Consider the following 57,671-nt stretch of genomic DNA (forward strand, 5'->3'; position numbering starts at 1 on the left):
TTTTACCCAGCGGGTTGGAGGCGGCGAAGTGATCCAGAGGGCTGGTCACCACATAGCCATCAATGCCATATTTCACCCAGACACCCGCCAGGATGAAGCAGACCATCATCACCAGCGCGGCAAGCTGGGCGGCGGTGCGTGAACGCAGATGCAGTTCACCGGTGGTGCGCATCTGCAGATAGGTCGCACCCTGCGCCAGAATCATCGCCACACTGACCACTCCCGCCAGCAGACCAAATGGATTCAGCAGCTGGAAGAAGTTACCGGTGTAGAACAGACGCAGATACTCGTCGGCATGGAACGGCACGCCCTGTAACAGGTTGCCAAACGCCACGCCAATCACCAGCGGCGGGACAAAACTGCCAATGAAAATGCCCCAGTCCCAGGCACCGCGCCAGCGGTTGTCTTCAATCTTTGAGCGGTAGTCGAAACCGACCGGACGGAAGAAGAGCGACGCAAGCACGAGGATCATCGCCACATAGAAGCCCGAAAAGGCGGCCGCGTAGACCATCGGCCAGGCGGCAAACAGCGCCCCTCCGGCGGTGATCAGCCAGACCTGGTTGCCGTCCCAGTGCGGGGCGATGGTGTTAATCATGATGCGACGTTCGGTATCGGAGCGTCCCAGAATGCGTGTCAGCATACCGACGCCCATATCGAAACCATCGGCGACGGCAAAGCCGATCAGCAGCACGCCAATCAACAGCCACCAGACAAAGCGCAGAACTTCGTAATCAAACATGGTCGCTCTCCTTATCCCTGTACCGGCTGAGGGGTTGCCGTGATCTGCTCGTGGTGATAACGCCCGGTTTTCAGACTGCTCGGCCCGAGGCGGGCGAATTTGAACATCAGGTACATTTCAGCCACCAGGAACAGGGTATAGAGGCCACAGATCAGAATCATTGAGAACAGCAGATCGCCTGTGGTCAGGGAGGAGTTAGCCACCGCCGTCGGCAGAATTTCACCGATGGCCCAGGGCTGACGGCCATACTCCGCGACAAACCAGCCTGATTCCACCGCAATCCACGGCAGCGGAATCCCAAGCAGTGCCGCTTTCAGCAACCCGCGGTTCTTACCGATGCGATTGCGTATCACGCTCCAGAAGGAAAGCGTGATGATGGCCAGCAGCAGCACGCCGCACAGCACCATGATGCGAAACGCGAAGTAAAGTGGTGCCACACGCGGGATAGAATCCTGCGTCGCCTGCCTGATCTGCGCGTCCGTCGCATCCGCCACGTTGTCGGTATAGCGTTCCAGCAGCAGACCGTAGCCGAGATCCTGTTTGTGACTGTTAAAGGCGTCACGTACTGCCGGATCCTGGCTGCCGCTGCGCAGCTCATTCAGCAGGGTGTAGGCCTTCATGCCGTTGCGGATGCGCACCTCATGCTGTGCCATCAGATCTTTCAGGCCGGTGACGGGCGTATCGGTGGATCGGGTGGCGATCAGGCCCAGCAGCCAGGGGATCTGAATCGCATAGCGGTTCTCCTGAGTCGCCTGATCCGGCAGGCCAAACAGCGTAAATGAAGCCGGTGCCGGCTGGGTCTCCCACTCGGCTTCAATCGCGGCGAGTTTGGTTTTCTGCACGTCACCCATTTCATAGCCGGACTCATCGCCCAGCAGGATCACTGACAGCACCGCCGCCATACCAAAACTGGCGGCAATGGCGAACGAGCGTTTTGCAAAGGCGAGATCACGCCCTTTCAGCATGTACCACGCGCTGATGCCGAGAATAAACATCGCACCGGTGGTATAACCCGCCGCCACGGTGTGCACGAATTTGACCTGAGCGACCGGGTTCAGCACCAGCTGCGAGAAGCTGACCATCTCCATACGCATGGTTTCGAAGTTAAATTCAGAGGCGATCGGGTTCTGCATCCAGCCGTTAGCGACCAGAATCCAGAGCGCCGACATGTTCGATCCCAGCGCCACCAGCCAGGTGACCGCCATGTGCTGCACTTTGCCCAGCCGATCCCAGCCAAAGAAGAACAGGCCGACAAAGGTCGATTCCAGGAAGAACGCCATCAGACCTTCAATGGCGAGCGGCGCACCGAAGATATCGCCGACGTAGTGAGAGTAATAGGACCAGTTAGTGCCGAACTGAAATTCCATCGTCAGTCCGGTGGCCACACCCAGCGCAAAGTTAATACCAAATAACTTGCCCCAGAACTTCGTCATATCTTTATAAATCTGTTTGCCGCTCAGCACATAGACCGTTTCCATAATCGCCAGCAGAAACGCCATTCCCAGCGTTAAAGGGACGAACAGAAAATGGTACATCGCCGTTAAGGCAAACTGTAATCGCGACAGCTCGACGATATCTAACATAAGGACTCCTTGCTCCTCGCTTTCTCTCGATTACACGCGCGAATCGCGAACGTAATCGGGGTCAGGAACGACTGTTTATTGATTCCAGTTTTTTTATTACCCGCAGACCCGGCCTGTAAGCTGCCGGGACAGGTCAGTCACGCATGCAGCAGCTCTGAATTGTCAATCCGCGCTTTCATTAACGCGTGCTTTAACAGGAGAAAAGCGGGTGTCATCCCGGGTTGAGCAGACGTTTGAAAATGTGTGTAAAAGGCTGGATTGATGCAGCGCAATTTACGCCCTTAGCGTTGCGCTTTGCCAGAGAAATAGTTGGATATAAATCGCGATTAATTGATCTGGAATAACGCAATAAGTTTCCAGATATGGTCAGGTAGGATTCTTGTTAATAAGATGTCATTGCTTAAATCAGGAGTGAGAAAATAGATCACGTTTGCCATTATTTATTAACCTGGCAGGCGCCCGGACGACGCTATCATGCAGCCTGTTTCCCTTCCCGCTGACGGCCCTCTCCTCCGGGTTAATCGCAAAAAAAAGCCACCCGAAGGTGGCTGAGTCTCAGATGACGCTGGCTTATTTAGCCGGTAATACTGCTTTCACGGCGTCACCGATGTCCGCCAGACTGCGAACGGTCTTCACGCCTGCCGCTTCCAGCGCCGCAAACTTCTCATCAGCGGTGCCTTTACCACCGGCAATGATGGCGCCCGCATGGCCCATACGTTTGCCTTTAGGCGCCGTCACACCCGCGATGTAACCCACGACAGGCTTGGTCACGTGCTCTTTGATGAAGGCTGCCGCTTCTTCTTCTGCGCTGCCGCCGATCTCGCCGATCATCACGATCGCTTCCGTCTGCGGGTCATCCTGGAACAGTTTGAGGATGTCGATGAAGTTAGAGCCCGGGATCGGGTCGCCGCCGATACCCACACAGGTCGACTGGCCGTAACCGATATCGGTGGTCTGCTTAACCGCTTCATAGGTCAGCGTACCAGAACGTGAGACGATACCCACGCGGCCCGGCTGGTGAATGTGGCCCGGCATGATGCCGATTTTGCATTCGCCTGGGGTGATGACACCCGGGCAGTTTGGACCGATCATCCGCACGCCCGCTTCATCCAGCTTCACCTTCACGGTCAGCATATCCAGCGTCGGAATACCTTCGGTGATGGTGATGATCAGTTTGATGCCCGCTTCAATCGCTTCCAGGATGCCATCTTTGCAGAACGGTGCCGGAACGTAGATCACGGTTGCCGTTGCGCCGGTCGCTTCTACCGCTTCACGCACGGTGTTGAACACCGGCAGGCCGAGGTGAGTCGTGCCGCCTTTGCCTGGCGTGACGCCGCCAACCAGTTGGGTACCGTAGGCCAGCGCCTGTTCAGAATGGAAAGTCCCCTGGCCACCGGTGAAACCCTGGCAAATGACTTTGGTGTTTTTGTCGATCAGAATGGACATTATTTACCCTCCGCGGCAGCAACAACACGCTGTGCGGCGTCTGTCAGGCTGGTTGCTGCAATGATGTTCAGACCGCTGTCCGCCAGTTTCTGGGCGCCCAGCTCGGCGTTGTTACCTTCCAGACGTACCACCACTGGCACGTTCACACCCACTTCAGCGACTGCGCCGATGATGCCGTCGGCAATCAGGTCACAGCGTACGATACCGCCGAAGATGTTAACGAAGACGGCTTTCACCGCATCGTCAGAGAGGATGATTTTGAAGGCTTCGGTTACGCGCTCTTTGGTTGCGCCGCCGCCGACATCAAGGAAGTTTGCTGGCTGGCCGCCGTGGTGCTTAACGATGTCCATGGTGCCCATCGCCAGACCTGCGCCGTTAACCATACAGCCGATGTTGCCTTCCAGCGCAACATAGTTCAGTTCCCACTGTGTCGCGTGCGCTTCACGGGGATCTTCCTGGCTTGGATCGCGCATTTCGCGCAGCTCTGGCTGGCGGAACAGGGCATTGCCATCGGCACCCAGTTTGCCATCCAGGCAGATCAGGTCGCCCTGCTTGGTGATCACCAGCGGGTTGATCTCAACCATCGCCAGATCGCGCTCCAGGAACAGTGTCGCCAGACCCATAAAGATCTTGGTGAACTGGCCGACCAGCTTACCGGTTAGGCCGAGTTTGAATGCCAGCTCGCGGCCCTGGTACGGCTGCGGACCGGTCAGCGGATCCAGCGCCATTTTGTGGATCAGATGCGGGGTCTCTTCCGCTACTTTTTCGATTTCCACGCCGCCTTCGGTTGAGGCCATGAAAATCACACGACGGGTAGCACGATCCACCACCGCACCCAGGTAGAGTTCCTGGTCGATGTCGGTCGCGGCTTCAACCAGAATCTGGTTAACCGGCTGGCCGTTCGCATCTGTCTGATAGGTCACCAGGCGTTTGCCCAGCCAGTTTTCAGCAAAAGCACGGATATCTTCTTTGCTGTTAACCACTTTCACACCGCCCGCTTTACCGCGGCCACCGGCATGAACCTGACATTTAACTACCCACGGGCCTGCGCCAATTTTAGAGGCTGCTTCTTCCGCTTCACGTGGTGTAGTACAGGCGTAACCCGTTGGTGCCGGCATGCCATACCGTGCAAACAGCTGTTTCGCCTGGTATTCGTGTAAGTTCATGATGTTCTATCCATTCAGGTCTGAAAAGAGTAATGAGGTTGGGCGCACGCGAAGGTGCGCCCGGTGAAAATCAGACATCCAGCAGCAGACGTGCTGGATCTTCCAGCATCTCTTTCACTGCAACCAGATAACCCACAGATTCACGGCCATCGATCAGGCGGTGGTCGTAGGAGAGCGCCAGATACATCATTGGCAGCACCACAACCTGACCATTGACCGCCATCGGGCGATCTTTGATAGCGTGCATGCCCAGAATGGCGCTCTGCGGTGGGTTGATGATCGGCGTAGACATGAGTGAACCAAAGACGCCGCCGTTGGTGATGGTAAAGTTACCGCCGGTCAGATCCTCAACCGTCAGCTTACCGTCACGGCCTTTCACGGCCAGCTCTTTAATTTTCTTCTCGATGTCCGCCATGCTCAGCGCATCGACGTCACGCAGCACTGGCGTCACCAGACCGCGCGGCGTGGAGACCGCAATGCTGACGTCGAAGTAGTTGTGGTAAACCACATCTTCGCCATCGATAGAGGCGTTCACTTCCGGATAGCGTTTCAGCGCTTCAACCACCGCTTTCAGGTAGAAGGACATGAAGCCCAGACGCACACCGTGACGCTTCTCAAAAGCCTCACCATACTGCTTGCGCAGATCCATGATGGGCTTCATGTTGATTTCGTTGAAGGTGGTCAGCATCGCAGTGCTGTTTTTCGCTTCCAGCAGACGCTCAGCAACACGCTTACGCAGACGGGTCATCGGCACGCGTTTTTCGCTGCGATTCGCGATCGGCTGCGGCGCGGCAGCGGCTTCAGCGGCCGGTGCGGCAGCTTTGGTATCCTGTGGCTTGCTGGCAAGATGTTTTTCAACATCTTCACGGGTCAGACGTCCGCCCACACCGCTGCCTTTGATCTGCGAGGCATCCAGGTTGTGCTCAGCAATCAGACGGCGGATAGCCGGGCTGAGCGCATCGTTGCTCTCTTCTTCCAGCGACGCGGTCTGACGCTGAGCCGGAGTCGACTCTTTGCTTTCAGACTTCGCGCTGGTCTCTTTACCGGCGCTGTTGCCCTCTTTCAGGCGGCCCAGGATCTGGCGTGAAGTGACGGTGGCGCCCTCTTCTTCCAGCACGGCTTCCAGGATACCGTCAGCCGCCGCAGGCACTTCCAGCACCACTTTGTCGGTTTCGATTTCAACCAGCACTTCATCGCGAGTGACGGCATCGCCTGGTTTTTTGTGCCAGGTTGCCACTGAGGCATCGGCAACCGATTCAGGCAGGTCGGGAACGAGAATATCTACGCTACTCATTATCTTTCCTTTTAATTAATTAACGTTCAGCGCGTCATTAACCAGGTCTTGCTGCTGTTGTTGGTGTACGGACATGTAACCCACGGCCGGTGAGGCGGATGCCGGGCGGCCTGCATAACGTAAGGTCGCGCCAAACGGCACAACTTCACGGAAGTGATGCTGGCTGCAATACCAGGCGCCCTGATTCAGTGGCTCTTCCTGACACCAGACAAAATCCTGCACGTGAGAATACGCTTTTAATGCTTCCTGTACCGCCTGATGCGGGAAAGGATAGAGCTGCTCGATGCGCACGATGGCCACATCGGTCTGCTCGTTTTTACGACGCTGCTCCAGCAGGTCGTAATAGACTTTACCGGAACAGAGCACGACGCGTTTCACGCCCTGCGGATCGAGATCGTCAATTTCACCAATCGCCGGCTGGAAACTGCCGTTTGCCAGTTCATCCAGCGTTGAGATCGCCAGCGGATGACGCAGCAGTGATTTCGGTGACATCACAATCAGCGGACGACGCATACCGCGCAGCGCCTGACGACGCAGCATGTGGTAAACCTGCGCCGGGGTTGAAGGCACGCAGACCTGCATGTTCTGCTCAGCGCAGAGTTGCAGATAACGCTCCAGACGCGCAGAGGAGTGCTCCGGCCCCTGACCTTCATAGCCGTGCGGCAGCAGCATCACCAGACCACACATGCGGCCCCATTTCTGCTCACCGGAGCTGATGAACTGATCGATAACCACCTGTGCGCCGTTGGCGAAGTCACCAAACTGCGCTTCCCAGATGGTCAGGATGCGGGGTTCAGCCGTCGCGTAGCCATATTCAAAGGCCAGCACCGCCTCTTCGGACAGCACGGAGTCCCAGACTTTAAACTGGCCCTGACCACTGTGCACATGGTGCAGCGGGGTGTAGGTAGAGCCGTTCGCCTGGTTATGAATGACAGCGTGACGGTGGAAGAAGGTGCCGCGACCGGTATCTTCGCCCGACAGGCGTACCGGAATGCCTTCATCGACCAGTGTGGCGTAGGCCAGGTTCTCTGCTCCGCCCCAGTCGAAGGCTTTTTCACCTTCGGCCATCAGGCGACGGTCGTTGTAGATCTTGGCGACACGCGACTGAACTTCCACCTCTTCAGGCACCTGGCTGATACGCAGCGCCAGCTCCTTCAGACGTTTCAGCTCAACCTGCGCCGGATAAGGCTCATCCCACTCATGGTTCAGGTAAGGTGACCAGGTAAAGGAGTGCAGGCTCATCGGACGCCATTCCGGCACCACACATTCGCCCGCATCCAGCGCGTCACGGTAAAGATTGACCATCTCGGTCGCATCTTCCTGCGTGGCAACGGCTTCACCTTCCAGCCGGTCAGCGTAGATTTTGCGTGGCGTCGGGTGTTTTTTGATTTTCTGGTACATCAGCGGCTGGGTCGCGCTTGGCTCATCCGCCTCGTTGTGACCATGACGGCGATAGCAGACCAGATCGATAAACACATCACGCTTAAAGGTGTTGCGGTAATCGAGTGCCAGACGGGTAACAAAGGCCACCGCTTCCGGGTCGTCAGCGTTGACGTGGAAGATCGGCGCCAGCACCATTTTGCCGATGTCGGTGCAGTATGGCGTAGAGCGCGCATCTTTCGGGTTAGAGGTGGTAAAGCCCACCTGGTTGTTGATCACGATGCGAACCGTGCCACCCACTTCATAACCGCGCGCCTGAGACATGTTCAGGGTTTCCTGAACCACGCCCTGACCAATGACGGCCGCATCACCGTGAATGGTGATCGGTAAAACTTTATTGCTGGCTGGCTCATCGAGACGATCAAGACGGGCGCGAACCGACCCCATCACCACCGGGCTGACGATCTCCAGATGTGACGGGTTAAACGCCAGCGCCAGATGCACCAGGCCGCCTTCCGTTTCCACGTCAGAAGAGAAGCCCATGTGGTACTTCACGTCACCGGTGCCCAGATGCTCTTTGTGTTTACCGGCGAACTCGTCGAACAGATCCTGCGGCTTTTTACCCAGCACGTTGATCAGCACGTTGAGACGGCCGCGGTGCGCCATACCCAGCACCACTTCACGGGTTCCGCTCTTTCCGGCATGACGGATCATTTCGCGCAGCATCGGAATCAGCGCGTCGCCACCTTCCAGCGAGAAGCGTTTCGCACCCGGGAATTTCGCTCCCAGATATTTCTCCAGCCCTTCTGCGGCGGTCAGCTCTTTCAGGAAACCTTTTTTCTCTTCGTTGCTGAACGCTGCACGGCCCGCCACGGACTCAAGACGCTGCTGGATCCAGCGTTTCTCATCGGTGTTGTTGATGTGCATATATTCCGCACCAATCGAGCCGCAGTAAGTCTGGGTCAGCGCCTCGAAGAGATCGGCCAGCTTCATGGTCTCTTTGCCGATGGCAAAAGAGCCGACGTTAAAGCTTTCCTGAAAATCGGCCTCGGTCAGATCGTGAAAAGCGGGATCAAGATCGGCCACCCGGTCCTGTTTCCACAGGCCAAGCGGATCGAGGTTGGCGTGCTGATGACCGCGAAAACGGAACGCGTTAATCAGCTGCAACACTTTCACTTGCTTGGAGTTGGTTTCCGGATCGGAGAGAGATGAGGTGTAACGAGATGCGTCTTTCGCCAGGCGACGGAAGTACTCACGTGTGGTGGAGTGAAACTGCTCAGGTTTCATTCCGGTGCCCGGTAACTGCTGGAACATCGAGCGCCACACTGCATCGACAGAGTCAGGATCGGTCAGGAAATCCTCATAGAGCTGCTCTATGTAAGACTGATTCGCGCCGGCCAGCCAGGAAGAGTCCAGCCAGGGTTTCATCGCGCTGTTCTGCATTGTGATCCCTTAAGCATTGCTATGCTTTTTTGAGGTTTCATTTGTTGCCGCTTTCGCGGTTTGCCGTAGTGAGTTCAGCGATACGAGCACTCTGCGCAGCGCGCGTGGCCCGTAAGGGAACCTTTGTAAACGTGGTCATCACCGCGCTTACAGAGGCTTCCGTAAAACACCGGGAACCTGAGGTTCCCGGCAAGTACACATCATGCACCGCGCTGCAGCAGCATCGACTTGATATGGCCGATGGCGCGAGTCGGGTTGAGCCCTTTCGGGCATACGCTCACACAGTTCATAATGCTGTGACAGCGGAATACGCTGAAAGCATCATTCAGATTGTCGAGGCGCGACTCGGTTTCGGTGTCGCGGCTGTCAATCAGGAAGCGGTATGCGGCCAGCAGACCGGCTGGACCAATGAACTTCTCCGGATTCCACCAGAATGACGGGCAGGAGGTTGAGCAGCAGGCACAGAGAATACATTCGTACAGGCCATCCAGATGTTCACGCTCATCCGGTGACTGCAGATGTTCACGTGCTGGCGGATTTTCCCCATTATTCAACAGGAAAGGCTTAATTTTCTCATATTGTGCATAAAACTGGCTCATGTCTACTACCAGGTCACGCACGACCGGTAAGCCCGGCAGCGGACGGATAACAATTTTCTGTTTTCCGTTGCCCAGTGCCGATACCGGCGTGATGCAGGCCAGACCGTTTTTACCGTTCATGTTGAGGCCGTCAGAGCCGCAGACACCTTCACGGCAGGAGCGACGGAAGGCCAGGGTCGGATCTTTCTCTTTCAGGCGGATCAGCGCATCCAGCAGCATCATGTCACGACCATCTTCCGATTCCAGCGTGTAATCCTGCATACGCGGTTTGTCGTCGACGTCTGGATTGTAGCGATAAATTGAAAACTCGAGTCTCATCGTCGTCTCCGGAATTAGTAGGTGCGCACTTTCGGCGGGAAGGCCGCGCGCAGTTTCGGCTGCATGTTCACCTCACGGCGCGTCATGCTTTCGGTTTCCGGGACATAAAGACTGTGGCACAGCCAGTTTTCATCATCACGATCCGGGAAGTCGAAGCGACTGTGCGCACCGCGGCTCTCGGTGCGGTAGTTAGCCGCGACCGCCGTGGCAAAGGCCGTCTCCATCAGGTTATCCAGCTCCAGGCACTCAATACGCTGAGTGTTGAAATCGGGTGAGCGGTCATCCAGACGCGCTGACTTCAGGCGCTGGCGAATCTCTTTCAGCTCTTCCAGACCCTGCGCCATCGCATCACCTTCACGGAAGACCGAGAAGTTGTTCTGCATGCAGCGTTGCAGCGCTTTGCGAATCTCAACCGGGTCTTCACCGGTGGTGTTGTTTTCCCAGCGGTTGAAACGCTCCATCGCCACGGCGATTTCATCTTCGGTCGCATCACGCAGGTCGCCCTGCTCCTGGATGCTCTCCAGCAGATGCAGACCCGCCGCGCGGCCAAAGACCACCAGGTCCAGCAGGGAGTTACCACCCAGACGGTTGGCTCCGTGCACCGAAACACAGGCGATTTCGCCGACAGCGAACAGGCCTGGAATCACCACGTCTTCACCCTGCTCGTTCACGCGCAGCGCCTGACCGGTTACTTTGGTCGGAATGCCGCCCATCATGTAGTGGCAGGTCGGGATAACCGGGATAGGCTCTTTGATCGGATCGGCGTGAGCAAAGGTGCGCGACAGCTCCAGGATACCCGGCAGACGCGATTCCAGTACCTCTTTACCCAGATGATCGAGTTTCAGTTTGATGTGCGGGCCCCACGGACCGTCACAGCCGCGACCTTCACGGATTTCAATCATCATCGAGCGCGCAACCACGTCGCGGCCCGCCAGGTCTTTGGCGTTTGGCGCATAACGCTCCATGAAGCGTTCGCCATGTTTGTTCAGCAGGTAGCCACCTTCACCACGGCAGCCTTCCGTAACCAGCACACCTGCACCCGCGATGCCGGTTGGGTGGAACTGCCACATCTCCATATCCTGCACCGGCACGCCTGCGCGCAGCGCCATACCGACACCGTCACCGGTGTTGATGTGGGCGTTGGTGGTGGACTGGTAGATACGGCCTGCACCGCCGGTCGCCAGAATGGTCGCCTTCGCTTTGAAGTAGACGGTTTCGCCGGTTTCGATGCAGATAGCGGTACAACCCACTACCGCGCCATCGGCGTTTTTCACCAGATCCAGCGCGTACCACTCCGAGAAGATGGTGGTTTTGTTTTTCAGGTTCTGCTGATAGAGCGTATGCAGCAGGGCGTGACCGGTACGGTCAGCGGCCGCCGCCGTACGTGCCGCCTGCTCGCCGCCGAAGTTTTTCGACTGACCACCAAACGGACGCTGATAAACGCGGCCATCTTCCAGACGGGAGAATGGCAGGCCCATATGCTCCAGCTCCAGAATCGCTTCCGGGCCGGTTTTGCACATATATTCAATCGCGTCCTGGTCACCGATATAGTCGGAACCTTTGACGGTGTCATACATATGCCATTCCCAGTTATCTTCGTGGGTATTACCCAGCGCAACGGTGATACCGCCCTGCGCAGATACCGTGTGGGAACGGGTCGGGAAAACTTTGGATAACAGGGCACAGCTCTGGCCGCCCTGGGAGATTTGCAGTGCGGCGCGCATTCCTGCGCCACCTGCGCCGATCACCACGGCATCAAATTCTCTGATTGGCAAACTCATTTACACACCCCACACCACAACAAAGCCATAAATCGCATACCACAACAGCGCCACGACAATCACAAACTGCAGCAACAAACGGGTTGGCAGCGATTTAACGTAGTCTGTTAACACCTGCCACATCCCGATCCAGCCGTGGATCAGAATGGAGAAGAGCGTCAGCAGCGTGAACACTTTGGTGAAGGCGGAGGCGAAGAAGCCACGCCACAGGTCATACGTCAGCGTGTCTGTCATCACCACGAAACCGAGGATGTAGACGATGTAGAGCGTAATGAGAATTGCAGTTGCGCGCAGCAGCAGCCAGTCCTGAATGCCGTTGCGACCCAATGCGGATGCATTGCTTACCATACGAGGACTCCCGCCAGAATTGCCAGCACGACAGTGATCACAAAAGTTATATGTGCTGAGCGCTTACCGACCTGCAGCGTTTCAGCCAGATAACCAAAATCCATCAACATATGACGAATCCCGCTCACCGCGTGATAGGCCAGCGCCGTTAAGATGCCCCACATGATGAACTTCGCGAAGAAGCCATCCATAATGGACGCAGCGTGCTGGAAACCTTCAGGAGAGGAGAGAGAGAGACCGAGTAGCCACAGCAGGATGCCAATGGCAACCAGGGTGATTACGCCGGAGACGCGGTGAAGAATGGATGATATTGCAGTAACGGGAAACCGGATCGTCGAGAGATCCAAGTTGACAGGTCTTTGTTTTTTCACGGTTTTGCCCACACAGCTCTTTTTTATTTTGCTTCCTCCGGACCTGAGGCGGAGTCTAATCACAACGCGTGGCAGACTTTAACCGTCACCAAACAAGCAACATCCAGTGTTAATTGACGCGGTAGTAAACGCTGGGTGGCTCCTGGTGTCAGGGTGTTCCGGAGACCTGCCTGGAGTATAGGAGGATCACATTCTGATTACAATTCCCCTACAAACTCTTTGGTATATTTTAGGTAGAACAGTGATCATACTCACGATTTTCACAATTGATACAATTTTAATTATCTGATTTGACAATAGTTCAACAATTCAGTTACAAACTAAGCCTGTAAATTCCTATGATGCACAAAAGTTATGGGGATACACTTTCCCCTAAGCGCAAGTTATGTAACATTGCGATAATGAGCATTAAAAAGCATCAGGTTATTGGTTACCAAGAAGTTATGTCCTGACCGGATCTTTAACAACCGCGATATGCAGCATGTCCATGGCTCACAGGTTCCCGCTGGGAACGCGCCGCTCACTCTGTACCCTGCACCGGCCTGATCGCCGCAGAGTGATACTGTGTTGTTTTGCCAACCGCAACATGAACGCGTTTCAGGTGTCTAAAGATCCTTACCTACATAAGGCGCTATGGAGACGAAAATGACAGATAAAAAAGTAACGCTAACCCTGCAAGATGGAACATCTATTGAACTGGACGTGCTGAAAGGCTCGCTGGGCCAGGATGTGGTGGATGTCCGCTCTCTGGGTGCAAGTGGCCTGTTCACCTTCGATCCCGGTTTCACTTCTACAGCGTCCTGCGAATCGCAAATCACCTTCATTGATGGTGACGAAGGTATCCTGCTGCACCGTGGTTTCCCTATTTCTGAGCTGGCGACCCACTCTAACTATCTGGAAGTGTGCTACATCCTGCTGAATGGCGAAGCGCCGGATCAGAAGCAGTTTGATGAGTTCCGCACCACCGTTACCCGTCATACGATGATTCATGAGCAGATTACCCGTCTGTTCCACGGCTTCCGTCGTGACTCGCATCCGATGGCGGTGATGTGCGGTGTGACCGGCGCACTGGCGGCGTTTTACCATGATTCGCTGGATGTAAACATTGAGCGCCACCGCGAAATCGCAGCATTCCGTCTGCTCTCCAAGATGCCGACCATGGCAGCGATGTGTTACAAATATTCCATCGGCCAGCCATTTGTTTATCCGCGCAACGACCTCTCTTATGCCGGTAACTTCCTGCACATGATGTTCGCTACGCCATGCGAAGAGTACAAAGTTAACCCGGTGCTGGAACGCGCCATGGACCGTATTCTGATTCTGCATGCTGACCATGAGCAGAACGCCTCTACCTCAACAGTGCGTACCGCCGGTTCAAGTGGTGCGAACCCGTTTGCCTGTATCGCCGCCGGGATCGCCTCCCTGTGGGGACCGGCGCACGGCGGTGCAAACGAAGCGACACTGCGTATGCTGGAAGAGATCAGCAGCGTTGAGCACATTCCTGAGTTTGTTAAACGTGCCAAGGATAAGAATGATTCCTTCCGTCTGATGGGCTTTGGTCATCGTGTTTACAAAAACTACGATCCACGCGCGACCGTGATGCGTGATACCTGCCATGAAGTCCTGAATGAGCTGGGTATGAAAGATGACCTGCTGGAAGTGGCGATGGAGCTGGAACACATCGCGCTGAACGACCCGTACTTTATCGAGCGTAAGCTCTATCCTAACGTCGACTTCTACTCCGGTATTATTCTGAAAGCGATGGGGATTCCTTCCTCCATGTTTACGGTGATCTTCGCGATGGCCCGTACCGTTGGCTGGATTGCACACTGGAAAGAGATGCACGACGAAGGCATGAAGATTGCCCGTCCGCGTCAGCTCTACACCGGTTACACTGAGCGTGAATTCAGCTCTAAGCTGGAGAAGTAAGTTCGTGATGGCGGGGAGCGATCCCCGCCTGGCGACGTGATTCTGATCTGGCGCGGCGAGCGGTTATGCCGCGCCTGCATAGCAAACCTTTCCTCTGCGAAGCCCTTCTTTCCCTCTGTAATTCCCTTCACATGCCTGATGAAATGAGGTCTGCACAGTCACTGCTGCTGCGGGACCGAGCCTGCTCAGGGAACAGGGTCAGATCGGAAAGTCGCTCAGGCCATCCATGGCCGCTCGGCCCGCGCCGTCCCTGGCGCGGGACGCTTTCCTCCTCTGACCCTGTTCCCTGCGCTTTTGACCTGTTTGCCGCGGCCGGACTCAACCTGCTTTTGCTTATGAAGGCGCCGCAAAAATCCCTCTCTCTACCTCTGACAGCCCGGACACCAGTAAAAAGGCCGCGATGAGAGCGTGCCCTTCTCTATGGTTGTGCCACAGCGCCGGCACGTCTTGCCCTGCCGGTGAAACACCTCAAACTGAAAGGCCGCTTCCTCATGATATTTCTTCATGGTTCCGCGCATCCGGTAGGCGTGACGCGGTACCGACAGCAGTGCTTCGCTGAAAGCAGTCAGCTGATCGTCGCTCAGCTCCTGAGCCTTATGGTGAGGCAGCAGCTGTGCCAGCCAGAGAATTTCAGCGCGCAGGTAGTTGCCCAGCCCGGCCAGAAACGCCTGATCCAGCAGCAGCCCGCTGAACTGGCGTCGCCGGAAGCGGGGTGAGAGCAACCGCTCCCTGACCTCATCCACCGTCACACCGCTACTCAGCACATCCGGCCCGATACGATTCAGGAACGGGTGGGCCGCCAGCGTATCCGCGTTGAGCAGTTCAATGTCGGAGGCGCTGTAGAGCAGAATCGCTTTGCCCGCCGTCGCCAGCCGCACCCGCAGCTGACGTGTGGTGTTAAGTTCGGTGTCGGGTTTGACGATGCGCCAGACGCCGTAGAGCTGGTTGTGGCTGTAAAGCGTCAGGCCATTGCTGAAGTGCGTCAGCAACGCCTTTCCGCGCGTCTCAATCGCCTGCACCTGCTCGCCAATCAGGGCCGGTTCGTAGGTTTTCAGCTGAGGAAATGCAAACCACGCCTCTGTCAGCGGCTGCCCCACAATCGCGACTTCAAGTTTATCCGCCACACGGCGGATTTCCGGTCCTTCAGGCATTCTTCATCCTCTTAATGGGTGGCTCCGCCCACCTGTTTTATGTCGTCGCCGGTTTCCAGCGTCACCTGCACTGCAATTTCCAGCGCCCTGATAATCGTTGCGACCGCCATGCTCGGCACACCGGGATGCTGCGCCGCCTGCTCGGGCAGATAAGGGATATGGATAAAACCACCCCGCGCCGGGCGCTCCTGCTGCGCCAGCCAGTGCAGCAGGCCATACATCACCCGGTTGCAGGTAAAGGTGCCGGCGGTTTGTGAAACCGACGCGGGAATGCCCGCTTCGCGCACGGCCGCAACGATCGCTTTGATCGGCAGACGGGAAAAGTAGGCTGCCGGGCCGCCCGCGACCACGGGCTCATCCACCGGCTGATGACCGGCGTTGTCCGGGATACGGGCGTCATCCACATTAATGCCGATGCGTTCAACACTGATATCGCTGCGGCCCCCCGCCTGCCCCACGGACAGAATGAGATCCGGTTTAACCTCATCCAGTGCCTGATAGAGCACCGTCAGCACATCGCGGAAGACGACAGGTAACTGGCGGATAACGATGGTGGCGTCACCGATCTGTTTGCCCTCCAGTGCGCGGACCGCTTCCCATGACGGGTTAATCGTTTCACCGCCAAAGGGTTCAAAGGCGGTCATCAGAACAGTTTTCATGCGGCCTCACAAAAACATCAGGAAATAGAGCAGGAAAATGTTAACAATTAACAGTAGCACACCGGTTGGAATCTGAGCCCTGATCACCGCGTTACGGTCCGGCAGTTCCAGCAGCGCGGCCGGGACGATATTGAAGTTGGCCGCCATCGGCGTCATCAGGGTGCCGCAGTAGCCGGAGAACATGCCAATCGCGGCCATCACCGCCGGATTACCGCCGTGCTGCAGCACTAAGATCGGGATGCCGACGCCTGCGGTAATAATCGGAAACGCGGCAAAAGCGTTACCCATGATCATGGTCAACAGCGCCATTCCGACGGCATAAACGGTGACCGCGACAAAGCGGTTATCTACCGCCAGCCAGGTCTCAGTCAGATGCGAAATCGCACCGCCCACGCCCGCGCTGGTAAAGAGCAGTCCCAGGGTGGCGAGAATTTGCGGCAGAATAAAGGCCCAGCCAACCGAATCCAGCAGGCGGCGGGTCTCCTGCATCGACTGCACCGGTTTTTCATGAGTCAGTTTTAACGCCACCAGCCAGCCGATCAGACAGCCCACCATCATGGAGAAGAGCGTCACCAGCGTGGCGTGGTTGCCGGGTCCGAAAACCGCATCCTGCAGACCGGGAATATGGTTAAACGCCAGCACACCGATCACGGTCACGACCGGGATCGCCAGCGCGGGCAGAAACAGTTTATTGCCCAGACGCCCTGCGCTGGCCTGCTTCTCTTCATCACTGCGCTGATGATAACGACCCAGCCGGACACCCCCGAAACCGGCGATCAATGCCATCACGACCACAATGACACCGATGGTGATGTGCAGCATTCGGGTGCCCGCAGCATCCGAGCCCATCAGGCTGCTCATCATCTGCGTCGTCCAGTCCCCCACCAGAAATACCAGGCCATACAACGCCCAGAAGAGTCCGGTGGTAAAACGGCGCGGATTTGCGCTGTCGCGCCAGGAAAGAATCGCGACCACCAGCAGGATAACGCCCGCCAGCCACATCAGATATTGTTGCTGGAACATTATTCACCTCCCCGGGCTTTCAGCGCCTGGTTGTTCAGCTGCTGCAGTTCCCGCGCCAGCTGACGATCCAGACGCATCAGACGCGCCGAGTGGATCAGAAAGGCGGCGAGCGCGGTCGGAATGCCCCATAACGCAATGTGCAGCGGTTCGGTCTGAATCCCGGCCGACTCCTGCATAAAGTTATGCATAAAGATAATCGCGCCAAATGCCACGAAGATATCCTCACCAAAGAAGAGGCCGACATTATCGGTGGCCGCAGACATGGCGCGCAGCCGGTAGCGCAGTTCAGGTGTGATCTCACCATAGCGGTTTTCCGTTGCCCCCTCTGCCATCGGGGCCAGCAACGGACGTACCATCTGCGGATGGCCACCCAGGCTGGTTAATCCCAGCGCGGCGGTGATTTCACGGACAAACAGATAGACGATCAGCAGACGTCCGGCGGTGGCCGTTTTTATCTGTGCGATCCATGCCTGTGCCCGCTCCTTCAACCCGTGACGCTCCAGCAGGCCAATGACCGCCAGCGGCAGCAGCAGAATCAGCGGCAGGTTACGGGTGTTCAGAAAACCGGCGCCGAGCTTTTCCAGAATATCCGCCAGCGGCATCATCGCCGCCAGACCGGTGACGAATCCGGCGACGATCACGACCAGCACCGGATTGAAACGTAACACGAAGCCGATAACGATGGCGGCAATGCCCAGTAACGGCCAGAGATTGACTGCACTTTCCATGGTTTTCCCTCAGAGTTGAAAAACCCGGCATAAGCCGGGCTAAATGTTATTCAGGCGCTGGTAACCGCAATCTGCTGAGCGGCGAAGGCATCACGCAACCGCCGGGCAAACTGCAGCGCGTGTGCGCCGTCGCCATGTAAGCAGACGGTCTGCGCATTCACCGCGACCCATTCACCACTGATACTTCTGACTTTGCCCTGCCGGACCATCGTCAGCGTCTGATCAATGGCCTGCTGTTCATCCTCAATCAGTGCGCCCGGTTCGCTGCGCGGCACCAGTGCCCCGCTGCTCAGGTAACCCCGGTCAGCAAAAACCTCTTCCCGGGTGCGTAAGCCGTAGTGCGCCGCGGCGCGGATCGATTCGCTGCCAGCCAGCCCTGTCACGATCAGCTGGCTGTCAACCGCCCTGATGGCGCGGGCGATGGTGTCAGCCAGCACCGGATCGGCTGCGGCCTGGTTGTAGAGCATGCCGTGCGGTTTGACATGGACCAGCCGCGCCCCTTCGCTTTCCGCCAGACTTTTCAGCGCGCCAATCTGGTAGATCATCTGGGCGTAAAGCGTCTCCGGCGGCAGCTGCATGGCGCGGCGGCCAAAGTTTTCCCGGTCAGGAAACGAGGGATGCGCGCCGATGGCCACGCCCGATGCCTGCGCCCAGCGCACCGACTGCAGCATGGTCTGCGCGTCACCGGCATGAAAGCCACAGGCGATGTTGGCAGAAGTGACCAGTTGCAGCAGTGCCTCATCGCTGGCGCAGCCCTCGCCGAGATCGGCATTTAAATCAATCTTCATTAAGCCCCCACATCATCTGATCCAGTGCGCGTTGCTGATGCTGGCGCGCCAGCATCGCCTCCGGCAGGGTGCAGTGAATAAAGTGAACAGGTTCACCCAGACGGATTTGCGCCAGGTGATAGAGATCGGCTTCGATAACCGAGGCGATGCGTGGATAGCCACCGGTGGTCTGGGCATCCGCCATCAGCACGATGGGCTGTCCGCTGGGTGGCACCTGAATCACGCCCGGCATGACGCCGTGTGACAGCAGTTCACGCGGATTTTCACGACTGAGTTGCCGCCCCTCCAGCCGGTAGCCCATCCGGTTACTTTGCGGGCTGAGTTTCCAGGCGGTGCGCCAGAATGCCTGCTGCGCGTCGCGGCTGAATTCGTGGTACTCCGGGCCGGGCAGCGCACGAATCCGGTTGCCCCACAGCAGTTGCCGCACCCCGGCTTTGCGGTCGAACGTCCGGGTCGGTTTGCCCAGCGGCAGGCGATCGCCATCCTGTAAGATTCGCCCTTTGAAGCCGCCAAAACCCGCTTTGAGATCGGTGCTGAGCGAGCCGAGCATCTCCGGCAGATCAAAACCGCCCTGCACCGCCAGATAGCTGCGCATGCCGCGCTTCGGCATTGCCAGCGAGAGCACCTGCCCTTTTTTTACTGCGGTGCGCCAGCCTGTCCAGACCGGCTGACCATCCAGCTCCGCCTGACAGCCCGCCCCCGTCAGCGCAAACCAGCCATTACGGGTAAACTCCGCTTTAAACTGGCCCAGCACGATCTCCAGCACCGCGCTGTGGGGCGCATTGCCCACCAGCACGTTGGCGGTAAACATAGCGGGATAGTCGAGCACGCCGCCGGGGCTGATGCCATACTGCCGCCAGCCAGCGCGACCGGCATCCTGAATGGTGGTGGCCAGTCCGGCTCGCAGAATGTTTAACATACGCCCTCCTGTTGCGGCACAAAGCGCACGCGGTCGCCGGGACGCAGCAACACAGGCGGTTGCTGGCGCGGATCGAACAGCGCGGTGGAGGTATGTCCGATCAGCTGCCAGCCACCGGGCGAGGCCAGCGGATAGATGCCGGTCTGGCTGCCACCGATGCCGACCGATCCGGCGGGCACCGCGACTCTGGGTTCAGCACGGCGAGGCGTGTGCAGACGGGAATCGAGTCCGCCGAGATAGGGGAAACCGGGCTGGAAGCCGATAAAAAACACCACATATTCGCTGCTGCTGTGCAGCTCAACCACCTGACGGGGCGTCAGTCCGGCATGTTCCGCCACTACGGTCAGATCGGGGCCAGTGGAGCCGCCATAGATCACCGGGATCAACACCTCCCGCGACGCGGGAAATTCCGCCTCACTCTCCTCCCACCAGCGCTGAAGACGCTCTATCGCATCCAGCGCATTCTGCTGGGGATCGCGCAGGATCAGGGTGATGTTGTTCATGCCGGGGATCACTTCCTGCACGCTCTCGTGATCGCGCAGCCGCTGATTGAGTCCCCAGATGCGTTGCTGGCTCTCCAGTGAAACCGGCGGTTCCAGCTCCAGCACGACAGCGCGTTCCCCTGATAAATAACACCGTGCTCGTTGCAACCGCTACCTCCCGCTCAGTTGAGATCGCGCCTGGCCGTCCCGCCAAAAGCAGCGGTTCGGCCAGTGCCTTATCTACATAAAGCAAACAGTTATGCGAAAGTGACAGGAAGATGTCAATCAATAAGCTCCGCTGCAGGCACGCAGCAGCGTGGGTTCTCATCGAAGAATAAGGACCTGCGCAGGCGCGCAGCAGCAGGAATAGCGTCAGGAAATAAGGCCCTGCGCAGGTGCGCAGGACCGGGAAGGACATCAGGCAGGGTTAGGAATATCGATGAAGGTTACGTCGAGATTGTGCTGCTGCGCCAGCCACTCGCCCAGCGCTTTTGCGCCGCCCCGCTCGGTAGCATGGTGCCCTGCGGCAAAGAAGTGCAGCCCCTGCTCACGCGCACTGTGGATGGTCTGTTCAGAAACTTCACCGGTAATGTAAGCATCGACGCCTGCGGCCGCAGCCTGGTCGATAAAGCCCTGCCCGCCTCCGCTGCACCAGGCAATACGGCGAATCAGGGCCGGCGCGTTGTCACCGCAATGCAGCGGCTGGCGTCCCAGCCGCTCCCCGATTCGGCTGGCCAGCTGTTCGCCGGAGAGCGGCTCTGCCAGTTCCCCATGGAAAACGAGCGGCATCACTTCACCCCGGATTTCAATATCCAGCAGTTTTGCCAGCTGCGCGTTGTTGCCCAGTTCCGGGTGCGCATCAAGCGGCAGGTGCCAGCCGTAGAGATTGATATCATTCGCCAGCAGGGTCCGCAGACGGCGGCGCTTCATCCCTTTAATCGCGGCCGGTTCGCTTTTCCAGAAATAACCGTGATGGACGATTATCGCATCGGCCTCGCGGGCGACCGCCTCATCCAGCAATGCCTGACAGGCAGTGACACCGGTGATAACCCGCTTAACCTCACTGCGTCCCTCAACCTGTAAACCGTTGGGGGCATAATCGCTGAAGGTATGGCTGTTGAGATGCTGATTAATCAGCGCCTCCAGTTCGTAATGATTCATTCAGGCTCCTGCGAGGCCTCAGGCGGCGCTTTTGGCGCGCTCAAAGGCGTCTAATGTCTTTTTACGTGCGGCCTTATGATCCACGATTGGTGCCGGATAATCGAGTTTCTTATGATGCTTCTCCGCCCAGCGGTGCGGCTGATGAATATCGCTGTCGGGGACATCGGCCAGTTCCGGCAGATAGTGGCGGATAAAATCGCCCTGCGGATCGAAGCGCTCGCCCTGGGTCGTCGGGTTAAAGATGCGGAAATAGGGCGCGGCGTCCGTCCCGGTTGACGCGGCCCACTGCCAGCCACCATTGTTCGCCGCCAGATCGCCATCAATCAGCTGCTGCATAAAATAGCGCTCCCCTTCGCGCCAGTCGATCAGCAGATCTTTCACCAGAAAGCTGGCGGTGATCATGCGTAACCGGTTATGCATCCAGCCCATCTCCTTCATCTGCCGCATCGCAGCGTCAACGATCGGAAAGCCCGTTTTCCCCGCTTTCCAGGCGTCGAAATGGGCCTCATTGCTCTGCCATTCCACCCGGTGCGTCCAGTCAACAAAGGGCTTATGGCGGCACAGGGAGGGATAGGCGACCAGCAGATGCCGGTAAAATTCACGCCAGATGAGTTCATTCAGCCAGGTAAATGCGCGGCTGTTGTCCAGCACATCGGGATGTTCATGCAGGACACGATGCAGACACTGGCGTGGCGACAGCACGCCTGTTGCCAGATAAACCGACAGACGGCTGGTCGCATCCAGCGCAGGCAGATCGCGTTTGTCGGGATAGTCCAGCACCGGCTGTTTGGCGAAGTGGCGCAGACGCTTCAGCGCCGCGGTTTCGCCTGGCGGAAAAAGATCCCGGTCAAACTCACCTTTGGGGTAGTCAAATGCAGGAATCGCCTGAGTCTTCAGCGGTGCGCCTTCACGCGCTTTTGGCGCAGGGACGCACTCCGGCAATCCCTGCTGGAGACGTCGGACAAAGGCTTTGCTGAAGGGCGTGAACACCTTGTACATGGAGCGGTCGCCGCTCTGTACGCTACCGGGTGCCAGCAGCAGGCTGTCATCAAATCCCTGACAGATAACCCCCGCCTTGTCGAGACGCTTTTCAGCTTCTGCATCACGCTGACGCTCATTGACCTCATACTGATAGTTATAGAAAAGCTGGTCGACCTTCTGCTTTTCACAAAACTCCGCCAGAGCATCAATGCTGTCGCTGAAGGTGTTACACGCCTGGTAGTGCAGTCTGATGCCCCGCTCTGCCAGCGCATCCTGCACTTCCAGCAGGCTGGCGTGGATAAAAGCAGCCTGTTTAGGTGACATCTCATGCTGTTGCCACTGTTCCGGCGTCGCCAGGAAGAGCGCAATGACGTTCGCCTTGCTGTCGCGACAGGCGGCGTGCAGCGCCAGATTATCGTTGATGCGTAAGTCGTTACGCAGCCAGACCAGATGGGTGGTCATACGCCTCCTGAATTACTGTCCGTAGCGTAAGCACAAGGCTTCGGGATAAGGGTCAAAATAACGTTGCTGAGCCAGCCACGGATGCGGGAACTCCGCCATGTAGTGCTTGAGGATGGTGATCGGCACCAGCAGCGGCTGCGTCCCCTGGCGATAGCGATCGATCAGCGTGGCCAGCTCCTGACGCTGTGGCGAGCTGAGCTGACGGCGGAAATAGCCCTGCACGTGCATCAGGACATTGGTGTGATTGCGGCGTGACGCGGGACGAGACATCAGCGCCATCATGCGGTTGCGGTATTCAAACGCAAAGGCGTCCAGCGAATCCCACTGACTCATGGAAGCGACAAAAGGTCCCAGCTCGCGATATTTCTCCTGCGAGTGTGCCAGCATCATCAGCTTGTAGCGGCTGTGGAAGGCGATCAGCCCGTGGCGGGTCAGTCCCTGTTGCCACATCTGATTAAACTCATGCAGCGCGCAGATGCGGCCGATAAAGTTTTCACGCAGCGCCGGATCGTGCAGGCGACCATCTTCTTCCAGCGGCAGCCAGGGCATTTCGCGCTGCAGAAATTCAGCGAAGATGCCGGTGCCAACTTTGCGGTTGTTGTTGGTGTCAGGTTCATAGACCCGCACACGCTCCATGCCACAGCTGGGGGATTTGGCGCACAGGATGTAGCCCGAAAGATGATGCAGCGATTTTACCCGCTCTGCTGACCAGTCACGCATCTGGCGGGTGACTTCTTCTCCGCCATCTTTGCTGAAGCAGAGGTGCAAGTCATCATCATCGCCCTGCTTCACCAGCCGTAATGCCGGACGCGGTGTAGGCAAACCGATTGCCATTTCAGGACAGATCGGCTCAAAACGGACAAAGGGCGTAAGATCCTGGGTCGCAAAAGTAAGACGCTTATGGCCACCATCAAACCTGACGCTATCGCCGAGCAGGCATGCACTGATTCCAACGGGGATTTTATTGCTCATACTTGTACAACCTCTGAAATCTTGTAGAGGTTTAAGTGTAGCGTAAAATGGTCAGGAAGACAGCGTTAAAGCAACAGGTTGCTCTCTTTATTGTAGAAAAAAAGTAAAAAAAAGCCCGGTCTGCTGACCGGGCCTGTTTGCTGACAGGAGGCTTTACCAGAAGACACCGCCTGCCGCTTCTGACTGGGCAAGCCAGACCGGTTTGGCGCTGGTTTTACACCAGATGCGGTGCAGATAGCTGTAGAAACGGGCGCGATCCTGGCGAAAAAGCATGACAGGAAGCGCCATAACGCCGAGAAGAACCACCAGCGTGCGGCGTGCAATAATTTTGTAGCGTGGATAAGCCTGATACATGGTTTTTCCTCCCGGCGAGCGAAACGGTGCGAATGTGATCTGTGTCTGACTTTACGCCAGATTGTGTAATTTTACTACTCGTCTGACCACTTAATTACCGCTATTTTTGTTGTTTAAGAATCAGCCTGTAATTAAGTTACATATAAGTTACTTGCTGGTTACTAAAGAGTTGGAAGCAACTGACAGATGAAGCCGCCGGACGGCAGCCAGAAATATTGATAAAGTAGCGCTCCGGCACCCCGTTAAGGCAGGTATTGCGTGACCACGGTTTTGATCGTTGAAGATGAAAAAGAGATCCGTCGCTTTGTCCGGCTCGCACTGGAGAGTGAAGCCCTTAAAGTTTTTGATGCAGATACGCTGCAGCGCGGACTGATTGAGGCGGCGACCCGAAAACCCGATCTGGTTATCCTGGATCTGGGCCTGCCGGATGGGGATGGCACCGATTTTATCCGCGATCTGCGCCAGTGGAGCGCCATGCCGGTGATTGTGTTATCTGCGCGCAGTGATGAGCAGGATAAGATCGCGGCACTGGATGCCGGTGCGGATGACTATCTGACCAAACCCTTTGGCATCGGCGAACTGATGGCGCGCGTGCGGGTTGCGCTGCGCCGTCATAGCAGTCAGCAGCCCGACGCCCGGGTTCATTTTGCCGATGTCAGTGTCGATTTTGCCGCACGACGCGTGCAGCGCGGCGACAGTGAGGTTCACCTCACTCCTATTGAATTTCGCCTGCTGAGTATTCTGCTGAACAATGCCGGGAAGGTGCTGACACAGCGGCAACTGCTGAGCCAGGTCTGGGGACCGAATGCGGTGGAGCACAGCCACTATCTGCGTATCTATATGGGACATCTGCGTCAGAAGCTGGAGGCCAATCCGACACAGCCTGCGCATCTGCTGACAGAAACCGGCATCGGCTACCGTTTTATGCCATGAAAAAAGGCGCCAGAGGCGCCTTCTGATACTGACAGAATCGGGCAGGTATCGCAGTAAGACGGAGCCTGCTCAGGGAACAGGGTCAGATCGGAAAGACGCAAAACCGTCATCCCTGACTGCTCGGCCCGCGCCATCCCTGGCGCGGGACGCTTTCCTCTTCTGACCCTGTCCCCTGCGCATCAGGCTAATCCGCTGCGGCAGGATATGCCCTGATGCGATTAAGGGAGCAGTCTGAGGCGCCCGCGGCGCCTTTACATTGCCCGACGGATCAGGCGTTTTTCAGCACTTCGCTGACAATCTCTACTGCTTCTTTCTCGATCTGCGCGCGGTGTTCTGCGCCCAGGAAGCTTTCACAGTAAATCTTGTAGGCGTCTTCAGTGCCTGACGGACGGGCCGCAAACCAGCCATTCTCCGTCATCACTTTCAGACCGCCAATGGATGCGCCATTGCCCGGTGCTGCCGTCAGGCGAGCGGTGATCGGGTCACCTGCCAGCGTATCCGCGCTGACCATCTCAGGAGAGAGCTTCGACAGCGCCGCTTTCTGCGCGGAAGTCGCTGATGCCTGCAGACGGTTGTAGCTCGGCGCACCAAAGCGTGCAGCCAGCTCATCGTAATGCTGCTGAGGGTTTTTACCGGTCACGGCAGTAATCTCAGCCGCCAGCAGACACATGATGATGCCATCTTTGTCCGTTGACCACGGCGTACCATCGAAACGCAGGAATGAGGCACCCGCGCTCTCTTCGCCACCGAAGCCGAAGCTGCCGTCATACAGACCATCAACAAACCACTTGAAGCCGACCGGCACTTCCACCAGCTTGCGACCAATGTCATTAACCACACGGTCAATCATGGCGCTGGAAACCAGGGTTTTGCCGACGGCAACGTCCTGGCCCCACTGCGGACGATGCTGGAACAGGTAGTTAATCGCCACAGCCAGATAGTGGTTTGGATTCATCAGACCCGCCGGGGTCACAATGCCGTGACGGTCATAATCGGGATCGTTACCGAATGCCAGATCAAACTTGTCGCGGTAAGCCAGCAGGCCTGCCATGGCGCTTTCAGACGAGCAGTCCATGCGCACCACGCCATCTTTATCCAGATGCATAAAGCGGAAAGTCTGATCGACCGCGTCATTGACCAGCGTCAGATCCAGCTTGTAGTGTTCCGCAATGCGCTGCCAGTAGGCGATACCTGAACCACCAAGCGGATCAACACCCAGCTTCAAGCCCGCTTTCTGGATAGCCGGGAAATCGATAATTTCGGCCAGGCCTTCAACGTAAGGCTGAATCAAATCTTTCTCGACCACATGACCGCTGGCCAGTGCCTGCTCCAGTGGCAGACGCTTAACCTCTTTCAGGCCATCTTTGATCAGCTGATTAGCGCGATCTTCCACCACTTTGGTGACGTTGGTATCAGCCGGTCCGCCATTAGGTGGGTTGTACTTGATGCCGCCATCTTCCGGTGGGTTATGGGACGGCGTAATCACGATGCCGTCAGCCAGCGGGCCACCCGATTTGTTGTGCTCAAGGATCGCATTTGAGATGGCAGGGGTCGGCGTATAGCCATTGTCCTGCTGCACAATCACGTCAACGCCATTCGCTGCCAGCACTTCCAGCACCGACAGGATTGCCGGCTCAGAGAGCGCGTGCGTATCTTTGCCGACGTAGCAAGGCCCGGTGATGCCATTCTTTTTACGCTCTTCCGCAATCGCCTGTGCAATCGCCAGAATGTGCATCTCGTTGAAGCTTTGACGCCCTGCACTGCCGCGATGGCCAGAGGTGCCAAATTTCACCGCATGTTCCGGGTTCGCCACATCGGGCTGCAGGACATAATATTGTGACGTTAATTGTGCAACGTTAATCAAATCGCTCTGCTGGGCGGGTTGCCCGGCACGTGGGTGATTGGCCATCGGCGCTGCTCCCTGACGCTTAAGTTTTAGATGGTGCCGCAAACTTTTTCGGTGAGTTCCGCAGGGAACTGCATCGACAGCATGATGTGTTCGATCATGCTGCATTTACGGCCGGTATTGGTGTTGGTGATCACCCAGTACGGCGTGCCGGGCACATGCTTCGGCTTAGTATGGGTGCCATTCTGCAACAGCGTATGCTCATCACCTGCAAAGTAGACGCGGGTGCGGCCCTGCAGCGATGCAGTGGCCTCAGCAAAGGCTGCGGTATCAAGACGATAGAGCGTTGACAAAACGAGCATAAAGCGATTGACCGCCCGCTTCTGCTCCGCATATTCATCGGAGAGCAGCAGCTCACGCATCGCGCGCACACGATCCTGCGGGCGCGAACCCACAGGCGCAGACGGCGCCTCTTTCGCTGCATCTTTTGAGGCAGGCTGAGCCGGCGAAGCGGGTGCCGTCTGACCGGCCGTAAACTTCAGCATACGACGCAGAATGTCAGATGCGCTTTCACCAATGTGCTGCGTGTGGCTGGCAATATAACGGTAGAGCTCTTCGTCAACTTCGATCGTTTTCATCTTATTCCGTACGGTTCTTTCTCATGACAGAACCACCTCTTTCCTGAAAAGCCCTGAGTATAGTCAGACAATTCAACGGATGTGCGGGTTCTAACATGAGGATTATAAAGTTAAATTCAGGCGGGTTGTTAGCAATCAAACGGTTTACGGGCAAAAGTCAGAATATGTCCTAATGCCGCCGGAACCGGCGCGCCTGAAAAGGTGAAACCATGATAACCTAAGCTCAGGTCTCAAACTTAAGAACTTTGCTATGATTTTGAACGCCCGTCTGCAAACTGAACAATCCCCTGCTGATTCTCTGCCCATCCTGCTTATTCACGGTCTGTTTGGCAGTCTGGACAACCTCGGCGTGCTGGCCCGTGGCCTGAAAGATGCCGGGCCACTGCTGCAGGTGGATGTCCGTAACCATGGACTCTCGCCGCGATCGGAGGAGATGAACTACGCTGTAATGGCGCAGGATATGGTCGATACGCTGGATGCGCACGGCATCGATCGCGTCGCGGTCATCGGTCATTCGATGGGTGGTAAAATCGCCATGACCATGAGCGCGCTGGTGCCTGATCGCATTGAGCGGCTGGTGATGATCGATATCGCGCCGGTCGATTATCAGACCCGGCGTCACGACCTGATCTTTGCCGGTATTCGCGCCGTCTCAGAGGCAGGTGTGACGCTGCGCAGCGAGGCGGCCCGCATTATGCGGCCGGTGATTGAAGAAGAAGGGGTCATTCAGTTCCTGCTGAAGTCATTTCATGACGGGCAATGGCGCTTTAACGTGCCGGTGCTGTGGGATAACTACCCTACCCTTTCTGGCTGGCAGCCTGTTCCCGCCTGGCCTCATCCGGCTCTCTTTATCCGCGGCGGCGACTCCAGTTACCTGGATAACCGCTATCGCGATGCGTTACTTCAGCAGTTCCCGGCGGCGCAGGCCCACGTGATCGGCGGTGCGGGCCACTGGGTCCATGCTGAGAAGCCCGATGCCGTTTTGCGCAGTGTGCGGCGCTTTTTTGCGCTTTAAAAGCAAATAGATGGCAGTAAAGGTTTAGGATTGGCGTCCGGAGTAAGCGTGCAGTATGATGGCGCGCTAAAATTTTGCCGCAGGTCGATTTTTCTGCGGCAACGGCCAATAATTTATAATCTGCGCGGTGAGCGTCTGGCGCCCGCACCCATTCAGTTTTACTAAGCCATGGCAAAAGAACACACTGACCGCACGACGCTCGATCTGTTTGCTGATGAGCGCCGCCCGGGTCGCCCCAAAACCAGTCCGCTTTCGCGTGATGAACAGCTGCGCATTAATAAGCGCAATCAACTGAAACGTGACAAAGGGCGCGGACTGCGTCGTGTCGAACTGAAAATGAACAGTGAGGCCGTCGATGCACTCAATTCGCTGGCCGCGCAGCGTAATCTCAGCCGCAGCGAACTGATTGAACAGATGCTGCTGGCGCAGCTCAAACTGGATTGATGCGGGCAAATCGCACGCAGGAGCAAATGTCGAGGCTTTAACCGTTCCGCGGGTTTGTCTCGTCTGCTATTATTCGCAGAAATGTGCTGCGGCACACATCTCATTATCAGGATTTAAGAGGTTATTTTACTCATGGCACTCGTAGGCATCTTCTTTGGCAGCGATACCGGCAACACCGAAAACATTGCAAAAATGATCCAGAAACAGCTGGGTAAAGATGTTGCAGAAGTGCATGACATCGCGAAAAGTACAAAAGAAGACCTGGAAGCGTTTGATATCCTGCTGCTGGGCATCCCGACCTGGTATTACGGTGAAGCGCAGTGCGACTGGGATGACTTCTTCCCGACGCTGGAAGAGATCGATTTCAACGGCAAGCTGGTTGCCCTGTTTGGCTGTGGCGACCAGGAAGATTACGCTGAATATTTCTGTGATGCGATGGGCACAATCCGCGACATTATCGAGCCGCACGGCGCCGTTATCGTGGGTCACTGGCCAACAGAAGGCTACCATTTCGAAGCCTCAAAAGGTCTGGCTGATGAGACGCACTTCCTGGGCCTGGCCATTGACGAAGATCGTCAGCCTGAGCTGACCAGCCAGCGCGTCGATCAGTGGGTTAAGCAGATTTTTGATGAACTGCAGCTGAAAGAGATCATCGAAGCCTGATGCACCCCGCCTCAATGTGAGCGCCAGCTCACATTGAGGCAATGGAATTTCCTATAGAAATAATAGCCACATTTTTTTAACTTTCTTCGTTTAATCTGTAGAATACCCGCATCGATCTTCCGCGTATTAGCTCAGGCGGTATGACGCAGTGATGTGCTGAAAGACCTCTGCCAGAATCCTCCCCGGCCCGGTGAAGCTTCCCCCATCGCCCATGATGATTCACGGCCCTCAGGTTTTCATTTCATCCCCTGAGCTCTATAATGAGACGCAAATGCGAATGAGCACAGATCGACATTCAAGGCGACAAGCCACAAAAGTGAATATTAGTAACAGGACAAAATCCGCATGACTGACAACAACACCGCATTAAAGAAGGCTGGCCTGAAAGTGACACTGCCCAGACTGAAAATTCTGGAAGTGCTTCAGGAACCTGAGTGCCATCACGTCAGCGCGGAAGATTTGTATAAACGCCTGATCGACATCGGCGAAGAGATTGGCCTGGCCACCGTTTACCGCGTGCTGAACCAGTTCGACGACGCCGGTATTGTGACCCGTCACAACTTTGAAGGCGGCAAATCCGTTTTCGAACTGACGCAGCAGCATCACCACGATCACCTGATCTGCCTGGATTGTGGCAAGGTTATCGAGTTCAGCGATGAATCCATCGAAACGCGTCAGCGTGAAATCGCGACCCGCCACGGCATCAAGCTGACCAACCACAGCCTCTATCTGTACGGACACTGTACGCTGGGCGACTGCCGTGAAGATGAGACCCTGCACGACCAGTAATCTGGCGGGCGGAAATAAAAAACCGGTTACGTGACCGGTTTTTTTCGTCTGTGCTCTGCTGAACCCTCAGGCCACCAGCGTCTCCTGCAGATAACGCCAGCGTGGGTTCGAGCTGCTGCAATCCAGAATCGCCAGCGAAATACGGCTCTGGTTATTGCCATTCAGCATCTGCATTTCACGATACTGCACGGTGATCTCATTTTCATGATGAGAGAGTATGACGTGCTCACAGGTCGCAATTCGCATCCCTTCCCGCTGCCCCTGCAGCTGTCGGAACAGCTCTTCGACCGCGTTAAGATCGTACTCTTTACCTTTTGGCGTCACCATGCGGAAATCAGGATGGAAAAAGGACATCATCAGCTCAAAGCTGTCATCCGATCCGGCAGGCTGATTAAAAATACGTTCAATGAGCTGATGTAAAACGACGACACTGTGTTTGGCTTCCTGAGCGAGGACTGGCATTTTTTTCCTTATATAACCCGCTTTGCTACCTCTTAGAGCGCATAGCCTACCTGAAAGCGGACAATTCACATCCTGAAATTGATTAATTTTTTTAAACTCAGATTTCTCTCACAATGCAGTCCGGGCAGGATTTGCGTTAAGCCAGAATAAACGTCGGCAATTCTCAACACAGGGGCAATAAAAAAGGGCGATTAATCGCCCTTTTGTCATTTTATGAGGTCAGCCCTAAACGATTATTCGCCCGTTTTAGCCCAGGTATCGCGAAGCCCCACGGTGCGGTTAAACACCAGCTGCGTCGGTTTAGAGTAAACGCTGTCGGCGCAGAAATAGCCCTCTCGCTCAAACTGGAACGGGGTGGCTGCTTCCACATCGCGCAGGCTCGGTTCGACGAAACCATTTTTGATGCTCAGTGAATCAGGGTTGATCACCGCCAGGAAATCTTCAGCCGCCGCCGGATTCGGCACGCTGAACAGTCGGTCATAGAGGCGGAACTCGGCAGGCTGCGCATGATCCGCAGACACCCAGTGAATCACCCCCTTCACCTTGCGGCCATCGGCCGGATCTTTGCTCAGGGTATCCACGTCGCTGGTGCAGTAGATGCAGGTAATGTTGCCCGCTTCATCTTTGGCTACCCGCTCTGCACGGATCACATAGGCGTTGCGCAGACGGACTTCTTTGCCCAGAACCAGACGTTTATATTGTTTGTTCGCCTCTTCGCGGAAATCTGCACGGTCAATCCAGATCTCACGGCTGAACGGCACTTCACGCGTGCCCATCTCCGGTTTACCCGGATGGTTAGGCATGGTGATGACCTCGTTGTGACCGGCGGGCAGGTTTTCGATCACCACTTTCAGGGGATCGAGTACTGCCATCGCGCGTGGCGCATTTTCGTTCAGATCATCACGGATGCAGGATTCCAGTGACGCCATCTCGACGATGTTATCCTGCTTGGTCACGCCAATACGACGGCAGAACTCACGAATAGAAGCCGCGGTGTAACCACGACGGCGCAGACCTGAAACGGTCAGCATCCGTGGATCGTCCCACCCTTCTACGTGCTTCTCGGTCACCAGCTGAGTGAGTTTGCGTTTTGACATCACCGCATACTCCAGATTCAGGCGCGAGAACTCATACTGGCGCGGATGAACCGGAATCGTGATGTTGTCCAGCACCCAGTCATAAAGACGTCGGTTGTCCTGGAACTCCAGCGTACAGAGCGAGTGCGTAATGCCTTCCAGCGCATCGGAAATGCAGTGGGTAAAGTCATACATCGGATAGATGCACCACTTGTTGCCGGTCTGGTGATGTTCCGCAAACTTGATGCGGTAAAGCACCGGATCGCGCATAACGATGAAGTTCGAAGCCATATCGATTTTGGCGCGCAGACAGGCCGTGCCTTCCGCAAAGCCACCGTTTCGCATTTTTTCAAACAGCGCCAGGTTCTCTTCCACGCTGCGATCGCGATACGGGCTGTTTTTACCCGGCTCTTTCAGGGTGCCACGATATTCGCGAATCTGATCCGGGCTCAGCTCATCAACATAAGCCAGCCCTTTGGTAATCAGCTCAACGGCATAGTTGTAGAGCTGATCGAAATAGTCTGATGAGTAGCAGACTTCACCGCTCCACTCAAAACCCAGCCACTGGACGTCACGCTTGATGGATTCAACGAATTCCATATCCTCTTTAACCGGATTGGTATCGTCGAAACGCAGGTTGCATTGCCCCTGATAATCCTGGGCGATGCCAAAATTCAGACAGATCGATTTCGCATGACCAATGTGCAGATAGCCATTGGGCTCCGGCGGAAAACGGGTATGCACGCTGCTGTGCTTACCGCTCGCCAAATCTTCGTCAATGATCTGACGAATAAAGTTAGTTGGGCGGGCTTCAGCCTCACTCATCTCAAAAATCCTCAATACGAATAACGGGTGATTTGTACCACGAAGTAACGGAGTATGATCCACAAAGCGTCTGAGGGAAACAACCGTTTGTTAAGCCTTTAAAACAAAAAAGGCAGGAATCGCTTCCTGCCTGTGGGGTTCTGTTGCGGGGATTAGCCTTTCACTTCATACAGCGGGGTTTCACCTGCGACGACCGGACCGTGGGCCAGGAGTGTCAGACCCGCGAAATCTTCGCTATTGCTGACCACCACCGGACTCACCATTGAGCGGGCATTCGCGTTCAGGAATTCAAGATCCATCTCCAGCACCGGCTGACCGGCTACCACGCTGGCTCCCTCTTCCGCCAGCCGCGTGAAGCCTTTTCCGTCCAGCGCCACAGTATCGAGTCCCATGTGAACCACGATCTCGACACCGTTGTCGGTTTCCAGACAGAACGCATGATTGGTATTGAAGATTTTCACCAGCGTTCCGGCAATCGGTGCCACAACCCATTTGTCGCTGGGTTTGATGGCCAGCCCGTCGCCTACCGCTTTGCTGGCAAAGGCTTCATCCGGAACCGCATCCAGTGCCACGACATCTCCCGTTACCGGTGCCAGCAGCGTCGCAATAACGCGCTTCTCGCTGTTCAGCACGGCCTGCGGTTTAACCTCCGGCTCTGCCGCTGGCGTCGTGCCGGATGCAGCTGCCGCGACCGGGCCTTTAGCCAGCACTTTTTTCATGGCGGAGGCGATGCCTTCGGCCTGGGTGCCGACAATGATCTGCACGCTCTGTTTATTCAGACGGATAACGCCGGACGCGCCCAGACGCTTCGCCACGCTCTCATTAACCTGAGCGGAATCATTAACGTTCAGACGCAGACGGGTGATGCAGGCGTCAATGCTGGTCAGGTTAGCGGAGCCACCGACCGCACCGATGTAGCGACGTGCCAGGGATTCCGTGGCGCTTTCGCCGTTATCGCTGTTGTCCACGTTGACGTCATACCCATCGCTTTCATCACCGGCCACCGCCAGCTCGCGGCCAGGGGTCAACAGATTGAATTTTTTGATGGTGAAGCGGAAGACCACGTAATAGATAACGAAGAACACCAGCCCCTGCGGGATCAGCATATACCAGTGGGTCGCCAGCGGGTTACGGGTGGAGAGGAACATATCCACCAGCCCGGCGCTGAAACCAAATCCGGCGATCCAGTGCATGCTGGCGGCGATGAAGACAGAAATACCGGTCAGTACAGCGTGGATCAGATAGAGCACCGGTGCCACGAACATGAAGGAGAACTCCAGCGGTTCGGTGATCCCGGTAAAGAAGGCGGCAAACGCAGCGGCCAGCATGATACTGCCCACTTTGACGCGATTCTCAGGACGCGCGCAGTGATAGATAGCCAGCGCAGCACCAGGCAGACCAAACATCATGATCGGGAAGAAGCCCGCCTGATAGCGACCGGTAATGCCCACGGTGGCCGACCCATCCGCCAGTGACTGTGCACCGCCGAGGAATTTAGGAATGTCATTAATGCCGGCCACATCGAACCAGAACACGGAGTTCAGCGCGTGATGCAGACCGACCGGGATCAGCAGACGGTTAAAGAAGGCGTAAATACCGGCTCCGACCGAGCCAAGCTTCTGGATATGCTCGCCAAAGCCTACCAGACCATTGAACACCACCGGCCAGATATACATCAGGATAAAGGCGACGAAGATCATCAGGAACGAAACGAGAATCGGCACCAGCCGGCGTCCGCTGAAGAAAGAGAGCGCCTTAGGCAGTTCGACGTGGCTGAAGCGGTTATAGACTTCTGCCGAGAGAATACCGACCAGAATGCCGACAAACTGGTTTTCGATTTTGCCAAAGGCAGCAGGCACCTGAGCCAAAGGAATTTTCTGAATCATTGAGACAGCGGCTGGTGAGCAGAGCGTGGTGACCACCAGGAAGCCGACAAAGCCGGTGAGGGCCGCCGCGCCATCTTTATCTTTCGACATGCCGTAGGCGATACCGATCGCAAACAGGACTGACATGTGCTCAATAATCGCCGCACCGGACTTAATCAGCAACGCTGCCAGCGCGTTATCTGCACCCCAGCTGACGGGATCGAGGTAGTACCCTACCCCCATAAGTATCGCTGCCGCTGGCAGGGTGGCAACCGGCACCATCAGTGCCCGCCCTACCTTCTGTAAATAACTTAACATGGACCTTCCCCCTATGAGCCTGACTTGTCGCTTTGCGCCGCTTAATATTGTTATGTCAGCTGCAAAGATTGTGAATACACTGCATGTCACGCAGCGAAGTGTAATGACAAATTAATTCGCCTCGCAAATTAAAACCCCGACATATGTGACTTTTATCACTAAAAAACATCGAGTCACACTGCAACATCTGGCTATGAATGCAAACTTATTTTATGATCCGAAATATTGAATTGCGCTCCGGCCGTGGCGAGAATAGAAAATCTGTTCAGGCTGATGATTTACGCAACGGTTCAGCGATCCCCTTTCCATTTCAAATGAGGTGAAACATGAGACTGATTCCTTTAGCGACGCCAACCCAGGTCGGCAAATGGGCCGCCCGACATATCGTTAACCGCATTAACGCGTTTAACCCGACGGCGGAAAAACCTTTTGTCCTGGGTCTGCCTACCGGCGGTACGCCACTGGAGGCATACAAACACCTGATTGATATGCACAAAGCGGGCCAGGTCAGTTTTAAGCATGTTGTGACGTTCAATATGGATGAATATGTGGGCCTGCCAAAAGAGCATCCGGAGAGCTATCACAGCTTCATGTATCGTAATTTCTTCGATCACGTTGATATTCAACCGGAAAATATCAACCTGCTGAATGGTAATGCACCTGATATTGACGCAGAATGTCGTCAGTACGAAGAGAAAATTCGCGCGCTGGGTAAAATTCACCTGTTTATGGGGGGTGTCGGTAACGACGGCCATATCGCCTTTAACGAACCGGCTTCATCGCTGGCTTCGCGAACCCGCATTAAAACCCTGACCCATGATACCCGCGTAGCGAACTCTCGCTTCTTCAACGGCGACGTTGACCAGGTGCCTAAATACGCGCTGACGGTCGGCGTCGGCACGCTGCTGGATGCAGAGGAAGTGATGATTCTGGTTACCGGCCATGTTAAAGCGCAGGCCCTGCAGGCGGCAGTTGAAGGCAACGTCAACCATATGTGGACCATCAGCTGCCTGCAGCTGCACGCAAAATCGGTGGTGGTGTGTGATGAGCCGGCCACCATGGAACTGAAAGTGAAAACCGTGAAATATTTCCGCGAAATGGAAGCGGAAAATATGAAAGGCGTGTAACAGAACATTGTCATGCCCTGCTGTTACGCTGCGTGACAGCAGGCCAGGACGGGAGAAGAGAGATGTACGCATTAGTCAACGGTCGCATCTACAGCGGTCATGAGATTCTGGATAACTACGCGGTCGTGGTTGACGGGACGCAGATTGCGCACGTCTGCCCGCGTGAAGCGGTTGCGGCGGATGTTGAATTGCGGGATGTGGCGGGTGCCATCATTGCGCCAGGCTTTATCGATCTCCAGCTTAACGGCTGTGGTGGCGTGCAGTTTAATGACGACATTGATGCGCTCAGCGTTGAAACGCTGGAGATCATGCAGCGCGCCAATGAGAAATCGGGCTGCACCAGCTTTTTACCGACGCTGATCACCAGCAGCGATGCCCTGATGAAGCGGGCCATCGACACCATGCGCGCCTATCTGCAGAAGCATCAGCATCAGGCGCTGGGTCTGCATCTGGAAGGCCCGTGGCTCAGCAAGGCGAAGAAAGGCACCCACGATCCGGCGCTGATTCGCCTGCCGGATGCGGCGATGGTGCAGTATCTGTGTGACAACGCCGATGTCATCACCAAAGTGACGCTGGCGCCGGAGAATGCCGGTCGCGAGGTGATTCAGCAGCTGACTGACGCCGGAATCATTGTGTCTGCCGGTCACTCCAGTGCAACGTATGAAGAGGCGAAAGCGGGCTTCTCGGCTGGCGTGAGTTTTGCGACACACCTCTACAACGCGATGCCCGCCTTTGCCGGTCGTGAACCGGGGCTTATCGGTGCGCTGTTTGATTCGCCTGATGTATACTGCGGCATTATTGCGGATGGTTTACATGTACATTACGCTAACGTGCGCAATGCTAAACGCATAAAAGGCGACAAGCTGGTGCTGGTAACGGATGCCACCGCACCGGCGGGCGCGGCAATCAGTGAGTTTATTTTTGCTGGCAAAACAATCTATTATCGTGACGGGCTCTGTGTTGACGAAAACGGCACACTCAGTGGTTCAGCCCTGACGATGATTGAAGCGGTACAGAACAGCGTCGAGCATGTGGGTATCGCACTGGACGAAGCATTGCGCATGGCATCACTCTACCCGGCACGGGCGATGGGCGTGGAAAAACAGTTAGGCTCGATCGAAGCAGGAAAAATCGCGAACCTGACTGTGTTTACGCGCGACTTTAAAATCATTAAGACGTTTGTCAACGGAGACGACGTCCTGAGCGAGTAAGCACTGAATGACCACTGGCGGCCAGTCACAAATAGGAAATGTCGATCTTGTTAAGCAACTTAATAGCGCAGCGGTTTACCGGCTGATTGATCAACAGGGGCCGATATCGCGCATTCAGATTGCCGAACTCAGCCAGCTCGCCCCCGCCAGCGTCACGAAAATTACCCGCCAGTTGATTGAGCGCGGCCTGATCAAAGAGGTAGACCAGCAGGCGTCTACCGGTGGTCGCCGCGCTATCTCAATTATCACTGAAACCCGCCACTTCCAGACCATCGGCGTCCGGCTCGGCCGTCACGATGCCACCCTTACGCTGTTTGACCTCAGCGGCAAATCGCTGGCGCAGGAGGATTATGCGCTGCCGGAACGCACCCAGGAGACGCTGGAGCATGCGCTGTTTAATGCCATCAGCAGCTTCATTGAGCAGCACCAGCGTAAAATCCGCGAGCTGATCGCCATTTCCGTGATCCTGCCCGGCCTGGTCGACCCGATTAACGGGGTGATTCGCTATATGCCGCACATCGCTGTCAGCCACTGGCCGCTGGTCGCCAGCCTGAAGAAACGCTTTAACGTCACCAGTTTTGTGGGTCACGATATCCGCAGTCTGGCGCTGGCCGAGCACTACTTCGGTGCAAGCCGCGACTGTGCTGACTCAATTCTGGTGCGGTTACACCGGGGGACCGGTGCAGGCATTATCGCCAACGGCCATATTTTTCTCGGCAGTAACGGTAACGTCGGCGAGATAGGCCACATTCAGGTCGATCCGTTAGGCGAACGCTGCCACTGCGGTAACTTTGGCTGCCTGGAAACCATTGCCGCCAATGGCGCCATTGAAAACCGTGTGCGTCACCTGCTGAATCAGGGCTACCCCAGTGTGCTGACACTGGAGGCGTGCCAGATGCCCCACATCTGCAAAGCGGCGAATCAGGGTGATGCCCTGGCCTGTGAAGTGATCGAGCATGTGGGGCGCTATCTCGGCAAGGCGATTGCTATCGCCATCAACCTGTTTAATCCACAAAAAGTGGTGCTGGCGGGAGAGATTACCGAAGCAGAAAAAGTGCTGCTGCCCGCGATTGAGGGCTGCATTAATACCCAGGCATTAGAGGCCTTCCGTAAGCATCTGCCGGTTGTTCGTTCGACACTGGATCATCGTTCTGCGATTGGTGCCTTTGCGCTGGCTAAACGTGCCATGCTTAACGGCATTCTGCTGCAACACCTTCTGGAAGATTAAGCTCACCCGCTGCTGTGGCGGGCCACACCGGATCTGACTATGACCATAAAAAGCGTAATTTGTGATATCGATGGCGTGCTGATGCACGACAACACGGCCGTTCCCGGCGCACAGGAATTTCTGCAGCGCATTCTGGCCAAAGAGATGCCGCTGGTGGTGCTGACCAACTACCCTTCGCAGACTGAGCAGGATCTGGCTAACCGTTTTGCCTCAGCAGGCGTTGAGGTGCCCGATTCCGTCTTCTACACCTCGGCAATGGCCACCGCGGACTTCCTGCGCCGTCAGGAGGGCAAAAAGGCGTATGTGATTGGTGAGGGGGCGCTGATTCATGAACTCTACAAAGCGGGCTTTACCATTACCGATGTGAATCCCGACTTTGTGATTGTCGGAGAGACGCGCTCCTTTAACTGGGACATGATGCATAAAGCGGCCTTCTTTGTTGCCAACGGCGCTCGCTTTATTGCCACCAATCCCGATACCCATGCGCGTGGGTTTATTCCCGCCTGTGGCGCACTCTGTGCGGGGATTGAGAAGATATCCGGCCGCAGCCCCTTTGTTGTGGGCAAACCAAGCCCTTACATCATGCGTGCCGCGCTGAACAAAATGCAGGCTCACTCCGAAGAGACGGTCATCGTCGGCGATAACCTGCGCACCGATATTCTGGCCGGTTTCCAGGCGGGTCTGGAGACGGTGCTGGTGCTCTCTGGCGTCTCCACCCTGAGCGATATCGACGCGATGCCGTTCCGCCCGGACTGGATCTACCCCTCTGTTGCCGATATTGACCTGTTCTGATTCAGTTTGCTTATGACGCATCGGGCTGAATTGTGATGCGTCTCCCCTTTTTCTCCGCTTTTACCCTCTGTTTGCCGCCTGATTTTTGCTCAAAAAATGCATTTCATTGCAGATCCAACAACAAATAAGCTCTTAAATTATCGTTTATTCAATTTTATCGTTATGTGATCAATATTTTTATCAGTAAATCACGATTCCTCTTGCATTGACGGCACCAAATAGCGCATTTTCTTATCTATCACGCAGCGTCAGGCTGCCGGACAAACCTAAAAGATAACATCGCCGTAAGGTGAGCTCAGGAGTCAGTTATGTGTTCAATTTTTGGTGTGCTGGATCTGAAAAGCGATCCTGTTGAGCTGCGCAAAAAGGCGCTGGAATGTTCACGCTTAATGCGTCATCGCGGCCCGGACTGGTCAGGCGTTTACGCCGATGACCATGCCATCCTGGCGCATGAACGTCTCTCAATTGTTGACGTTAACAACGGCGCACAGCCGCTGTATAACGCCGACCACACCCATGTCCTGGCAGTCAACGGCGAAATTTATAACCATCAGGCGCTGCGCGCGGAACTCAGCGATCGCTATGCGTTTCAGACCGGTTCTGACTGTGAAGTGATTCTGGCGCTCTACCAGGAGAAAGGGGTCGACTTCCTTGATGACCTGGAAGGCATGTTCGCCTTTATCCTCTACGACAGCGTCAAAAACACGTATCTGATTGGCCGTGACCATATCGGTATTATCCCGCTCTATATGGGTAACGATGAGCATGGCAACCTCTATGTCGCGTCAGAAATGAAAGCGCTGGTACCGGTCTGCCGTTCGATTAAAGAGTTTCCGCCGGGAAGCTACCTCTCCAGCACCGATGGCGAAATCCGTCGTTACTGGCAGCGTGACTGGATGGAATATAAAAACGTTGAGCACAACACCACCGATGCGGCCGGCCTGAAGCATGCGCTGGAAGAGTCTGTGAAAAGTCACCTGATGTCAGATGTGCCTTATGGTGTGCTGCTGTCGGGCGGTCTGGACTCCTCCATCATTTCCGCCGTGACCAAACGTTTTGCGGCAAAGCGTGTTGAAGACCAGGATAAAAGTGATGCGTGGTGGCCACAGCTTCACTCCTTTGCTGTCGGGCTGGAAGGCTCACCCGATCTGAAAGCGGCGAAAGCCGTGGCGGAACATCTGGGCACCGTGCACCATGAGATTCATTTCACCGTGCAGGAAGGTCTGGATGCGATTCGCGATGTGATTTATCACATTGAAACCTATGACGTCACCACCATCCGTGCCTCCACGCCGATGTACTTAATGTCGCGTAAAATCAAGGCAATGGGCATCAAGATGGTGCTGTCAGGCGAAGGCGCAGATGAAGTGTTCGGCGGCTATCTCTACTTCCATAAAGCCCCCAACGCTAAAGAGTTCCACGAAGAAAACGTGCGTAAACTGCAGGCCCTGCATATGTTCGACTGTGCCCGCGCCAACAAAGCGATGTCCGCCTGGGGCGTTGAGGCCCGCGTGCCGTTCCTGGATAAAAAATTCCTGGATGTGGCGATGCGTATCAACCCGGAAGATAAAATGTGTGGCAGTAACGGCAAAATGGAGAAGCACATTCTGCGTGAATGTTTCTCCTCCTACCTGCCGGAAAGCGTGGCGTGGCGTCAGAAAGAGCAGTTCTCAGATGGCGTCGGTTACAGCTGGATTGACTCGCTGAAAGAGGTGGCTGCGAAGCAAATCAGCGACCAGCAGCTGGCAACCGCTCACTTCCGCTTCCCGCACAACACGCCGGGGTCGAAGGAAGCCTATCTCTACCGTGAGATCTTTGAAGAGCTGTTCCCGCTGGCCAGCGCCGCGGAGTGTGTGCCAGGCGGTCCATCAGTAGCCTGTTCGTCAGCCAAAGCGATCGAGTGGGACGAGGCGTTTAAAAACATGAACGATCCATCAGGTCGTGCCGTTGGTGTGCATCAGTCAGCCTATCAATAAGCCGACTGAGCACGGTCAGAATGGGCCCGCTGCGGCCCATTTTTTTGACGATTAGCGTTGTATTCACTGAAAAATTGCCGAATAAACCGCCATGCTGGTTATAAGCCACGCAAACAGCCATAACCAGGCAAAAATCGGTAAAAAAATTGTTGACGCTGTCAGGTCAACTCCGCATAATGCGCCCCGCAACGCCGATGAAGGTAACGCGAAAAAAAGATGGCTACGTAGCTCAGCTGGTTAGAGCACAGCACTCATAATGCTGGGGTCACAGGTTCGATTCCCGTCGTAGCCACCATCTTTTTTTGCGGGAGTGGCGAAATTGGTAGACGCACCAGATTTAGGTTCTGGCGCCGCAAGGTGTGCGAGTTCAAGTCTCGCCTCCCGCACCATTTCATTATTCGGCAGCGTGGATGGGATATCGCCAAGCGGTAAGGCACCGGTTTTTGATACCGGCATTCCCTGGTTCGAATCCAGGTATCCCAGCCAATTTTGATGATTCTCGATGCTGAGAACGGACGAATGGGATATCGCCAAGCGGTAAGGCACCGGTTTTTGATACCGGCATTCCCTGGTTCGAATCCAGGTATCCCAGCCATCATTAAAATGCAGTACAATTTGGCTACGTAGCTCAGCTGGTTAGAGCACAGCACTCATAATGCTGGGGTCACAGGTTCGATTCCCGTCGTAGCCACCATATAATTGGGGTGTCGCCAAGCGGTAAGGCACTGGTTTCTGATACCAGCATTCCGGGGTTCGAATCCCTGCACCCCAGCCATACAAAGACAATTTGAAAAACACCATTATTGGGGTGTCGCCAAGCGGTAAGGCACTGGTTTCTGATACCAGCATTCCGGGGTTCGAATCCCTGCACCCCAGCCAAATTGCACAACAGGCCCGCTTTTGCGGGCTTTGTTGTTTTTGTCCTCTGCCTTTCTGACGGCTGACCCACCCTGCGGCGAGCCAGACCGCCTCTCTGTTACAATCCCAGCGCGTAGCGCAGCACCTGCCGCTTCAGTACCCCGGAATGTTCGGCGGCGATCAGGCCGAGATTTCGTGCAAACCGCAGCGGAGCCAGCTGATTGCTGAAGGCGAAGTAGAAGAGATCCATCCCCCCCTGCATCAGCATGTTGTCGCGGCGGCGCTTGCGGTGATAACGCTGCAGCACCCGCTCAGAGGCCCACTCTTCCGCCGCATCGCGCGCGCTGACCAGCACATCAATCAACGCATCAATATCGCGATAGCCCAGATTGACGCCCTGCCCGGCCAGCGGATTGATGGTGTGCGCCGCATCGCCAACCAGCGCCAGCCCCGGCAGCACATACTGCGAAGCGTGACGGCGCACCAGCGGGAAACTGCCCGCCGCGTGGGCTTTAAAACGTCCCAGCCGCGCCGGGAAGTGACTGGCAATCTCTTTTTCCAGCTGGGCCATCGGCATCGCCTGAAGCTGACGGACTCTTGCCGGTGCGTCATACCAGACCAGCGAGGCCCGGTTGTCATACAGCGGCAAAAAGGCGCGTGGCCCCTGCGGAGTGAAGTGCTGCCAGGTGGCATCGCCTGCCGGATGTTCACAGGTCACGCTGATCAGTAAACAGGACTGCGCATAGCTCCAGCCATGAATCCCGATGCCGGCCATCTGCCGCACCTGCGAATTGGCCCCATCGGCGCCGATCACCAGCCGGGTATGTAGCGTCACGCCATCGCTCAGGTCGACGCGCCAGCCGCCGTTTTCCGGCTGCAGATTTTCCAGCGTGGCCGGGCAGTAGCAGGTCACATTCCGCGACTGCATCTCTTCCCACAACGCGCGCTGAAGAACGCTGTTCTCGACCATGAAACCCAGCTCCGGCAATCCCAGCGAGGCGGCATCGAAACTCACCTGCGCCGTCTGCCACTCCCAGGTTTCCAGCCTGCGATAAGGGGCGCTTCGCATCGCTTCCACACGCGGCCAGACGCTGAGCTGCTTCAGTAACGCCACCGAGGAGGAACCGATCGCTGAAATGCGCAGATCGGGATCGCTGTCGGCATCAAAGGGGGCGGGTTCGGCGCGTTCAATGACCGCCACGCGAAAACGCTGCTGCGTCAGTCCACAGGCCAGCGCAGCACCCACCATGCCTCCCCCGACAATCACCACATCAAACTGATTATCCTGCATTGCTTCTATCCTTCTCTTATTGCCGTCCGCCTGCGCAACACGGGTCTGAATACAGCAAAGTGTACCGGAAAACCGGATAGCTGACAGAAAAGCCCGCAGGCTGGTCACAACCGCATCAAAGCATTACAATACGCGCCCCGCACTTCACTGCACTGAATCAATGGCTAGCGCGATGACAAAAAAACTGCATATCAAAACCTGGGGATGTCAGATGAATGAGTATGATTCATCGAAGATGTCTGATCTGCTGAACAGTACGCACGGCTATACGCTGACCGAGGTCGCTGAAGAAGCGGATGTTCTGCTGCTTAACACCTGCTCTATCCGCGAAAAGGCGCAGGAGAAGGTTTTCCACCAGCTGGGGCGCTGGAGAAAGCTGAAAGAGCGTAACCCGGATGTGATCATTGGCGTGGGCGGCTGTGTGGCGTCACAGGAAGGAGATCATATTCGTCAGCGAGCGCCCTGCGTGGACATCGTATTTGGCCCGCAGACCCTGCACCGCCTGCCGGAGATGATCAACACCGTGCGCGGCAGTAAAAGCCCGGTGGTAGACATCAGCTTCCCGGAAATCGAAAAATTTGACCGCCTGCCGGAACCCCGCGCAGAAGGTCCGACAGCCTTTGTCTCCATCATGGAAGGCTGCAACAAATATTGTACGTTCTGCGTGGTGCCTTACACCCGTGGTGAGGAAGTGAGCCGTCCGTGTGACGACATTCTGCTGGAGATTGCTCAACTGGCGGCGCAGGGCGTGCGCGAAGTGAACCTGCTGGGTCAGAACGTCAACGCCTGGCGCGGTGCTTCCTTTGATGGCGACACCTGTACCTTCGCTGAGCTGCTGCGCCTGGTCGCCGCCATCGACGGTATTGACCGCATCCGCTTTACCACCAGCCACCCGATTGAGTTCACGGATGACATCATTGATGTCTACCGTGATACGCCGGAGCTGGTGAGCTTCCTCCATCTGCCGGTGCAGAGCGGCGCAGACCGCATTCTCACGCTGATGAAACGTGCCCACACGGCACTGGAATATAAAGCGATTATCCGCAAGCTGCGCGCGGCGCGTCCCGATATTGAGATCAGCTCTGACTTCATCATCGGTTTCCCGGGTGAAACCCAGCAGGATTTCGAGCAGACTATGAAGCTCATCGCCGACGTGAATTTCGATGTCAGCTTCAGCTTTGTCTACTCAGCCCGTCCCGGCACGCCCGCCGCTGACCTGCCGGATGATGTCAGCGAGGAGGAGAAGAAGCAGCGTCTGTGGATCCTGCAGGATCGCATCAACCAGCAGGCGCAGGCGATCAGTCGCCGCATGCTGGGCACCGTGCAGCGTATTCTGGTTGAAGGCATCTCCCGCAAGAACGTCATGGAAGTCTCTGGCCGCACCGAAAATAACCGCGTGGTCAACTTTGAAGGCTCACCTGAGATGATCGGCCGGTTTGTGGATGTTGAAATTGTCGATGTCTACACCAACTCCCTGCGCGGCAGGCTGGTGCGCACCGAAGATGAGATGGGCCTGCGCATGGCCCAGAGCCCGGCGTCTGTGATTGCCCGCACCCGCAAAGAGAATGACATCGGCGTGGGTCTCTTCCAGCCGTGATACCGGCTTTATTGTGCGGCAGCGCGCTTCGCGCTGCCGCCCGTTTCACATTGCGACACTTGCTTTCTGAAGCTGTTGCCCAAATATCTCTCCTTAAGCTTGCGCCCAGGCGTTACGGCATAAATAATTTCGTTATGGTGCATCCGGTTAAGCTCAACGGTGCGTCAGACACACCCCATAACTGGCCCTGAGTGACCCAAAGGATTCGTTTGAATATCGAAACTCGTGAAATCGCCCTTGAACCGGCTGATAACCGTCGTCTGATGAGCCTGTGCGGGCCGTTCGATGACAATGTGAAACAGCTTGAGCGCCGACTGGGTATTGAGATCAATCGTCGCGACAACGTCTTTAAACTGGTTGGACGCCCTCTGTGCGTCAATGCCGCCGCCGATATCCTGAAAACGCTCTATGTGGATACGGCGCCCGTGCGCGGCGACATTCCGGATATCGAGCCGGACCAGATTCATCTCGCCATCAAAGAGAGCCGGGTGCTGGAACAAACCGCGGACAGCGTGCCGGAGTACGGTAAAGCGGTCAACATCAAGACCAAACGTGGCGTTATCAAACCGCGCACGCCGAACCAGGCGCAGTACATCGCAAATGTCCTCGACCACGATATCACCTTTGGTATCGGCCCGGCCGGTACCGGTAAAACCTATCTGGCCGTGGCCGCCGCGGTGGACGCGCTGGAGCGTCAGGAGATCCGTCGCATCATGCTGACCCGCCCGGCGGTAGAAGCGGGTGAAAAACTGGGCTTCCTGCCCGGCGATCTGAGCCAGAAAGTCGACCCCTATCTGCGTCCGCTCTACGATGCGCTGTTTGAAATGCTCGGTTTTGAGCGGGTTGAAAAGCTGATGGAGCGCAACGTCATTGAAGTGGCCCCGCTGGCCTACATGCGTGGTCGTACCCTGAACGACGCGTTTATCATTCTTGATGAGAGCCAGAACACCACCATCGAACAGATGAAGATGTTCCTGACGCGTATCGGCTTCAACTCTAAAGCGGTCATTACCGGCGACGTAACCCAGATTGACCTGCCGCGCCACGTTAAGTCCGGCCTGCGTCATGCCATTGAGGTACTCTCTGATGTGGAGGAGATTAGCTTCAACTTCTTCCACAGCGAGGATGTGGTTCGCCATCCTGTCGTGGCCCGCATTGTCACCGCCTATGAAGCCTGGGAAGCGGCCGATCAGACCCGTCGTGACCAGCAGGCTGAAGAGCGCAAACGTGAAGCGCTGGCGGCGCAGAGCGCAACCCAGGAGAGCAAATGAGCGAGGTGATTCTCGACCTGCAGGTCGCCTGTGAAAACAGCGCAGAGTTGCCGGATGAAAGCCAGTTTCATCGCTGGCTCTCGGCGGCGGTTGCCCCTTTTCAGCCCGACAGCGAAGTCACCGTCCGTCTGGTTGATGAAGCCGAAAGTCATGAGCTTAATCTGACCTATCGCGGTAAAGACAAGCCGACTAACGTGCTCTCCTTCCCGTTTGAAGCCCCGCCGGGTATTGAGCTGCCGCTGCTGGGCGATCTCATCATCTGTCGTCAGGTGGTTGAGCAGGAAGCGGCTGAACAGGGTAAAAGCGTGGAGGCGCACTGGGCCCACATGGTCGTGCACGGCACGCTGCATCTGCTGGGATATGACCATATTGATGACGACGAAGCCGATGAAATGGAAGGGCTGGAGACCGAGATAATGCTTGCTCTTGGGTATCCTGATCCGTACATTTCGGAGAAAGAAGACGCCTGAATCCCGCATTCAGGCTATCCGGCTGTCAGTGCATGTGGCTGACAGCCCCCATTCCTCACCAGAGAGATCTTTAAAAACCGCCATGAGCGACGACCATTCTCAAAACAGCGATGCACCCAGTAGTAAAAAGGGATTTTTCTCCCTGTTAATCAACCAGCTTTTTCACGGCGAACCCAAAAACCGTGATGAGCTACTGGAGCTGATCCGCGACTCGAACAACAAAGAGCTGATTGACCAGGACACCCGCGACATGCTCGAAGGGGTACTGGATATTGCGGAGCAGCGCGTGCGTGACATCATGATCCCGCGCTCGCAGATGATCACCCTGAAACGGAATCAGAGCCTTGAAGAGTGTCTGGATGTCATCATCGACTCCGCGCACTCCCGCTTCCCGGTGATCAGCGAAGATAAAGATCATGTGGAAGGTATCCTGATGGCGAAAGATTTACTGCCGTTTATGAGCAGCGAATCTGAACCTTTCAGCATTGAAAAAGTGCTGCGTCCTGCGGTGGTGGTGCCGGAAAGTAAGCGTGTGGATCGGATGCTGAAAGAGTTTCGCTCCCAGCGTTACCACATGGCGATCGTGATTGATGAGTTTGGCGGCGTCTCCGGCCTGGTGACCATTGAAGATATCCTGGAACTGATCGTCGGTGAGATTGAAGATGAGTATGACGACGAAGAAGATCGTGATATCCGTCAGCTCAACCGCCACACCTTCACGGTGCGCGCGCTGACCGCCATTGAAGATTTCAATGAGGTGTTTGGCACGCAGTTCAGTGATGATGAAGTCGACACCATCGGGGGCCTGGTGATGCAGGGCTTCGGCCATCTGCCTGCGCGCGGTGAAAGCATCGAGATTGAAGGTTACCAGTTCAAGGTGGCGATGGCGGACAGCCGACGCATCATCCAGGTTCATGTGACTATTCCGGAAAACGCGCCACAACCTCAACTGGAAGACGAATAAGTCTATGGCTTTCGCCTCACTTTACCCGCGTCAGCGGGTTCGCCTGCTGCTGGCTTTAATTACGGGTGCGTCTGGCACCCTCGCCTTCTCCCCCTACGATTTCTGGCCCGCCGCACTGCTGTCACTGTGCGGTTTACAGCTGCTGACCCTTAACCGTTCCACTCCGCAGGCCAGCGCCATCGGCTTTGTCTGGGGGCTGGGCCTGTTTGGCAGCGGCGTCAACTGGGTTTACGTCAGCATCGCCACCTTTGGCGGTATGCCCGGCCCGGTGAACGTGTTTATTGTGGCGCTGCTCGCCGCCTATCTGGCGCTCTATCCTGCCCTGTTTGCCGGTGTGCTGAACCGCCTGTGGCCTCGTACTTCACTGTGGCGGCTAGCGCTGGCCGCCCCGGCGCTGTGGCAGATCACCGAGTTCCTGCGCGGCTGGGTGCTGACCGGCTTTCCGTGGCTGCAGTTTGGTTACAGCCAGATCGACGGACCGCTGAAGGGTCTGGCACCGCTGGCGGGCGTTGAAACCCTGACCTTCCTGCTCATGGTTATCGCCGGGCTGCTGGCTTATGCCCTGCAGCAGCGCAATGTCAGAAGTCTGATCGCCGCGCTGCTGCTGCTGGCGCTGCCGTGGCCGTTGCGCTACCTCCAGTGGGTTGAGCCGATGCCCGAGCGCACCGTCGAGGTGGCGCTGGTTCAGGGCAACATTCCGCAATCCATGAAGTGGGACCCGCAGCAGCTGCTTAACACGCTGCGCATTTACACCGGTCTCAGTCAGCCGCTGATGGGCAAAGCGCCGATCATTATCTGGCCGGAGTCAGCGATAACCGATCTGGAAAGCAACCAGCAGCCCTTCCTGCGTTCGCTGGATGATGAGCTGCGTCAGCGCGGCAGTTCGCTGGTCACCGGTATTGTTGACTCCCGGCTGGAGCAGAACCGCTATCACGACTACAACACGGTCATCGTGCTGGGCGGCAAAGCGCCGTACAACTACTTCAGTGGCAACCGCTACCAGAAAAATCATCTGGTGCCGTTTGGTGAATTTGTGCCGCTGGCCGATCTGCTGCGTCCGCTGGCTCCGTTCTTCGATTTACCGATGTCCGCGTTCAGCCGGGGCAACTATCTCCAGCCGCAGCTCAGCGTGGCGGGATATCACCTTACCACGGCGATCTGTTATGAGATCGTGCTGGGTGAACAGGTGCGGGCCAACTTCCATCCCGATACCAACTTCCTGCTGACCGTTTCTAATGATGCCTGGTTTGGTCACTCGATCGGCCCGTGGCAGCATTTCCAGATGGCGCGGATGCGGGCGCTGGAACTGGGTCGTCCGCTGTTGCGCAGCACTAACAATGGCGTCACGGCCGTGGTGGATGCGAAAGGCGATGTGGCGTCAATTCTGCCGCAGTTCACCCGCGATGTCCTGACCAGCAAAGTCACCCCGACCCAGGGGGAAACGCCCTACGCGAAAGCGGGCGTCTGGCCGGTGTGGTCTCTGACGCTGCTGGCTGCGGTAATTGCCCTGCTGCGTCGCCGTCGATAACCGCCTGGATGCCGCAAGGCCAGCGGTGAGTCCAGCCAGCGCAGGAAACACGGTCAGGCAAAAACCGCCCTCTCTGACACCCCCGACCCGCGTCGTCCATGGCGCGGGTCGCTTTCCGCTTCAGCCCCTGTTCGCTGCGCTTTCATCTGACGCTTTACTGCCAGATTCCTCCGGCTTCGGGTGTGTCAGCCTTCTGAGGCTTCGTTTTTTATTTCTTTCTCCCCGATATAACTCACTCTCCTGACCGCATACTCTGCTGCCTTTCTCGCTCTGAACCGCTTTCTGGCACGATGATTGCTAAATATTTCAGTGTTTTTCACAAACAGGCTGATTGCAGGCGCTGACAGCGAGCCGGTTGCACCAAAACCATCCGCCCCGCTGCACCGTTACCGCGCAGCGCGGGATATTTGCCTTTTTTTGGTGCGTATCACCTCGCAAAACAGAAACTTTTTTGTTTCATTGCGTTAACAATCCGCTATGTTAGTGACTCTTCTGCGCCCGTTTTCAGCGCAGAAAGAGCCCGGACGCAGCAAAAAACAGACACAACATCATAATCAGCGCAGGTTATAGCCTGTGCCTTTTTCATACGAAGGAGTTGGAACATGCAACTACGCAAAGTGGCATTATCTCTTCTGCTGATCAGCGCAGCGGCGGGAGCGGCCCAGGCGGAAGATCTCAGCGGCACCCTGAAAAAGATCAATGACAATGGCGTTATTGTGGTCGGGCATCGCGAATCATCAGTTCCCTTTTCTTATTATGACAACCAGCAAAAAGTGGTGGGCTATTCACAGGCCTATTCCAACGCCATCGTGGACGCCATCAAAGCAAAACTGAACAAGCCGGATCTGCAGGTCAAGATGATCCCTATCACCTCTCAGAACCGTATCCCGCTGTTGCAGAACGGCACCTACGATTATGAGTGTGGCTCGACCACCAATAACCTTGAGCGCCAGAAACAGGCAGCCTTCTCTGACACCATTTTTGTCATCGGCACCCGTCTGCTGGTGAAGAAAGGTGGCCCAATCAAAGATTTCGCTGACCTGAAAGGCAAAACCGTCGTTGTGACCTCCGGTACCACCTCTGAAGTGCTGCTGCATAAACTCAATGACGAGCAGAAAATGGATATGCGCATCATCAGCGCAAAAGATCACGGCGACTCTTTCCGCACCCTGGAAACCGGTCGTGCCGTGGCCTTTATGATGGATGACGCGCTGCTGGCTGGCGAACGCGCAAAAGCGAAAAAACCGGACAACTGGGAAATCTTAGGCACGCCGCAGTCCAAAGAGGCCTATGGCTGCATGCTGCGTAAAGATGATCCACAGTTCAAAGCCCTGGTGGATGAAACCATCGCTAAAGCCCAGACCTCCGGTCAGGCTGAAAAATGGTTCGACACCTGGTTTAAACAGCCGATTCCGCCTAAGAACCTGAACATGAACTTTGAACTGTCTGAAGACATGAAAGCACTGTTCAAGACGCCGAACGATAAAGCACTGAATTAACAACAAAATACCCAATGGATTTCAGGTTGCATCACGGTGGCCAGAGTGAATCCCGATGCGCTTACGCAGGTAAGTGATTCGCGTGAATCAACGCAGCCAGCAACATGGCAGCCAGAAAGACGGCGGGTATAACAAGGGCAGCCCGGCTGCCCTCTCGATTGCTGAAACCGCGGCATGGACAGACAGACTGACACGGGTCGTTCCCCTGCGTCAGAAGATAAAACGCCGTTCATCAATCTTCAGGGTAGCTTCGCTACCCTTTTTTTCCGGAGCTCGTTATGGGTATCGATTGGAACTGGGGCATCTTTCTCGAACAGGCCCCGTTCGGTAACACGACCTACCTTGGCTGGCTGTGGTCCGGTTTTCAGGTGACGATTGCTGTCTCCTGCTGCGCCTGGATTATTGCCTTCTTTGTGGGTTCATTTTTCGGCATTCTGCGCACCGTGCCTAACCGCCTGCTGGCCACCATTGGCACCTGCTATGTCGAACTGTTTCGTAACATCCCGCTGATCGTCCAGTTCTTCTTCTGGTATCTGGTCGCGCCTGAACTGGTGGGCGAGAAGCTCGGCATGTGGTTTAAGTCGGAGCTGGATCCCAACATTCAGTTTTTCCTCTCCTCCATGATCTGTCTTGGCCTCTTTACCGCGGCCCGCGTCTGCGAGCAGGTCCGTGCTGCCATTCAGTCACTGCCGACCGGGCAGAAGAATGCGGGTCTGGCGATGGGATTAACCCTGCCGCAGACCTACCGCTATGTGCTCCTGCCGAATGCGTATCGCGTGATTGTCCCGCCGATGACGTCGGAAATGCTGAACCTGGTCAAGAACTCGGCTATCGCCTCCACCATTGGTCTGGTCGATATGGCCGCGCAGGCGGGCAAACTGCTCGACTATTCGGCCCACGCCTATGAGTCCTTTACCGCCATTACGCTCGCCTACGTCGCGATTAACCTGGTGATTATGTTGTTGATGAGTCTGGTCGAGCGCAAAGTCCGGCTGCCAGGCAATGCGGGAGGCAAGTAATGTACGAGTTTGACTGGAGTTCCATTGCTCCCAGCCTGCCCTATCTGCTCAATGGCCTGGTGATTACGTTTAAAATCACCCTGACCGCCGTGGTCTTCGGCATTCTGTGGGGCACCCTGCTGGCGGTAATGCGTTTGTCGAGCTTTAAGCCGATCAGCTGGTTCGCCAAAATTTATGTCAACCTGTTCCGCTCCGTGCCGCTGGTGATGGTGCTGCTCTGGTTCTATCTGGTGGTACCGAGTTTTCTGCAACAGGTGCTGGGGCTATCGCCCAAAACCGATATCCGACTGATTTCAGCCATGGTCGCTTTCTCGCTGTTTGAAGCGGCTTACTACTCTGAAATTATTCGCGCCGGCATCATCAGTATCTCACGCGGCCAGGGTAACGCCGCGCTGGCACTCGGCATGACGCCGTGGCAGTCGATGAGACTGATCATCCTGCCGCAGGCGTTTCGCGCCATGGTTCCGCTGTTACTGACCCAGGGTATCGTGCTGTTCCAGGATACCTCACTGGTCTATGTCTTAAGCCTGGCGGACTTCTTCCGCACCGCGTCCACCATTGGTGAGCGCGACGGAACCCAGGTGGAGATGGTTCTGTTTGCCGGTCTGGTCTACTTCGTGATCAGCCTGAGTGCATCGCTGTTGGTCAGCTATCTGAAAAGAAAAAGGACGGTTTAAATGATTAGCCTGAAAAATGTTTCTAAGTGGTATGGTCACTTTCAGGTGCTGACCGACTGCTCAACCGAGGTCAAAACCGGTGAAGTGGTGGTGGTGTGCGGGCCGTCCGGCTCCGGTAAATCGACGCTGATCAAAACGGTTAACGGACTTGAGCCGATCCAGCAGGGTGTGATTGCGGTGAATGGCACCGAGGTGAACAACAAAAAAACCAACCTGGCGCAGCTTCGCAGTCAGGTTGGCATGGTGTTTCAGCACTTCGAACTCTTCCCTCACCTGAGCATTATCAACAATCTGGTGCTGGCGCAGGTGAAAGTGCTGAAGCGCGACAAAGCGGCCGCGCGGGAGAAGGGGCTGAAACTGCTGAAGCGAGTGGGTCTGGCCGCGCATGCTGAGAAGTTTCCCGGTCAGCTTTCCGGGGGCCAGCAGCAGCGTGTGGCGATTGCGCGGGCGCTCTGCATGGACCCCATCGCGATGCTGTTTGATGAGCCGACCTCCGCACTGGACCCGGAAATGATCAATGAGGTGCTGGATGTCATGGTCGAACTGGCCCAGGAGGGGATGACAATGATGGTGGTAACCCATGAGATGGGCTTCGCCCGCAAGGTAGCCAATCGCGTCATCTTTATGGATGAAGGGAAAATTATCGAAGACACCAATAAAGATGACTTCTTTAATAATCCGCAGTCTGACCGCGCCAAAGATTTCCTCGCCAAAATCCTGCACTAATCCCGGCCATTATGCGGGTCACCACCGGTGGCCCGCCTCACGCTTGCGATGACGCTATCAGGGTTCAAAAGGCTGACGCTGAAACTGATCGTGGCCGCACTCCGGACAGCGTGACAGCGTTTCAGGCGTGTAGATTGCCCGGGTAAACTGGCACTTTTCACACACCAGATTCCCCAGCCCCACCACTTCCCCGCTCTGATACACCCCATGATGATGCAGATCCTGGAAGACCTCACGCCACTCCAGCTGACTCTTATCGGTAATATCTGCCAGCTCTTTCCAGACGCTCTCACGGATAATGCGCATAAAGAGCGAGTCCGCGACCGGTTCTTCGACGTCGCTATAGCTGCGCGCAAACTCTTCCAGATCGCGTCGGACCGCGCGCAGTACCTGATCAATCTCCTCTCCCGTCATATCGTTGCGCGCCAGCAGCTGGCTTCGCCGTCCGTCAATCAGCGCATCCGGGTTACGATCGCCCTGACGCAGACGGTCGGTCAGTACGGCTAACGACTCGCGATATTCCTGAGCCACTTTATTCATTTTGTTCTCCTTTTATGCAGACTCTCGCTGAATTAAGTTTAGTCGCAATGTTGCTTTTGCCGTGTCGTCTGTACAGGGAATTACAAAAGGGTGAAGGTTCTGACGCTTTCGGCAGAAATCGCGCCAGCAAAAGTGGGAAGTGTTGTTGATATGCGGCCTTATGGGTATGCTATGCGGATCTTAAAGCCAGAAAAATGTTATTCACAAAGGACCACAGGCAGCCATGCAAGAGCAATACCGCCCGGAAGAGATTGAATCCCGTGTGCAGCAACACTGGGATGAAAACGAAACGTTTAAAGTGACTGAGCAGGAAGGTAAAGAGAAATATTACTGCCTTTCAATGTTGCCCTATCCTTCTGGGCGCCTGCACATGGGCCACGTTCGTAACTACACCATCGGCGACGTAATCGCGCGTTATCAACGTATGCTCGGCAAAAACGTACTCCAGCCGATTGGCTGGGATGCTTTCGGCCTGCCTGCAGAAGGCGCGGCGGTGAAGAACAACACCGCGCCGGCCCCGTGGACCTACGACAACATCGCCTACATGAAGAACCAGCTTAAACTGCTGGGCTTTGGCTATGACTGGAGCCGTGAACTGGCGACCTGCCAGCCTGAGTATTACCGCTGGGAACAGTGGTTCTTCACCAAACTGTATGAAAAAGGCCTGGTCTATAAAAAAACCTCGGCGGTGAACTGGTGCCCGAACGATCAGACCGTACTGGCTAACGAGCAGGTGATCGACGGCTGCTGCTGGCGCTGTGACACCAAAGTTGAGCGCAAAGAGATCCCGCAGTGGTTCATTAAAATCACCGATTATGCGGAAGAGCTGCTGAACGACCTGGATACGCTGGACGAGTGGCCTGAGCAGGTCAAAACCATGCAGCGTAACTGGATTGGCCGCTCAGAAGGCGTTGAAATCATCTTCGACGTCGCTGACAGCGAAGAGAAAGTCACTGTCTACACCACCCGCCCGGATACCTTTATCGGCGCCACCTATGTGGCCGTGGCCGCAGGCCATCCGCTGGCGACCCAGGCGTCGGTGAACAATCCGGCGCTGGCCGACTTTATCGCTGAATGCCGCAACACCAAAGTGGCTGAAGCCGATATGGCGACCATGGAGAAGAAAGGCATGGCGACCGGCCTCTCGGTTGTCCACCCGCTGACCGGCGAACACCTGCCTGTCTGGGTCGCTAACTTCGTTCTGATGGAATATGGCACGGGTGCCGTGATGGCAGTTCCGGCGCACGACCAGCGCGACTGGGAGTTTGCCACCAAATATGACCTGCCCATTAAGCCGGTTGTCCTTAACCTGGATGGCAGCATTCCTGACGTCAGCGCGGCGGCGATGACCGACAAAGGCGCCCTGTTCAACTCTGGCGAATTTAACAGTCTGGATCATGCGGCCGGTTTTAACGCCATCGCAGATACCCTGGCGGCCAAAGGCGTGGGCGTGCGTAAAGTGAACTACCGTCTGCGCGACTGGGGCGTTTCCCGTCAGCGCTACTGGGGTGCGCCTATCCCGATGGTCACGCTGGAAGATGGCACCGTAATGCCTGCACCAGAAGATCAGCTGCCGGTGATCCTGCCGGAAGATGTGGTGATGGATGGCATTACCAGCCCGATCAAAGCGGATCCGGAGTGGGCAAAAACTACGGTAAATGGCCAGCCTGCGCTGCGCGAAACCGATACCTTTGACACCTTCATGGAGTCCTCCTGGTACTACGCACGTTACACCTGTGCCGACTACAAAGAGGGTATGCTGGACCCGGCTGCAGCGAACTACTGGCTGCCGGTCGATCAGTATGTCGGCGGTATCGAGCACGCCATCATGCACCTGATGTATTTCCGCTTCTTCCACAAGCTGCTGCGTGATGCGGGCCTGGTGAACTCCAGCGAGCCAGCCAAACGCCTGCTGTGCCAGGGTATGGTGCTGGCTGATGCCTTCTACTACCTCGGCGACAACGGCGAACGCAACTGGGTTTCACCGGTTGACGTTGAGGTTGAGCGTGACGAGAAAGGCCGCATCGTGAAGGCGGTGGACAAGCAGGGTCGCGAGGTGATCTACGCGGGCATGAGCAAAATGTCGAAGTCGAAAAACAACGGCATCGACCCACAGCTGATGGTTGAGCGTTACGGCGCGGATACCGTGCGTCTGTTTATGATGTTTGCCTCACCGGCGGATATGACGCTGGAGTGGCAGGAGTCTGGCGTTGAAGGCGCAAACCGCTTCCTGAAGCGTGTCTGGAAACTGGTCTACGAGCACACCCAGCTGGGTGCGACCGTGGCACTGGATGTGGAGAGCCTGAACGATGAGCAGAAATCGCTGCGTCGCGACCTGCACAAAACCATCGCCAAAGTAGCCGATGATATCGGCCGTCGTCAGACCTTCAACACCGCTATCGCGGCGATTATGGAGCTGATGAATAAACTGGCCCGCGCGCCGCAGGAAAGCGAGCAGGATCGCGCCCTGATGCAGGAAGCGCTGCTGGCGGTCGTTCGTCTGCTCTATCCGTTTACCCCGCACGCCAGCTACGTTCTGTGGCAGACGCTGGGTGGCGAAGGCTCCATTGATGAAGCGACCTGGCCGGTTGCGGATGAAGCCGCTATGGTTGAAGATTCACTGCTGGTTGTGGTGCAGGTCAACGGCAAAGTGCGTGGCAAGATCACCGTCGCCGCCGATGCAACACAGGAACAGGTTCAGGCACGCGCTGCCCAGGAGCATCTGGTGGCGAAATACCTGGACGGTGTGACTATCCGTAAAGTCATTTATGTACCGGGCAAACTGCTTAACCTGGTCGTAGGTTAAGTTCAGGAGGAACTGTGCGACATCCGATTATCAGGCTGTTTGTCATGCTGGCGGTGGTCATCACCGCTGGCTGTGGTTTTCATCCGCGTGGCACCACACAGGTGCCCAGCGAACTGAAAACCCTGATTGTTTCAACCGGCGATCCTTATGGACCCCTTGCGCGTACTGTGCGTCAGCAGCTGCGTATCAACGATGTCACTATTGTTGAAGACACTAAACAGAACCGCACCGATATTCCGACGCTGCGTCTGGGTCCTGAGGTGTCGGGACGTAACACCGCCTCGGTCTTTATCAGCGGCACCTCTGCGGAGTATCAGCTGGTCATGACGCTAACGGCGCAGGTCCTGTTGCCGGGCAAAGGCATCTACCCAATCAGCACCACGGTCTATCGTTCATTCTTCGATAACCCGAACGCGGCGCTGGCAAAAGATGCCGAGCAGGATCTGATTACACAGGAGATGCGTCAGCGTGCGGCCGAACAGCTGATACGTAAGCTGCTGACCGTGCATGCCGCACAGATCAACAACAAAGAGACCTTACCGGCGTCCGTGATTCCGGTGCCGGGCCAGGTTTCAAAGGAAGCGCCCACTTCCTCTGCCACCAGTCTGCAATGATCAGGATTTATCCTGAGCAACTCAGCGCGCAGCTCCGTGAGGGGCTGCGCGCCTGTTATTTATTAACCGGAAACGAACCGCTGCTGTTGCAGGAGAGTGCCGACGCCATTCGCGCCGCCGCAACCGCGCAGGGATTCCAGGAACATTTCAGTTTTACGCTGGATGCGCAGACCGACTGGGAAAGCCTGTTCGTCAGCTGCCAGTCACTGAGTCTGTTTGCCCAGCGTCAGACCCTCACGCTGCAATTCCCCGACAATGGCCCTAACGCCGCAATGGCCGAGCAGCTGGTTAAGCTGTCGCAATTGCTGCACGCCGATATCCTGCTGGTCTGCCGGATGGCAAAGCTGACCCGCGCGCAGGAAAACAGCGCCTGGTTTAAAGCGCTGTCCGCCTCTGCGGTCATGGTGCCCTGCCAGACGCCAGAGCAGGCGCAACTGCCCCGCTGGGTGGTGAATCGGGCCAGAGCGCTGAAGCTGTCGGTGGATGACGCCGCCGTGCAGCTGCTCTGTTACTGCTACGAAGGCAA

At 56.2% G+C, this 57,671-nt stretch carries 51 protein-coding genes and 7 tRNA genes (2 of these 58 only partly in view); 30 read left to right on the forward strand and 28 right to left on the reverse strand.

All coding sequences use genetic code 11. The annotated features are described in order from the left end of the window. From cydB to sdhC, 10 genes are all read right to left on the reverse strand, one after another. Positions 1–739: the 5' portion of a cytochrome d ubiquinol oxidase subunit II gene (gene cydB / locus S7A_RS13575; RefSeq protein ID WP_009091404.1), read on the reverse strand. It extends 401 nt beyond the left edge of the window; only the first 739 of its 1,140 coding nucleotides appear in the window; the start codon lies at positions 737–739; its stop codon lies beyond the left edge, outside the window. Between the two features lie 11 nt (positions 740–750). Further along, on the reverse strand, positions 751–2,322 hold the full coding sequence (cydA, locus tag S7A_RS13580; protein WP_009091405.1) for a cytochrome ubiquinol oxidase subunit I: 1,572 nt from the start codon (positions 2,320–2,322) through the stop codon (positions 751–753). Between the two features lie 570 nt (positions 2,323–2,892). Then, a complete protein-coding gene (gene sucD, locus S7A_RS13585) occupies positions 2,893–3,768 on the reverse strand; it encodes a succinate--CoA ligase subunit alpha (RefSeq protein WP_009091407.1) in 876 nt (291 codons plus the stop codon). Next, positions 3,768–4,934, reverse strand: a complete 1,167-nt coding sequence (gene sucC, locus S7A_RS13590; protein ID WP_009091408.1) for an ADP-forming succinate--CoA ligase subunit beta — start codon at positions 4,932–4,934, stop codon at positions 3,768–3,770. The genes sucD and sucC overlap by 1 nt, the downstream gene beginning before the upstream one ends. A gap of 70 nt (positions 4,935–5,004) precedes the next feature. Continuing rightward, the gene (gene odhB, locus S7A_RS13595) at positions 5,005–6,228 is read right to left on the reverse strand and encodes a 2-oxoglutarate dehydrogenase complex dihydrolipoyllysine-residue succinyltransferase (RefSeq protein ID WP_009091410.1); all 1,224 of its coding nucleotides are present in this window, start codon (positions 6,226–6,228) and stop codon (positions 5,005–5,007) included. Positions 6,229–6,243: 15 nt separating this feature from the next. Then, positions 6,244–9,051 carry a 2-oxoglutarate dehydrogenase E1 component gene (gene sucA, locus S7A_RS13600; protein ID WP_009091412.1) on the reverse strand — a complete coding sequence of 936 codons (2,808 nt, stop codon included), beginning with the start codon at positions 9,049–9,051 and terminating at the stop codon, positions 6,244–6,246. Between the two features lie 200 nt (positions 9,052–9,251). Next, positions 9,252–9,968: a succinate dehydrogenase iron-sulfur subunit gene (locus S7A_RS13605; protein ID WP_009091413.1), complete on the reverse strand. Its 717-nt coding sequence runs from the start codon at positions 9,966–9,968 to the stop codon at positions 9,252–9,254. A 14-nt stretch (positions 9,969–9,982) separates the two neighbouring features. Further along, positions 9,983–11,749, reverse strand: coding sequence for a succinate dehydrogenase flavoprotein subunit (gene sdhA, locus S7A_RS13610; RefSeq protein ID WP_009091415.1), 1,767 nt, complete (start codon positions 11,747–11,749; stop codon positions 9,983–9,985). Then, positions 11,750–12,097, reverse strand: a complete 348-nt coding sequence (gene sdhD, locus S7A_RS13615) for a succinate dehydrogenase membrane anchor subunit (RefSeq protein WP_009091417.1) — start codon at positions 12,095–12,097, stop codon at positions 11,750–11,752. After that, positions 12,091–12,480 (reverse strand): succinate dehydrogenase cytochrome b556 subunit, encoded by a 390-nt coding sequence (gene sdhC / locus S7A_RS13620; protein WP_009091418.1) that lies wholly within the window; start codon positions 12,478–12,480, stop codon positions 12,091–12,093. Before sdhC ends, sdhD begins: the two co-directional genes overlap by 7 nt. 633 nt (positions 12,481–13,113) lie before the next feature. Between sdhC and S7A_RS13625 the strand changes: the two genes are divergently transcribed. Further along, entirely contained in the window at positions 13,114–14,397 is a 1,284-nt protein-coding gene (locus S7A_RS13625; RefSeq protein WP_009091420.1) for a citrate synthase, read from the forward strand. A gap of 362 nt (positions 14,398–14,759) precedes the next feature. On the opposite strand, the gene nei is transcribed toward S7A_RS13625, so the two are convergent. The 11 genes from nei to S7A_RS13680 form a co-directional block, all read right to left on the reverse strand. Continuing rightward, positions 14,760–15,548 carry an endonuclease VIII gene (nei, locus tag S7A_RS13630; RefSeq protein WP_009091422.1) on the reverse strand — a complete coding sequence of 263 codons (789 nt, stop codon included), beginning with the start codon at positions 15,546–15,548 and terminating at the stop codon, positions 14,760–14,762. An 11-nt stretch (positions 15,549–15,559) separates the two neighbouring features. Continuing rightward, positions 15,560–16,207, reverse strand: a complete 648-nt coding sequence (gene pcp, locus S7A_RS13635) for a pyroglutamyl-peptidase I (RefSeq protein WP_009091423.1) — start codon at positions 16,205–16,207, stop codon at positions 15,560–15,562. A gap of 6 nt (positions 16,208–16,213) precedes the next feature. Next, positions 16,214–17,233, reverse strand: a complete 1,020-nt coding sequence (locus tag S7A_RS13640) for a DUF979 domain-containing protein (RefSeq protein WP_141629823.1) — start codon at positions 17,231–17,233, stop codon at positions 16,214–16,216. Then, positions 17,230–17,958 (reverse strand): DUF969 domain-containing protein, encoded by a 729-nt coding sequence (locus S7A_RS13645; RefSeq protein WP_009091426.1) that lies wholly within the window; start codon positions 17,956–17,958, stop codon positions 17,230–17,232. The genes S7A_RS13640 and S7A_RS13645 overlap by 4 nt, the downstream gene beginning before the upstream one ends. A 50-nt stretch (positions 17,959–18,008) precedes the next feature. Further along, on the reverse strand, positions 18,009–18,746 hold the full coding sequence (gene pxpA / locus S7A_RS13650) for a 5-oxoprolinase subunit PxpA (protein WP_009091428.1): 738 nt from the start codon (positions 18,744–18,746) through the stop codon (positions 18,009–18,011). After that, on the reverse strand, positions 18,736–19,665 hold the full coding sequence (gene pxpC, locus S7A_RS13655) for a 5-oxoprolinase subunit PxpC (RefSeq protein ID WP_009091430.1): 930 nt from the start codon (positions 19,663–19,665) through the stop codon (positions 18,736–18,738). Before pxpC ends, pxpA begins: the two co-directional genes overlap by 11 nt. After that, positions 19,659–20,315, reverse strand: a complete 657-nt coding sequence (gene pxpB, locus S7A_RS13660) for a 5-oxoprolinase subunit PxpB (RefSeq protein WP_009091432.1) — start codon at positions 20,313–20,315, stop codon at positions 19,659–19,661. The genes pxpC and pxpB overlap by 7 nt, the downstream gene beginning before the upstream one ends. 249 nt (positions 20,316–20,564) lie before the next feature. Next, positions 20,565–21,308 carry a type 2 GTP cyclohydrolase I gene (locus S7A_RS13665; protein ID WP_009091433.1) on the reverse strand — a complete coding sequence of 248 codons (744 nt, stop codon included), beginning with the start codon at positions 21,306–21,308 and terminating at the stop codon, positions 20,565–20,567. Between the two features lie 18 nt (positions 21,309–21,326). Beyond that, positions 21,327–22,751: a deoxyribodipyrimidine photo-lyase gene (gene phrB / locus S7A_RS13670; protein WP_009091435.1), complete on the reverse strand. Its 1,425-nt coding sequence runs from the start codon at positions 22,749–22,751 to the stop codon at positions 21,327–21,329. A gap of 12 nt (positions 22,752–22,763) precedes the next feature. Further along, a complete protein-coding gene (locus S7A_RS13675) occupies positions 22,764–23,723 on the reverse strand; it encodes a 2-thiouracil desulfurase family protein (RefSeq protein ID WP_009091437.1) in 960 nt (319 codons plus the stop codon). 153 nt (positions 23,724–23,876) lie between these two features. Further along, positions 23,877–24,077 (reverse strand): YbfA family protein, encoded by a 201-nt coding sequence (locus S7A_RS13680; protein WP_009091439.1) that lies wholly within the window; start codon positions 24,075–24,077, stop codon positions 23,877–23,879. A 258-nt stretch (positions 24,078–24,335) separates the two neighbouring features. On the opposite strand from S7A_RS13680, the gene kdpE reads away from it, so the two are divergent. Continuing rightward, complete coding sequence (gene kdpE, locus S7A_RS13685; protein WP_009091441.1) at positions 24,336–25,010, forward strand: two-component system response regulator KdpE; 675 nt, start codon at positions 24,336–24,338, stop codon at positions 25,008–25,010. Between the two features lie 268 nt (positions 25,011–25,278). Here kdpE and pgm read toward each other — a convergent pair whose 3' ends face one another. Together pgm and seqA are read right to left on the reverse strand one after the other, a co-directional pair. Further along, positions 25,279–26,919 (reverse strand): phosphoglucomutase (alpha-D-glucose-1,6-bisphosphate-dependent), encoded by a 1,641-nt coding sequence (gene pgm / locus S7A_RS13690; RefSeq protein ID WP_009091443.1) that lies wholly within the window; start codon positions 26,917–26,919, stop codon positions 25,279–25,281. A gap of 26 nt (positions 26,920–26,945) precedes the next feature. Continuing rightward, on the reverse strand, positions 26,946–27,494 hold the full coding sequence (gene seqA, locus S7A_RS13695; RefSeq protein ID WP_009091446.1) for a replication initiation negative regulator SeqA: 549 nt from the start codon (positions 27,492–27,494) through the stop codon (positions 26,946–26,948). Positions 27,495–27,744: 250 nt separating this feature from the next. Between seqA and ybfF the strand changes: the two genes are divergently transcribed. From ybfF to fur, 4 genes are all read left to right on the forward strand, one after another. Further along, positions 27,745–28,509: an esterase gene (gene ybfF, locus S7A_RS13700; RefSeq protein WP_009091448.1), complete on the forward strand. Its 765-nt coding sequence runs from the start codon at positions 27,745–27,747 to the stop codon at positions 28,507–28,509. Positions 28,510–28,677: 168 nt separating this feature from the next. After that, positions 28,678–28,953: a LexA regulated protein gene (gene ybfE / locus S7A_RS13705; RefSeq protein ID WP_009091450.1), complete on the forward strand. Its 276-nt coding sequence runs from the start codon at positions 28,678–28,680 to the stop codon at positions 28,951–28,953. Positions 28,954–29,085: 132 nt separating this feature from the next. Then, on the forward strand, positions 29,086–29,616 hold the full coding sequence (gene fldA / locus S7A_RS13710) for a flavodoxin FldA (protein WP_009091452.1): 531 nt from the start codon (positions 29,086–29,088) through the stop codon (positions 29,614–29,616). Between the two features lie 345 nt (positions 29,617–29,961). Then, complete coding sequence (fur, locus tag S7A_RS13715; protein ID WP_009091454.1) at positions 29,962–30,405, forward strand: ferric iron uptake transcriptional regulator; 444 nt, start codon at positions 29,962–29,964, stop codon at positions 30,403–30,405. Between the two features lie 66 nt (positions 30,406–30,471). Here fur and S7A_RS13720 read toward each other — a convergent pair whose 3' ends face one another. The 3 genes from S7A_RS13720 to nagE all read right to left on the reverse strand — a co-directional run bounded on the left by S7A_RS13720 (position 30,472) and on the right by nagE (position 34,951). Then, positions 30,472–30,867 carry a hypothetical protein gene (locus tag S7A_RS13720; RefSeq protein WP_009091456.1) on the reverse strand — a complete coding sequence of 132 codons (396 nt, stop codon included), beginning with the start codon at positions 30,865–30,867 and terminating at the stop codon, positions 30,472–30,474. 233 nt (positions 30,868–31,100) lie between these two features. Next, positions 31,101–32,768: a glutamine--tRNA ligase gene (gene glnS, locus S7A_RS13725; protein WP_009091458.1), complete on the reverse strand. Its 1,668-nt coding sequence runs from the start codon at positions 32,766–32,768 to the stop codon at positions 31,101–31,103. 152 nt (positions 32,769–32,920) lie between these two features. Next, a complete protein-coding gene (nagE, locus tag S7A_RS13730) occupies positions 32,921–34,951 on the reverse strand; it encodes an N-acetylglucosamine-specific PTS transporter subunit IIBC (protein ID WP_033736378.1) in 2,031 nt (676 codons plus the stop codon). 326 nt (positions 34,952–35,277) lie between these two features. Between nagE and nagB the strand changes: the two genes are divergently transcribed. The 12 genes from nagB (at position 35,278) to S7A_RS13790 (ending at position 42,164) form a co-directional block, all read left to right on the forward strand. Continuing rightward, complete coding sequence (gene nagB, locus S7A_RS13735) at positions 35,278–36,078, forward strand: glucosamine-6-phosphate deaminase (protein ID WP_009091462.1); 801 nt, start codon at positions 35,278–35,280, stop codon at positions 36,076–36,078. 62 nt (positions 36,079–36,140) lie between these two features. Beyond that, complete coding sequence (nagA, locus tag S7A_RS13740) at positions 36,141–37,289, forward strand: N-acetylglucosamine-6-phosphate deacetylase (RefSeq protein ID WP_009091463.1); 1,149 nt, start codon at positions 36,141–36,143, stop codon at positions 37,287–37,289. A 7-nt stretch (positions 37,290–37,296) separates the two neighbouring features. Further along, entirely contained in the window at positions 37,297–38,517 is a 1,221-nt protein-coding gene (locus tag S7A_RS13745; protein ID WP_009091465.1) for an N-acetylglucosamine repressor, read from the forward strand. 39 nt (positions 38,518–38,556) lie between these two features. Beyond that, positions 38,557–39,309 carry an HAD-IIA family hydrolase gene (locus S7A_RS13750; RefSeq protein WP_009091467.1) on the forward strand — a complete coding sequence of 251 codons (753 nt, stop codon included), beginning with the start codon at positions 38,557–38,559 and terminating at the stop codon, positions 39,307–39,309. Between the two features lie 308 nt (positions 39,310–39,617). Beyond that, positions 39,618–41,285 carry an asparagine synthase B gene (gene asnB, locus S7A_RS13755; protein WP_009091468.1) on the forward strand — a complete coding sequence of 556 codons (1,668 nt, stop codon included), beginning with the start codon at positions 39,618–39,620 and terminating at the stop codon, positions 41,283–41,285. 218 nt (positions 41,286–41,503) lie between these two features. Beyond that, positions 41,504–41,580: transfer RNA gene (locus S7A_RS13760), tRNA-Met, on the forward strand. Between the two features lie 9 nt (positions 41,581–41,589). After that, positions 41,590–41,674: transfer RNA gene (locus S7A_RS13765), tRNA-Leu, on the forward strand. 22 nt (positions 41,675–41,696) lie between these two features. Further along, positions 41,697–41,771: transfer RNA gene (locus tag S7A_RS13770), tRNA-Gln, on the forward strand. A gap of 34 nt (positions 41,772–41,805) precedes the next feature. Further along, positions 41,806–41,880, forward strand: a tRNA-Gln gene (locus S7A_RS13775). A 22-nt stretch (positions 41,881–41,902) separates the two neighbouring features. Continuing rightward, positions 41,903–41,979 (forward strand) — tRNA-Met (locus S7A_RS13780). Between the two features lie 6 nt (positions 41,980–41,985). Continuing rightward, positions 41,986–42,060, forward strand: a tRNA-Gln gene (locus S7A_RS13785). A gap of 29 nt (positions 42,061–42,089) precedes the next feature. Then, positions 42,090–42,164: transfer RNA gene (locus tag S7A_RS13790), tRNA-Gln, on the forward strand. Between the two features lie 97 nt (positions 42,165–42,261). On the opposite strand, the gene ubiF is transcribed toward S7A_RS13790, so the two are convergent. Continuing rightward, the gene (gene ubiF, locus S7A_RS13795) at positions 42,262–43,434 is read right to left on the reverse strand and encodes a 3-demethoxyubiquinol 3-hydroxylase (protein ID WP_009091470.1); all 1,173 of its coding nucleotides are present in this window, start codon (positions 43,432–43,434) and stop codon (positions 42,262–42,264) included. Positions 43,435–43,606: 172 nt separating this feature from the next. Here ubiF and miaB point away from each other — a divergent pair, with 172 nt between their 5' ends. From miaB to S7A_RS13840, 9 genes are all read left to right on the forward strand, one after another. After that, positions 43,607–45,031, forward strand: a complete 1,425-nt coding sequence (gene miaB, locus S7A_RS13800) for a tRNA (N6-isopentenyl adenosine(37)-C2)-methylthiotransferase MiaB (RefSeq protein WP_009091472.1) — start codon at positions 43,607–43,609, stop codon at positions 45,029–45,031. A 209-nt stretch (positions 45,032–45,240) separates the two neighbouring features. Beyond that, positions 45,241–46,302, forward strand: coding sequence for a PhoH family protein (locus S7A_RS13805; RefSeq protein ID WP_009091474.1), 1,062 nt, complete (start codon positions 45,241–45,243; stop codon positions 46,300–46,302). Next, positions 46,299–46,772 (forward strand): rRNA maturation RNase YbeY, encoded by a 474-nt coding sequence (ybeY, locus tag S7A_RS13810; RefSeq protein WP_009091476.1) that lies wholly within the window; start codon positions 46,299–46,301, stop codon positions 46,770–46,772. The genes S7A_RS13805 and ybeY overlap by 4 nt, the downstream gene beginning before the upstream one ends. 82 nt (positions 46,773–46,854) lie before the next feature. After that, the gene (gene corC / locus S7A_RS13815; protein ID WP_009091478.1) at positions 46,855–47,736 is read left to right on the forward strand and encodes a CNNM family magnesium/cobalt transport protein CorC; all 882 of its coding nucleotides are present in this window, start codon (positions 46,855–46,857) and stop codon (positions 47,734–47,736) included. Between the two features lie 4 nt (positions 47,737–47,740). Further along, positions 47,741–49,264, forward strand: coding sequence for an apolipoprotein N-acyltransferase (gene lnt / locus S7A_RS13820; protein ID WP_009091480.1), 1,524 nt, complete (start codon positions 47,741–47,743; stop codon positions 49,262–49,264). A gap of 602 nt (positions 49,265–49,866) precedes the next feature. Then, a complete protein-coding gene (locus tag S7A_RS13825) occupies positions 49,867–50,763 on the forward strand; it encodes an amino acid ABC transporter substrate-binding protein (RefSeq protein ID WP_009091482.1) in 897 nt (298 codons plus the stop codon). A gap of 278 nt (positions 50,764–51,041) precedes the next feature. Further along, on the forward strand, positions 51,042–51,782 hold the full coding sequence (locus tag S7A_RS13830; protein ID WP_009091484.1) for an amino acid ABC transporter permease: 741 nt from the start codon (positions 51,042–51,044) through the stop codon (positions 51,780–51,782). Further along, positions 51,782–52,459, forward strand: coding sequence for a glutamate/aspartate ABC transporter permease GltK (gene gltK, locus S7A_RS13835; RefSeq protein ID WP_009091486.1), 678 nt, complete (start codon positions 51,782–51,784; stop codon positions 52,457–52,459). The genes S7A_RS13830 and gltK overlap by 1 nt, the downstream gene beginning before the upstream one ends. Further along, complete coding sequence (locus S7A_RS13840; protein WP_009091487.1) at positions 52,460–53,185, forward strand: amino acid ABC transporter ATP-binding protein; 726 nt, start codon at positions 52,460–52,462, stop codon at positions 53,183–53,185. Positions 53,186–53,242: 57 nt separating this feature from the next. On the opposite strand, the gene S7A_RS13845 is transcribed toward S7A_RS13840, so the two are convergent. Beyond that, a complete protein-coding gene (locus S7A_RS13845; RefSeq protein WP_009091489.1) occupies positions 53,243–53,725 on the reverse strand; it encodes a zinc ribbon-containing protein in 483 nt (160 codons plus the stop codon). Between the two features lie 223 nt (positions 53,726–53,948). Here S7A_RS13845 and leuS point away from each other — a divergent pair, with 223 nt between their 5' ends. The 3 genes in view from leuS to holA are tightly spaced (at most 14 nt apart) and all read left to right on the forward strand, a layout consistent with a single transcriptional unit that may run on beyond the window. Continuing rightward, positions 53,949–56,531 carry a leucine--tRNA ligase gene (gene leuS / locus S7A_RS13850; RefSeq protein ID WP_009091490.1) on the forward strand — a complete coding sequence of 861 codons (2,583 nt, stop codon included), beginning with the start codon at positions 53,949–53,951 and terminating at the stop codon, positions 56,529–56,531. Positions 56,532–56,545: 14 nt separating this feature from the next. Next, complete coding sequence (lptE, locus tag S7A_RS13855) at positions 56,546–57,145, forward strand: LPS assembly lipoprotein LptE (RefSeq protein WP_009091493.1); 600 nt, start codon at positions 56,546–56,548, stop codon at positions 57,143–57,145. Beyond that, positions 57,142–57,671: the 5' portion of a DNA polymerase III subunit delta gene (gene holA / locus S7A_RS13860; protein WP_009091495.1), read on the forward strand. 502 nt of this gene lie beyond the right edge of the window; only the first 530 of its 1,032 coding nucleotides appear in the window; the start codon lies at positions 57,142–57,144; the stop codon falls past the right edge of the window. The genes lptE and holA overlap by 4 nt, the downstream gene beginning before the upstream one ends.

The sequence above is a fragment of the Pantoea sp. Sc1 genome, assembly GCF_000255315.1.
In the GTDB taxonomy this organism is placed as follows: Bacteria; Pseudomonadota; Gammaproteobacteria; order Enterobacterales; family Enterobacteriaceae; genus Pantoea; species Pantoea anthophila.

Coding starts and splice junctions, on each gene's coding strand:
- S7A_RS13675 (WP_009091437.1), bottom strand. CDS start 23,723: ATGAGCAATAAAATCCCCGTTGGAATCAGTGCATGCCTGCTCGGCGAT.
- phrB (WP_009091435.1), bottom strand. CDS start 22,751: ATGACCACCCATCTGGTCTGGCTGCGTAACGACTTACGCATCAACGAT.
- S7A_RS13745 (WP_009091465.1), top strand. CDS start 37,297: ATGACCACTGGCGGCCAGTCACAAATAGGAAATGTCGATCTTGTTAAG.
- ubiF (WP_009091470.1), bottom strand. CDS start 43,434: ATGCAGGATAATCAGTTTGATGTGGTGATTGTCGGGGGAGGCATGGTG.
- S7A_RS13750 (WP_009091467.1), top strand. CDS start 38,557: ATGACCATAAAAAGCGTAATTTGTGATATCGATGGCGTGCTGATGCAC.
- sdhA (WP_009091415.1), bottom strand. CDS start 11,749: ATGAGTTTGCCAATCAGAGAATTTGATGCCGTGGTGATCGGCGCAGGT.
- S7A_RS13605 (WP_009091413.1), bottom strand. CDS start 9,968: ATGAGACTCGAGTTTTCAATTTATCGCTACAATCCAGACGTCGACGAC.
- pcp (WP_009091423.1), bottom strand. CDS start 16,207: ATGAAAACTGTTCTGATGACCGCCTTTGAACCCTTTGGCGGTGAAACG.
- fldA (WP_009091452.1), top strand. CDS start 29,086: ATGGCACTCGTAGGCATCTTCTTTGGCAGCGATACCGGCAACACCGAA.
- ybfE (WP_009091450.1), top strand. CDS start 28,678: ATGGCAAAAGAACACACTGACCGCACGACGCTCGATCTGTTTGCTGAT.
- fur (WP_009091454.1), top strand. CDS start 29,962: ATGACTGACAACAACACCGCATTAAAGAAGGCTGGCCTGAAAGTGACA.
- S7A_RS13665 (WP_009091433.1), bottom strand. CDS start 21,308: ATGAATCATTACGAACTGGAGGCGCTGATTAATCAGCATCTCAACAGC.
- S7A_RS13830 (WP_009091484.1), top strand. CDS start 51,042: ATGGGTATCGATTGGAACTGGGGCATCTTTCTCGAACAGGCCCCGTTC.
- asnB (WP_009091468.1), top strand. CDS start 39,618: ATGTGTTCAATTTTTGGTGTGCTGGATCTGAAAAGCGATCCTGTTGAG.
- seqA (WP_009091446.1), bottom strand. CDS start 27,494: ATGAAAACGATCGAAGTTGACGAAGAGCTCTACCGTTATATTGCCAGC.
- glnS (WP_009091458.1), bottom strand. CDS start 32,768: ATGAGTGAGGCTGAAGCCCGCCCAACTAACTTTATTCGTCAGATCATT.
- nagB (WP_009091462.1), top strand. CDS start 35,278: ATGAGACTGATTCCTTTAGCGACGCCAACCCAGGTCGGCAAATGGGCC.
- ybeY (WP_009091476.1), top strand. CDS start 46,299: ATGAGCGAGGTGATTCTCGACCTGCAGGTCGCCTGTGAAAACAGCGCA.
- nagE (WP_033736378.1), bottom strand. CDS start 34,951: ATGTTAAGTTATTTACAGAAGGTAGGGCGGGCACTGATGGTGCCGGTT.
- nei (WP_009091422.1), bottom strand. CDS start 15,548: ATGCCTGAAGGACCGGAAATCCGCCGTGTGGCGGATAAACTTGAAGTC.
- sucD (WP_009091407.1), bottom strand. CDS start 3,768: ATGTCCATTCTGATCGACAAAAACACCAAAGTCATTTGCCAGGGTTTC.
- pgm (WP_009091443.1), bottom strand. CDS start 26,919: ATGGCCAATCACCCACGTGCCGGGCAACCCGCCCAGCAGAGCGATTTG.
- S7A_RS13840 (WP_009091487.1), top strand. CDS start 52,460: ATGATTAGCCTGAAAAATGTTTCTAAGTGGTATGGTCACTTTCAGGTG.
- sucA (WP_009091412.1), bottom strand. CDS start 9,051: ATGCAGAACAGCGCGATGAAACCCTGGCTGGACTCTTCCTGGCTGGCC.
- leuS (WP_009091490.1), top strand. CDS start 53,949: ATGCAAGAGCAATACCGCCCGGAAGAGATTGAATCCCGTGTGCAGCAA.
- corC (WP_009091478.1), top strand. CDS start 46,855: ATGAGCGACGACCATTCTCAAAACAGCGATGCACCCAGTAGTAAAAAG.
- lnt (WP_009091480.1), top strand. CDS start 47,741: ATGGCTTTCGCCTCACTTTACCCGCGTCAGCGGGTTCGCCTGCTGCTG.
- pxpA (WP_009091428.1), bottom strand. CDS start 18,746: ATGAAGATTGATTTAAATGCCGATCTCGGCGAGGGCTGCGCCAGCGAT.
- S7A_RS13825 (WP_009091482.1), top strand. CDS start 49,867: ATGCAACTACGCAAAGTGGCATTATCTCTTCTGCTGATCAGCGCAGCG.
- pxpC (WP_009091430.1), bottom strand. CDS start 19,665: ATGTTAAACATTCTGCGAGCCGGACTGGCCACCACCATTCAGGATGCC.
- S7A_RS13645 (WP_009091426.1), bottom strand. CDS start 17,958: ATGGAAAGTGCAGTCAATCTCTGGCCGTTACTGGGCATTGCCGCCATC.
- sdhD (WP_009091417.1), bottom strand. CDS start 12,097: ATGGTAAGCAATGCATCCGCATTGGGTCGCAACGGCATTCAGGACTGG.
- S7A_RS13625 (WP_009091420.1), top strand. CDS start 13,114: ATGACAGATAAAAAAGTAACGCTAACCCTGCAAGATGGAACATCTATT.
- sucC (WP_009091408.1), bottom strand. CDS start 4,934: ATGAACTTACACGAATACCAGGCGAAACAGCTGTTTGCACGGTATGGC.
- S7A_RS13680 (WP_009091439.1), bottom strand. CDS start 24,077: ATGTATCAGGCTTATCCACGCTACAAAATTATTGCACGCCGCACGCTG.
- ybfF (WP_009091448.1), top strand. CDS start 27,745: ATGATTTTGAACGCCCGTCTGCAAACTGAACAATCCCCTGCTGATTCT.
- odhB (WP_009091410.1), bottom strand. CDS start 6,228: ATGAGTAGCGTAGATATTCTCGTTCCCGACCTGCCTGAATCGGTTGCC.
- nagA (WP_009091463.1), top strand. CDS start 36,141: ATGTACGCATTAGTCAACGGTCGCATCTACAGCGGTCATGAGATTCTG.
- miaB (WP_009091472.1), top strand. CDS start 43,607: ATGACAAAAAAACTGCATATCAAAACCTGGGGATGTCAGATGAATGAG.
- gltK (WP_009091486.1), top strand. CDS start 51,782: ATGTACGAGTTTGACTGGAGTTCCATTGCTCCCAGCCTGCCCTATCTG.
- S7A_RS13845 (WP_009091489.1), bottom strand. CDS start 53,725: ATGAATAAAGTGGCTCAGGAATATCGCGAGTCGTTAGCCGTACTGACC.
- cydA (WP_009091405.1), bottom strand. CDS start 2,322: ATGTTAGATATCGTCGAGCTGTCGCGATTACAGTTTGCCTTAACGGCG.
- S7A_RS13720 (WP_009091456.1), bottom strand. CDS start 30,867: ATGCCAGTCCTCGCTCAGGAAGCCAAACACAGTGTCGTCGTTTTACAT.